Source organism: Streptomyces sp. NPDC028308, from assembly GCF_055565855.1.
In genome coordinates this window covers 55,736-109,381 of the sequence record NZ_JBVHTO010000019.1, presented here as the reverse complement: position 1 = coordinate 109,381, position 53,646 = coordinate 55,736, and the positions used below count along the sequence as shown (strand labels likewise).

55 protein-coding genes, 1 tRNA gene and 2 pseudogenes (2 of these 58 only partly in view) are annotated in these 53,646 nt (G+C 71.9%); 23 read left to right on the top strand and 35 right to left on the bottom strand.

Going from position 1 to position 53,646, the window contains the following annotated elements:
- A protein-coding gene (locus tag ACZ4VA_RS36865; RefSeq protein WP_389393002.1) for an ion channel crosses the window boundary here: on the bottom strand, window positions 1-157 show its 5' portion. 332 nt of this gene lie to the left of the window's left edge; the window shows 157 of its 489 coding nt (coding positions 1-157); it begins with the start codon at window positions 155-157; its stop codon lies beyond the left edge, outside the window.
- A 35-nt stretch (window positions 158-192) separates the two neighbouring features.
- Window positions 193-771, bottom strand: coding sequence for a hypothetical protein (locus ACZ4VA_RS36860; RefSeq protein WP_389393003.1), 579 nt, complete (start codon window positions 769-771; stop codon window positions 193-195).
- 335 nt (window positions 772-1,106) lie between these two features.
- Between ACZ4VA_RS36860 and ACZ4VA_RS36855 the strand changes: the two are divergent.
- Both ACZ4VA_RS36855 and ACZ4VA_RS36850 read left to right on the top strand, forming a co-directional pair.
- Window positions 1,107-1,295: pseudogene (locus tag ACZ4VA_RS36855) on the top strand (HD domain-containing protein); the annotation flags it as partial.
- A pseudogene (locus ACZ4VA_RS36850) lies at window positions 1,276-1,567 on the top strand (tyrosine-type recombinase/integrase); the annotation flags it as partial. The pseudogenes ACZ4VA_RS36855 and ACZ4VA_RS36850, both read left to right, overlap by 20 nt.
- A gap of 82 nt (window positions 1,568-1,649) precedes the next feature.
- Here the strand turns inward: ACZ4VA_RS36850 and ACZ4VA_RS36845 are convergent.
- A tRNA-Thr gene (locus ACZ4VA_RS36845) sits at window positions 1,650-1,723 on the bottom strand.
- 249 nt (window positions 1,724-1,972) lie between these two features.
- Between ACZ4VA_RS36845 and ACZ4VA_RS36840 the strand changes: the two genes are divergently transcribed.
- From ACZ4VA_RS36840 to ACZ4VA_RS36830, 3 genes are all read left to right on the top strand, one after another.
- Complete coding sequence (locus ACZ4VA_RS36840) at window positions 1,973-3,112, top strand: ABC transporter ATP-binding protein (RefSeq protein ID WP_355786058.1); 1,140 nt, start codon at window positions 1,973-1,975, stop codon at window positions 3,110-3,112.
- A 218-nt stretch (window positions 3,113-3,330) separates the two neighbouring features.
- Window positions 3,331-3,786, top strand: coding sequence for a hypothetical protein (locus ACZ4VA_RS36835; RefSeq protein ID WP_355786061.1), 456 nt, complete (start codon window positions 3,331-3,333; stop codon window positions 3,784-3,786).
- Between the two features lie 87 nt (window positions 3,787-3,873).
- Window positions 3,874-4,605 (top strand): nucleotidyltransferase family protein, encoded by a 732-nt coding sequence (locus ACZ4VA_RS36830; protein ID WP_355786064.1) that lies wholly within the window; start codon window positions 3,874-3,876, stop codon window positions 4,603-4,605.
- 107 nt (window positions 4,606-4,712) lie between these two features.
- On the opposite strand, the gene ACZ4VA_RS36825 is transcribed toward ACZ4VA_RS36830, so the two are convergent.
- The 6 genes from ACZ4VA_RS36825 to ACZ4VA_RS36800 form a co-directional block, all read right to left on the bottom strand.
- Complete coding sequence (locus tag ACZ4VA_RS36825) at window positions 4,713-6,389, bottom strand: DoxX family protein (RefSeq protein WP_468084186.1); 1,677 nt, start codon at window positions 6,387-6,389, stop codon at window positions 4,713-4,715.
- Between the two features lie 117 nt (window positions 6,390-6,506).
- The gene (gene rlmB / locus ACZ4VA_RS36820; protein ID WP_355780262.1) at window positions 6,507-7,448 is read right to left on the bottom strand and encodes a 23S rRNA (guanosine(2251)-2'-O)-methyltransferase RlmB; all 942 of its coding nucleotides are present in this window, start codon (window positions 7,446-7,448) and stop codon (window positions 6,507-6,509) included.
- A gap of 96 nt (window positions 7,449-7,544) precedes the next feature.
- On the bottom strand, window positions 7,545-8,945 hold the full coding sequence (cysS, locus tag ACZ4VA_RS36815; RefSeq protein ID WP_356242962.1) for a cysteine--tRNA ligase: 1,401 nt from the start codon (window positions 8,943-8,945) through the stop codon (window positions 7,545-7,547).
- Window positions 8,946-9,064: 119 nt separating this feature from the next.
- A complete protein-coding gene (ispF, locus tag ACZ4VA_RS36810) occupies window positions 9,065-9,586 on the bottom strand; it encodes a 2-C-methyl-D-erythritol 2,4-cyclodiphosphate synthase (RefSeq protein WP_452921624.1) in 522 nt (173 codons plus the stop codon).
- Window positions 9,576-10,325, bottom strand: a complete 750-nt coding sequence (gene ispD, locus ACZ4VA_RS36805) for a 2-C-methyl-D-erythritol 4-phosphate cytidylyltransferase (protein WP_389392069.1) — start codon at window positions 10,323-10,325, stop codon at window positions 9,576-9,578. The genes ispF and ispD overlap by 11 nt, the downstream gene beginning before the upstream one ends.
- A gap of 428 nt (window positions 10,326-10,753) precedes the next feature.
- Entirely contained in the window at window positions 10,754-11,236 is a 483-nt protein-coding gene (locus ACZ4VA_RS36800) for a CarD family transcriptional regulator (protein ID WP_003953493.1), read from the bottom strand.
- Between the two features lie 638 nt (window positions 11,237-11,874).
- Here ACZ4VA_RS36800 and ACZ4VA_RS36795 point away from each other — a divergent pair.
- A complete protein-coding gene (locus ACZ4VA_RS36795; protein ID WP_355780274.1) occupies window positions 11,875-12,540 on the top strand; it encodes a copper chaperone PCu(A)C domain-containing protein in 666 nt (221 codons plus the stop codon).
- A 91-nt stretch (window positions 12,541-12,631) separates the two neighbouring features.
- Here ACZ4VA_RS36795 and phoP read toward each other — a convergent pair whose 3' ends face one another.
- Window positions 12,632-13,312: a two-component system response regulator PhoP gene (gene phoP / locus ACZ4VA_RS36790; RefSeq protein ID WP_355780277.1), complete on the bottom strand. Its 681-nt coding sequence runs from the start codon at window positions 13,310-13,312 to the stop codon at window positions 12,632-12,634.
- Window positions 13,309-14,586 carry a two-component system sensor histidine kinase PhoR gene (gene phoR / locus ACZ4VA_RS36785; protein WP_355780279.1) on the bottom strand — a complete coding sequence of 426 codons (1,278 nt, stop codon included), beginning with the start codon at window positions 14,584-14,586 and terminating at the stop codon, window positions 13,309-13,311. Before phoR ends, phoP begins: the two co-directional genes overlap by 4 nt.
- Window positions 14,587-14,810: 224 nt before the next feature.
- On the opposite strand from phoR, the gene phoU reads away from it, so the two are divergent.
- The gene (phoU, locus tag ACZ4VA_RS36780; RefSeq protein WP_355780282.1) at window positions 14,811-15,500 is read left to right on the top strand and encodes a phosphate signaling complex protein PhoU; all 690 of its coding nucleotides are present in this window, start codon (window positions 14,811-14,813) and stop codon (window positions 15,498-15,500) included.
- Between the two features lie 143 nt (window positions 15,501-15,643).
- Complete coding sequence (locus ACZ4VA_RS36775; protein ID WP_402386804.1) at window positions 15,644-15,796, top strand: hypothetical protein; 153 nt, start codon at window positions 15,644-15,646, stop codon at window positions 15,794-15,796.
- A 61-nt stretch (window positions 15,797-15,857) separates the two neighbouring features.
- Here the strand turns inward: ACZ4VA_RS36775 and ACZ4VA_RS36770 are convergent, their stop codons facing one another.
- Window positions 15,858-16,199, bottom strand: coding sequence for a hypothetical protein (locus tag ACZ4VA_RS36770; RefSeq protein ID WP_355780288.1), 342 nt, complete (start codon window positions 16,197-16,199; stop codon window positions 15,858-15,860).
- A 367-nt stretch (window positions 16,200-16,566) separates the two neighbouring features.
- Here ACZ4VA_RS36770 and ACZ4VA_RS36765 point away from each other — a divergent pair, with 367 nt between their 5' ends.
- Entirely contained in the window at window positions 16,567-17,040 is a 474-nt protein-coding gene (locus tag ACZ4VA_RS36765; protein ID WP_355780291.1) for a carboxymuconolactone decarboxylase family protein, read from the top strand.
- 326 nt (window positions 17,041-17,366) lie between these two features.
- Here the strand turns inward: ACZ4VA_RS36765 and ACZ4VA_RS36760 are convergent, their stop codons facing one another.
- Window positions 17,367-17,594, bottom strand: a complete 228-nt coding sequence (locus tag ACZ4VA_RS36760) for a hypothetical protein (RefSeq protein ID WP_355780294.1) — start codon at window positions 17,592-17,594, stop codon at window positions 17,367-17,369.
- A 982-nt stretch (window positions 17,595-18,576) separates the two neighbouring features.
- On the opposite strand from ACZ4VA_RS36760, the gene ACZ4VA_RS36755 reads away from it, so the two are divergent.
- Window positions 18,577-19,047 (top strand): hypothetical protein, encoded by a 471-nt coding sequence (locus tag ACZ4VA_RS36755; protein ID WP_356169578.1) that lies wholly within the window; start codon window positions 18,577-18,579, stop codon window positions 19,045-19,047.
- A gap of 347 nt (window positions 19,048-19,394) precedes the next feature.
- Window positions 19,395-20,003, top strand: a complete 609-nt coding sequence (locus ACZ4VA_RS36750; protein WP_356169581.1) for a hypothetical protein — start codon at window positions 19,395-19,397, stop codon at window positions 20,001-20,003.
- Window positions 20,004-20,102: 99 nt separating this feature from the next.
- Here ACZ4VA_RS36750 and ACZ4VA_RS36745 read toward each other — a convergent pair whose 3' ends face one another.
- Window positions 20,103-20,864 carry a phosphoglyceromutase gene (locus ACZ4VA_RS36745; protein WP_355780301.1) on the bottom strand — a complete coding sequence of 254 codons (762 nt, stop codon included), beginning with the start codon at window positions 20,862-20,864 and terminating at the stop codon, window positions 20,103-20,105.
- A 149-nt stretch (window positions 20,865-21,013) separates the two neighbouring features.
- Between ACZ4VA_RS36745 and ACZ4VA_RS36740 the strand changes: the two genes are divergently transcribed.
- The gene (locus tag ACZ4VA_RS36740; RefSeq protein WP_468084180.1) at window positions 21,014-22,498 is read left to right on the top strand and encodes an MDR family MFS transporter; all 1,485 of its coding nucleotides are present in this window, start codon (window positions 21,014-21,016) and stop codon (window positions 22,496-22,498) included.
- A gap of 30 nt (window positions 22,499-22,528) precedes the next feature.
- Here ACZ4VA_RS36740 and ACZ4VA_RS36735 read toward each other — a convergent pair whose 3' ends face one another.
- Window positions 22,529-23,017, bottom strand: a complete 489-nt coding sequence (locus tag ACZ4VA_RS36735; protein WP_389392089.1) for a DUF2000 family protein — start codon at window positions 23,015-23,017, stop codon at window positions 22,529-22,531.
- A gap of 49 nt (window positions 23,018-23,066) precedes the next feature.
- Between ACZ4VA_RS36735 and ACZ4VA_RS36730 the strand changes: the two genes are divergently transcribed.
- Window positions 23,067-23,879 carry an AraC family transcriptional regulator gene (locus tag ACZ4VA_RS36730; RefSeq protein WP_468084178.1) on the top strand — a complete coding sequence of 271 codons (813 nt, stop codon included), beginning with the start codon at window positions 23,067-23,069 and terminating at the stop codon, window positions 23,877-23,879.
- Here the strand turns inward: ACZ4VA_RS36730 and ACZ4VA_RS36725 are convergent.
- The 3 genes from ACZ4VA_RS36725 to mshA form a co-directional block, all read right to left on the bottom strand.
- Window positions 23,858-25,573, bottom strand: a complete 1,716-nt coding sequence (locus ACZ4VA_RS36725) for a glycosyl hydrolase family 28-related protein (protein ID WP_468084176.1) — start codon at window positions 25,571-25,573, stop codon at window positions 23,858-23,860. The genes ACZ4VA_RS36730 and ACZ4VA_RS36725 overlap by 22 nt on opposite strands.
- A 156-nt stretch (window positions 25,574-25,729) precedes the next feature.
- On the bottom strand, window positions 25,730-26,221 hold the full coding sequence (locus ACZ4VA_RS36720; protein WP_355783579.1) for a type III secretion system chaperone family protein: 492 nt from the start codon (window positions 26,219-26,221) through the stop codon (window positions 25,730-25,732).
- 68 nt (window positions 26,222-26,289) lie between these two features.
- A complete protein-coding gene (gene mshA, locus ACZ4VA_RS36715) occupies window positions 26,290-27,627 on the bottom strand; it encodes a D-inositol-3-phosphate glycosyltransferase (protein WP_356169593.1) in 1,338 nt (445 codons plus the stop codon).
- 380 nt (window positions 27,628-28,007) lie between these two features.
- On the opposite strand from mshA, the gene ACZ4VA_RS36710 reads away from it, so the two are divergent.
- From ACZ4VA_RS36710 to ACZ4VA_RS36700, 3 genes are all read left to right on the top strand, one after another.
- Window positions 28,008-28,799 carry a class I SAM-dependent methyltransferase gene (locus ACZ4VA_RS36710; protein ID WP_355783573.1) on the top strand — a complete coding sequence of 264 codons (792 nt, stop codon included), beginning with the start codon at window positions 28,008-28,010 and terminating at the stop codon, window positions 28,797-28,799.
- A gap of 244 nt (window positions 28,800-29,043) precedes the next feature.
- The gene (locus tag ACZ4VA_RS36705; protein ID WP_355783571.1) at window positions 29,044-30,132 is read left to right on the top strand and encodes a C40 family peptidase; all 1,089 of its coding nucleotides are present in this window, start codon (window positions 29,044-29,046) and stop codon (window positions 30,130-30,132) included.
- Window positions 30,133-30,420: 288 nt separating this feature from the next.
- Window positions 30,421-31,725 carry a PP2C family protein-serine/threonine phosphatase gene (locus tag ACZ4VA_RS36700; RefSeq protein WP_355783568.1) on the top strand — a complete coding sequence of 435 codons (1,305 nt, stop codon included), beginning with the start codon at window positions 30,421-30,423 and terminating at the stop codon, window positions 31,723-31,725.
- 697 nt (window positions 31,726-32,422) lie between these two features.
- On the opposite strand, the gene ACZ4VA_RS36695 is transcribed toward ACZ4VA_RS36700, so the two are convergent.
- From ACZ4VA_RS36695 to ACZ4VA_RS36685, 3 genes are all read right to left on the bottom strand, one after another.
- On the bottom strand, window positions 32,423-32,767 hold the full coding sequence (locus ACZ4VA_RS36695; protein ID WP_356169599.1) for a DUF2516 family protein: 345 nt from the start codon (window positions 32,765-32,767) through the stop codon (window positions 32,423-32,425).
- A 140-nt stretch (window positions 32,768-32,907) separates the two neighbouring features.
- Window positions 32,908-33,504, bottom strand: a complete 597-nt coding sequence (locus tag ACZ4VA_RS36690) for a hypothetical protein (RefSeq protein WP_468084172.1) — start codon at window positions 33,502-33,504, stop codon at window positions 32,908-32,910.
- Between the two features lie 74 nt (window positions 33,505-33,578).
- Complete coding sequence (locus ACZ4VA_RS36685) at window positions 33,579-34,085, bottom strand: helix-turn-helix domain-containing protein (RefSeq protein WP_355791489.1); 507 nt, start codon at window positions 34,083-34,085, stop codon at window positions 33,579-33,581.
- A gap of 432 nt (window positions 34,086-34,517) precedes the next feature.
- On the opposite strand from ACZ4VA_RS36685, the gene ACZ4VA_RS36680 reads away from it, so the two are divergent.
- Both ACZ4VA_RS36680 and ACZ4VA_RS36675 read left to right on the top strand, forming a co-directional pair.
- Window positions 34,518-34,988 (top strand): DIP1984 family protein, encoded by a 471-nt coding sequence (locus ACZ4VA_RS36680; protein ID WP_468084199.1) that lies wholly within the window; start codon window positions 34,518-34,520, stop codon window positions 34,986-34,988.
- 648 nt (window positions 34,989-35,636) lie between these two features.
- Entirely contained in the window at window positions 35,637-36,491 is an 855-nt protein-coding gene (locus ACZ4VA_RS36675; RefSeq protein ID WP_355791486.1) for a nitroreductase/quinone reductase family protein, read from the top strand.
- A gap of 61 nt (window positions 36,492-36,552) precedes the next feature.
- On the opposite strand, the gene ACZ4VA_RS36670 is transcribed toward ACZ4VA_RS36675, so the two are convergent.
- Both ACZ4VA_RS36670 and ACZ4VA_RS36665 read right to left on the bottom strand, forming a co-directional pair.
- Complete coding sequence (locus ACZ4VA_RS36670) at window positions 36,553-38,601, bottom strand: HelD family protein (protein WP_468084169.1); 2,049 nt, start codon at window positions 38,599-38,601, stop codon at window positions 36,553-36,555.
- 32 nt (window positions 38,602-38,633) lie between these two features.
- Window positions 38,634-39,257 (bottom strand): TetR/AcrR family transcriptional regulator, encoded by a 624-nt coding sequence (locus tag ACZ4VA_RS36665; RefSeq protein WP_468084167.1) that lies wholly within the window; start codon window positions 39,255-39,257, stop codon window positions 38,634-38,636.
- Between the two features lie 115 nt (window positions 39,258-39,372).
- On the opposite strand from ACZ4VA_RS36665, the gene ACZ4VA_RS36660 reads away from it, so the two are divergent.
- On the top strand, window positions 39,373-40,344 hold the full coding sequence (locus tag ACZ4VA_RS36660) for a zinc-binding dehydrogenase (protein WP_468084165.1): 972 nt from the start codon (window positions 39,373-39,375) through the stop codon (window positions 40,342-40,344).
- A gap of 470 nt (window positions 40,345-40,814) precedes the next feature.
- On the opposite strand, the gene ACZ4VA_RS36655 is transcribed toward ACZ4VA_RS36660, so the two are convergent.
- Both ACZ4VA_RS36655 and ACZ4VA_RS36650 read right to left on the bottom strand, forming a co-directional pair.
- Window positions 40,815-41,549 (bottom strand): HAD family hydrolase, encoded by a 735-nt coding sequence (locus ACZ4VA_RS36655; RefSeq protein ID WP_389392097.1) that lies wholly within the window; start codon window positions 41,547-41,549, stop codon window positions 40,815-40,817.
- 32 nt (window positions 41,550-41,581) lie between these two features.
- The gene (locus ACZ4VA_RS36650; protein ID WP_468084162.1) at window positions 41,582-42,466 is read right to left on the bottom strand and encodes a GntR family transcriptional regulator; all 885 of its coding nucleotides are present in this window, start codon (window positions 42,464-42,466) and stop codon (window positions 41,582-41,584) included.
- Window positions 42,467-42,656: 190 nt separating this feature from the next.
- Here ACZ4VA_RS36650 and ACZ4VA_RS36645 point away from each other — a divergent pair, with 190 nt between their 5' ends.
- Window positions 42,657-42,845, top strand: coding sequence for a hypothetical protein (locus ACZ4VA_RS36645; RefSeq protein ID WP_356169616.1), 189 nt, complete (start codon window positions 42,657-42,659; stop codon window positions 42,843-42,845).
- 11 nt (window positions 42,846-42,856) lie between these two features.
- On the opposite strand, the gene ACZ4VA_RS36640 is transcribed toward ACZ4VA_RS36645, so the two are convergent.
- The gene (locus ACZ4VA_RS36640) at window positions 42,857-43,759 is read right to left on the bottom strand and encodes a winged helix-turn-helix domain-containing protein (RefSeq protein ID WP_355795264.1); all 903 of its coding nucleotides are present in this window, start codon (window positions 43,757-43,759) and stop codon (window positions 42,857-42,859) included.
- A 235-nt stretch (window positions 43,760-43,994) separates the two neighbouring features.
- On the opposite strand from ACZ4VA_RS36640, the gene ACZ4VA_RS36635 reads away from it, so the two are divergent.
- Window positions 43,995-44,180, top strand: coding sequence for a hypothetical protein (locus ACZ4VA_RS36635; RefSeq protein WP_355795262.1), 186 nt, complete (start codon window positions 43,995-43,997; stop codon window positions 44,178-44,180).
- 250 nt (window positions 44,181-44,430) lie between these two features.
- Here the strand turns inward: ACZ4VA_RS36635 and ACZ4VA_RS36630 are convergent, their stop codons facing one another.
- The 3 genes from ACZ4VA_RS36630 to ACZ4VA_RS36620 form a co-directional block, all read right to left on the bottom strand.
- Window positions 44,431-45,687, bottom strand: a complete 1,257-nt coding sequence (locus tag ACZ4VA_RS36630; RefSeq protein ID WP_389392099.1) for a GNAT family N-acetyltransferase — start codon at window positions 45,685-45,687, stop codon at window positions 44,431-44,433.
- Window positions 45,688-45,821: 134 nt separating this feature from the next.
- Entirely contained in the window at window positions 45,822-46,775 is a 954-nt protein-coding gene (locus tag ACZ4VA_RS36625; RefSeq protein ID WP_468084159.1) for an asparaginase, read from the bottom strand.
- A 121-nt stretch (window positions 46,776-46,896) separates the two neighbouring features.
- Window positions 46,897-47,541: an RsiG family protein gene (locus ACZ4VA_RS36620; RefSeq protein WP_356242937.1), complete on the bottom strand. Its 645-nt coding sequence runs from the start codon at window positions 47,539-47,541 to the stop codon at window positions 46,897-46,899.
- Between the two features lie 173 nt (window positions 47,542-47,714).
- Between ACZ4VA_RS36620 and dtd the strand changes: the two genes are divergently transcribed.
- Entirely contained in the window at window positions 47,715-48,152 is a 438-nt protein-coding gene (gene dtd / locus ACZ4VA_RS36615; protein ID WP_356242934.1) for a D-aminoacyl-tRNA deacylase, read from the top strand.
- A gap of 16 nt (window positions 48,153-48,168) precedes the next feature.
- Here dtd and ygfZ read toward each other — a convergent pair whose 3' ends face one another.
- The 6 genes from ygfZ to ACZ4VA_RS36585 all read right to left on the bottom strand — a co-directional run bounded on the left by ygfZ (window position 48,169) and on the right by ACZ4VA_RS36585 (window position 53,304).
- Window positions 48,169-49,143, bottom strand: a complete 975-nt coding sequence (gene ygfZ, locus ACZ4VA_RS36610; RefSeq protein WP_355792671.1) for a CAF17-like 4Fe-4S cluster assembly/insertion protein YgfZ — start codon at window positions 49,141-49,143, stop codon at window positions 48,169-48,171.
- A 10-nt stretch (window positions 49,144-49,153) separates the two neighbouring features.
- On the bottom strand, window positions 49,154-49,591 hold the full coding sequence (locus ACZ4VA_RS36605; RefSeq protein ID WP_355792668.1) for a Fur family transcriptional regulator: 438 nt from the start codon (window positions 49,589-49,591) through the stop codon (window positions 49,154-49,156).
- A 16-nt stretch (window positions 49,592-49,607) separates the two neighbouring features.
- Window positions 49,608-50,183, bottom strand: coding sequence for a heme-binding beta-barrel domain-containing protein (locus ACZ4VA_RS36600; RefSeq protein ID WP_355792665.1), 576 nt, complete (start codon window positions 50,181-50,183; stop codon window positions 49,608-49,610).
- A 258-nt stretch (window positions 50,184-50,441) separates the two neighbouring features.
- Window positions 50,442-51,413 carry a hypothetical protein gene (locus ACZ4VA_RS36595; protein ID WP_468084155.1) on the bottom strand — a complete coding sequence of 324 codons (972 nt, stop codon included), beginning with the start codon at window positions 51,411-51,413 and terminating at the stop codon, window positions 50,442-50,444.
- Window positions 51,410-52,426 (bottom strand): hypothetical protein, encoded by a 1,017-nt coding sequence (locus ACZ4VA_RS36590; protein WP_356169629.1) that lies wholly within the window; start codon window positions 52,424-52,426, stop codon window positions 51,410-51,412. Before ACZ4VA_RS36590 ends, ACZ4VA_RS36595 begins: the two co-directional genes overlap by 4 nt.
- A complete protein-coding gene (locus ACZ4VA_RS36585) occupies window positions 52,423-53,304 on the bottom strand; it encodes a hypothetical protein (RefSeq protein WP_468084153.1) in 882 nt (293 codons plus the stop codon). The genes ACZ4VA_RS36590 and ACZ4VA_RS36585 overlap by 4 nt, the downstream gene beginning before the upstream one ends.
- A 147-nt stretch (window positions 53,305-53,451) precedes the next feature.
- Between ACZ4VA_RS36585 and ACZ4VA_RS36580 the strand changes: the two genes are divergently transcribed.
- Window positions 53,452-53,646 carry the 5' portion of a DsrE family protein gene (locus ACZ4VA_RS36580; RefSeq protein ID WP_356169635.1) on the top strand. It continues 168 nt past the right edge of the window, so 195 of the gene's 363 nt are visible here — the first part of the coding sequence; its start codon is at window positions 53,452-53,454; its stop codon lies off the right edge, out of view.

Below are 53,646 nucleotides of genomic sequence, written 5' to 3'. Positions count from 1 at the left end.
GGACCTGAAACCCGACCAGGGCCACAAACGCCGCCAACCCGATGACCAGCATCGTGACGGCGAACCAGGGCGAGGAGTGATCTAGGGGCAGCAGAAAGTACAAGGTCATCAGAACGGTGACGCATCCCGCGATCCGCAGAACAGCCCGCACGATCATGCCGCGCGGGGGCCTGGTGGGGCCAGCTCCGCCAGTCATTGGTCGCGAGGCGTGTGGGAGGACTCGTCGACGGCGGCGCGCACCCAATCGTGGGCACTGCCAGGTTCAAGGGCGGCGAGGAGCTCTGTGAGCGAGCCATCCCAACTGTCTCTCGCGCGTTCGGCCGCTGCTGTGACGACCATCTGCCGTGTTTCTGTGTCCTTGCAGCGAACCAGTGTGATGGCGGCATGAGGGCCGGCCTCTGCGAGGATCCTCTGCGCGTGTTGCGCGTTGGTTCCGACGTGCCGTTTACGCACTTCAGCGGCGTGTGCCCCCACCTTTGCCCCCTTCAGCGCGGAGAGCAGCCCCATGAAACCGATCATCCAGGAGATGGAGATGCGGAACAGGGCACTGGCAAGACCGTTGGCCGTGAGCACGCGGGACTGGGTCAGGCTCAGCGAGCCGTCAGCGTTTCCTCTGATCACCACGGCATTCGTGCTGCCCTTGCGGGCTTTCCTGCGGAAGCCTCGTCCGAGCGACGCCAGCATGCGTTCGGCGCGATGGCGGTTGTCGAAGCTGGCGATGACTACCGAGTCCTGCCCAGATTGCGCGACCGAGGTGGTCTCCGACGTCATGAGAACGTCCTTCGCAGCCGAGTGACCGAGATCAAGGCCTGATTGAGGTCACAGCCAGGTCCGCTCGTTGGGCTTGCTATCCCATTTTAGCTGTTCAGGCGCCTACCGCTCTCTTGATCATGGTCAGCGGGGCCCGCTCCTCCGGGGACGCATCGGGAACCAGACCGCGCGGTCGGCGGAGCGGCTTTGGGCTGGAGCTGCTTTGGGGCGAGTGATCATGGCCCCTTAAGCTTCCGGCGAGTCGGGCAGTCAGTGGACCTGCCCGTTAAAGCACGACGTTGGGCCATGATCTTCGAGGCTCGCAGCTCGGGAACCGGTGGCTGCACACGCAGACTGTGGCCGCTCGGGCTCAGGGAGCCACTGCCGCTGTGGCCGAAGCTGACCGGGATCTCCTCGTCGCTGCCGCGTGGCTGCACGACATCGGCTACGTACCCGAGCTGCACAAGACCGCGTTTCATCCCCTTCACGGTGCCCGGCACCTCGAATCGCTGGACGCACCGGCGCGTCCTCACCACCCGCACCGGCCGCCCGATCGACCCGCAGAACATCAACCGGTCGTTCTTCCGCATCACCGACGCCACCGGCCTTTGCCGCATCCGTCTGCACGACGCCCGCCACGGCTGCGCCACGCTTCTCACCGCGGCCGGTGTCGCGCCCCGGGGTCGTGACGGAGATCCTCGGCCACGGCCAGATCAGCAACACGATGGACGTCTACACGCACGTGCCGTCCGACACACAGCGCGAGGCCATCAGCCGCATGGACCGCCTGCTCAGGCGCCACATCGACCGGGAGTGAACGCCCGCATTCATGTCACCCCCGAACGCCGAACGCCCCGGACCGTTCCGTCGGCCGGGGCGTTCGCGCTGTTCAAGACAAGAGCCCCCTGTCGGATTCGAACCGACGACCTTCGCTTTACAAGAGCGGCGCTCTGACCAGCTGAGCTAAGGAGGCCCGCACGCGTGCGTGCGGTGCTGCGTGCGAGCACGCCCGAGCAGTGTACCCACGTCACAGCGGGGGTCCGTCGAAAATTTCCTCGAACTTCATCGGCCTCGGACTACTGACAGATCCGGTGAACGCGGGGTAGCGTCCTGACCCAGTTCACTCGTGTGGACTACACCACTATGGAACGTTCCGTAGTGGATCACCACCTTTACAACGGATCGTCCGGCACGTTCCTGCCGGTGAAGGGGGCCCCTCACCATGGCCACTGTCTCGTTCGACAAGGCGACCCGGATCTACCCGGGTTCCGAGAAGCCCGCCGTCGATGCTCTGGAGATCGACATCGAGGACGGCGAGTTCCTCGTCCTCGTCGGTCCCTCCGGCTGCGGCAAGTCCACCTCGCTCCGCATGCTCGCGGGGCTCGAGGACGTGAACGCCGGCGCCATCCGCATCGGTGACCGCGACGTCACGCACCTGCCGCCCAAGGACCGGGACATCGCCATGGTGTTCCAGAACTACGCGCTGTACCCGCACATGACGGTCGCCGACAACATGGGCTTCGCGCTCAAGATCGCCGGCGTCAACAAGGCCGAGATCCGCCAGAAGGTCGAGGACGCGGCGAAGATCCTCGACCTCACCGAGTACCTCGGCCGCAAGCCGAAGGCGCTCTCCGGCGGTCAGCGCCAGCGCGTCGCCATGGGCCGCGCCATCGTCCGCGAGCCCCAGGTCTTCCTCATGGACGAGCCGCTGTCGAACCTCGACGCCAAGCTCCGCGTCTCGACGCGTACGCAGATCGCGAGCCTGCAGCGCCGCCTCGGCATCACGACCGTCTACGTCACCCACGACCAGGTCGAGGCCATGACCATGGGCGACCGCGTGGCGGTCCTGAAGGACGGTCTGCTCCAGCAGGTCGACTCCCCGCGCAACATGTACGACCGTCCGGCGAACCTGTTCGTCGCCGGCTTCATCGGCTCCCCGGCCATGAACCTGGTCGAGGTCCCGATCACCGACGGCGGCGTGAAGTTCGGCAACAGCGTCGTGCCGGTCAACCGCGACGCGCTCAAGGCCGCCGCCGACAAGGGCGACCGCACGGTCACCGTCGGCGTCCGCCCCGAGCACTTCGACATCGTCGAGCAGGGCGGCGGCGCCGCGGCGTCCTCCCTCACCAAGACGACCGAGGACGCCCCGGCCGGCCTGGCCGTGTCCGTCAACGTCGTCGAGGAACTCGGCGCCGACGGCTACGTCTACGGCAGCGCCAAGGTCGGCGACGAGCTCAAGGACCTCGTCGTCCGTGTCAGCGGCCGCGCGGTCCCGGACAAGGGCGCCACGCTGCACGTCGTCCCGCGTCCGGGCGAGACCCACGTGTTCTCGACCTCCACGGGTGAGCGCCTCTCCGACTGAGGCCGCTCCAACCCCCCGTAGAGAGTGAATTCACCCAAGTTGACGAGAAGGGCCCCGCAGCCTGCTGCGGGGCCCTTTCCGTTGTCGACGAATACCCCGGCAGAGCGGTCATTTCGATACGTGTACGTCAACACGTCACCTGAAATCCTCCCTCTTCCCGTCCCCCGAACCGGTGACTAAATGTCGCCAAATCATCACCCCGCGCTACCCTCACTCGCGTGAAGCACTCCACCACTAACCAACGGACCCGGCGTGGCCGTGGCCCCGCCCGCCGGATCGGCCGCACCCTCGCCCTCGTTCTGCCTGTCGTCCTGGTGCTCTCCGGGACCCTCGCGGTCACCCGAGTCAACTGGTCGGGGAATTCCTCGGACTCGGTGCTCACCGCCTCCTCGACGGACGTCTCCAAGCGTCAGTCCTCCCGCGCCCCGCAGGACGTCCTGCGGGACAGACTCCTCATGGAGCTCCAGGAGAAGGACCCGGGTGTCGCGCTGACCCACCTCCAGCAGGCGGTGAACGGCCGCCCGTCGCTGGCGAGGCACTGCTCGTCGATCGCCCGCGCCCTCGGCCGGGCCGCCGTGCGCGTGTACGGCCCGACGCGCGCCCAGTCGTTCTCCCGGCCCGTCTGCGACACCGCCTTCGCATCGGGGGTGGCCCACGGCCTCGCGGCCCGGTAGACCCGCCCCGGACCCCGTACGAGTAGGTCCGGTTACGGAACGATTGCCGCTCGGAACCTTCGACGGGGCGCCACGTACAGTTCGGGCATGACCGATCCGAACGCCGCGTCGCGCCCCGTTCAAGCCGTTGTCCTGGCCGGCGGCCAGGGGTCACGCCTGCGCCCCTACACCGACGACCGGCCCAAGCCGATGGTCGAGATCCCCGGCACCGGGACCCCGATCATCGGCCACCAGCTCGTCTGGCTCGCCGAGGAGGGCGTGACGGACGTGGTGGTCAGCTGCGGGCACCTCGCCGAAGTGCTGCAGAACTGGCTCGACTCCGCCGATCTCCCGGTCAACGTGAAGACCGTCGTCGAGACGGAGCCCCTCGGCCGCGGCGGCGGCCTCAAGTACGCCGCCGCCCACCTCCCGCACCCGGACAAGCCCTGGTACGCGACGAACGGCGACATCTGGACCCGTTTCTCGCTGCGCGACATGGCGGACTTCCACACCGAGCGCGACGCGGTCGCGACCCTCGCGCTGGCCCGTCCCCGCATCCCCTGGGGCGCCGTGAAGACCGACGGCTTCGGCCGCATCACGGACTTCATCGAGTCACCGCCGACGCAGCACGAGATCAACGCGGGCGTCTACGTCTTCTCCCCCGAGTTCGCCTCCCTGCTCCCGGAGCGCGGCGACCACGAGCGCACCACGTTCCCGCGCCTGGCCCGCGAGCGCCGCCTGGCCGGCTTCCCGATCCCGCAGGGGGCCTACTGGCGCGCCATCGACACCGCCAAGGACCTCAGCGAGGCTGCCAAGGAACTGGCGGCGCTGGGCCGCTGAGGTCCTCCAGCGCACGGCGGGCGGCCCACGGCCGCCCTCGGTCCCGTACACGCCGACGGCCCCGCACACCCGGTGTGCGGGGCCGTCGGCGTGTGCGCCGCGGGGCGTCAGCCGAGGAGGCCGCCCACGAGACGGTCGGAGCCGCCGGAGCCGCCGCCGCTCGACGTGCCCCCGGACGCACCGCCCGAGCCGCCGGTGCCGCCGGAGGTGCCGCCGCCCGAGGTCGGACCCGAGGTGGTGCTCGGTGCCTGCTGGGCGGGGGACGACTGCCGGGGCGGGGCCTGGCCGGTGCCCTGGGTCTGGGTGGGGGCGGTGCCCGTCGTGCCGGGCGTCGCTGCCGCACCGGGCGTCGTGGCCGCGCCAGACGGGGACGAGGAGGCGTCGCGGGTCGGCGTCTGGGAGGCGGACGGACGGGCCTTGTGGTGGCGCTTGCCGGGCTCTCCCGGAAGCGGGGAACCGGGCAGCTCGTTGCGCGGGGCCTCGCCGGGACCCGGGACGACGACCCGGTCGGCGTCGCGCACGGCACCGCCGAGGAGCGAGCCGACGAGCAGGGTGAGTCCGACGACGACGGTCGTGACGAGCGCGCCGCGGCGCAGCACCCGCTGCCGCAGCTCCCAGATGTCCGCGCGGGGACCGAGCCTGCGCCAGGCCTCCCCGGCGAGGCGCCCGTCGACGGAGTAGACCGGGGCGCCCGCGGTGATCAGCGGGGACCAGGCGGCGAGGTAGATGATGTCGGGAGCGTCGTAGACCGGCACCGTCTTCCAGCTGACGGTGAGCAGCAGGGCGGCCGACAGTCCGGCGCCGACGACGGCGGCGACGCGCTGCCAGAGCCCCAGGATCGTCAGGACGCCCACGACGACCTGGAGGAAGGCGATGACGAGTCCGGCGCCGACGGGGTGCTGGAGGGCGAACTGGCGCAGCGGCTCGGCCGCCTCCCACGGGTGCAGGGAATTGAGCCACTTGACCATCGAGCCGCGCTTGCCGCCGTCGAAGTAGACGGGGTCGCAGAGCTTGCCCATGCCGGCGTAGATGGAGATGAACCCGAGGAAGACGCGCAGCGGGAGCAGGACGACGCCGAGGTTCATCCGGCGGCCGGGGTAGTACGCGTGCCGGACCGGGTCCGCGCCGTGGCGCTTCGCCGGGGACGCGCCGTCCTGGTCGAGGTCCCGGTCGAGGTCCTCGTCGAGGTCCTGTTCCGCGAACTCGGTGTCGGCGTAGGCCGGTTCGTCGTAGGTGCTGCCCACCTGGCGCATGTGCGGCAGGAGCCGTGTCTCCCCGGCGACGGGAGACCGCTGGCTGCCGACGAGCGGCGTCTCGACCGTCTCGACGGTCATGTCGGCCTCGTAGCCGTCCTGTTCGCCGAGGCCGACGACCGGGATGACCTGGGTCGCGCCGGTGTCGCCCGACGACTCCTCGCCGTGGCGCACGCTCGTACTGCGCGCGGCCTGGAGCAGCCGGGTGGCGCCCGTGTCGTCGGGCGCGGACTTCCCGCTCCAGACGACGGGGGCGCGACGGCGCGTTCCGGCGGCCGAACCGCCCGCAGCCGCACCGCCCTTACCGACGAAGGGGGTGCGAGCGGTGGCCTCGGCGGAGCTCAGGGGCTGCGCGATGCGCGGGGATCGGGGCCGCGTCGACTCGCCTAGCCGCACGCGGAAGCTCGCGTGATTGACGATGATCTGCGCCGGGTCGCTCGGCACCTTCACCATGCTCAGCGCGGGAGCGTCGTCGTATCCCGACGAGCGGTCCCCCGTGGGTGTGCGGGGTGTTCTGGTGTCCACACTCATCTAACCGAGTGACGTCTGTTTAGGACACTGCTTTGACCCGGCCGATCTGTCCGGACCGCGTCAAGGTCATCCGGAACATCCCTGTTGCCCCACGGGGGTGATTACGCGCACATCTGTTCAGGCGCGGCGTCGCGAGGCCTCGTAGAGGACGACTCCCGCCGCCACGCCGGCGTTCAGCGATTCGGCGCCGCCGGGCATCGGGATCCGCACCCGGAAGTCGCAGGTCTCGCCCACGAGTCGGGACAGGCCCTTGCCCTCGCTGCCGACCACGATGACCACCGGGCCGCCCAGGGACTCCAGTTCGTGGAGTTCGACCTCGCCGTCCGCGGCGAGACCGACCACGACGAGCCCGGCCTTCTTGTACGACTCCAGGGCGCGGGTCAGGTTCGCCGCGCGGGCGACCGGCGTACGGGCCGCGGTGCCGGCGGACGTCTTCCAGGCGCCGGCGGTCATGCCGGCCGCGCGGCGCTCGGGCACGACGACGCCGTGACCGCCGAAGGCGGAGACGGACCGGACGACGGCGCCGAGGTTGCGCGGGTCCGTCACGCCGTCGAGGGCGACGATCAGCGGGTCCGCTCCCTCGTCGTACGCGGCGGCGGCGAGGTCCTCGGGGTGCGCGTACTCGTACGGCGGGACCTGGAGGACCAGGCCCTGGTGGTTGAGGCCGTTGGTCATGCGGTCCAGCTCGGGGCGGGGCGCCTCCATGAGGTGGATGCCGCCGCGGTCCGCGGCGAGCTGGAGCGCCTCGCGCACCCGCTCGTCGTTGTCGATGAACTGCTGGACGTACAGCGTGACGGCGGGCACGCCCTCGCGCAGCGCCTCGACGACCGGGTTGCGTCCGACGACCATCTCGGACGTGCCCTTGCCGCCCCGGCCGCGCGGCGCGGGCCGGCGGGCGGCCTGCTTCGCCTTGGCGTTGGCGATGCGGTTCGCCTTGTGCTTCTTGCGCATCTCGGCGGGCGGGGTCGGGCCCCTGCCCTCCAGGCCCTTGCGTCGCTGGCCGCCACTGCCGACCTGCGCGCCCTTCTTGCCGGACATGCGGCGGTTGTTAGCGGCCATGACCTACCTGTCTGTGTGAGGCGTGCGTACGTACGTATATGAAGTGTGCCGCCCGGAGGCCCGGGCGGCACAATCGATCAAGGTCGACGGAGCCGCTCAGCGCGGTCCGAGCGTCCAGCGCGGCCCCTGCGGGCCGTCCTCGATGACGAGACCGGACTGGTTCAACTGGTCCCGGATGGCGTCCGCGGTCGCCCAGTCCTTGCGCCCCCGCGCCGACTCGCGCTGCTGGAGCACGAGGCGTACGAGGGTGTCGACGACGCCGTGCAGGTCCTCGCCGCGGTCGCCCTCGCCCGCCCACTGCGGGTCGAGCGGGTCGAGGCCGAGGACGCCGAGCATCGCGCGGACCTCGGCGAGGCGGGCGACGGCGGCTTCCTTGTCGTCGGCGGCCAGGGCGCTGTTGCCCTGGCGGACCGTGGTGTGCACGACGGCGAGGGCCTGCGGGACGCCCAGGTCGTCGTCCATCGCCTCGGCGAAGGCCGGCGGCACCTCGGCGGCGGGCTCGACGACTCCCCCCGCCTTCTCGACGACGCGCTGCACGAAGCCCTCGATGCGGGCGAACGCCGACTCGGCCTCGCGCAGGGCCTCTTCGCTGTACTCGATCATCGAGCGGTAGTGCGGGGTGCCCAGGTAGTAGCGCAGCACGATCGGGCGCCACTGCTTGACCATCTCGCTCACCAGGACCGAGTTGCCGAGCGACTTCGACATCTTCTCGCCGCTCATGGTGACCCAGGCGTTGTGCACCCAGTACGCGGCGAAGTCGTCGCCGAAGGCCTTGGCCTGTGCGATCTCGTTCTCGTGGTGCGGGAAGATCAGGTCGATCCCGCCGCCGTGGATGTCGAAGGCGCTGCCCAGGTACTTGTGCGCCATCGCCGAGCACTCCAGGTGCCAGCCGGGACGGCCGCGGCCCCACGGGGTCTCCCAGTCGGGCTCACCGGGCTTGGACGCCTTCCACATGGCGAAGTCACGCGGGTCGCGCTTGCCGGTGATGCCCTCCTCGGCGGGCTGGCGCAGCTCGTCGAGGTCCTGGTTGGACAGCGCCAGGTAACCGGGGAACGAGCGCACGTCGAAGTAGACGCTGCCGTCGGCCTCGTACGCGTGACCGCGCTCGATGAGGACGCGCATCATCTCGACCATCTCGGTGATGTGCCCGGTGGCGCGCGGCTCGTAGGTGGGCGGCAGGCAGCCGAGCACGTCGTAGCCGTCGTTGAAGGCACGCTCGTTCGCGTACCCGATGGACCACCAGGGACGGCCCTGCTCGGCCGACTTGACGATGATCTTGTCGTCGATGTCCGTCACGTTCCGGATGAAGGTGACGTCGTATCCGCGGTGCTCGAACCAGCGGCGCATGATGTCGAAGTTGAGCCCGGAGCGGATGTGCCCGATGTGCGGTGCGGCCTGCACGGTGGCACCACACAGGTAGATCGAGACACAACCCGGCACGAGCGGGGTGAAGTCACGGATCTGCCGGGCGCTGGTGTCGTACAGGCGAATAGTCACCACTCCAGGGTAGTGGGCCCCGGCCAGTGCCCAGAGCCCGTTACGCCTGAAGGCACACGGATTCGTGACATCCGGCGTGCCATCAGGCGCCCGGACCTCCCGTCCGGCGGCCCGCCGGGTCAGTCCGTCCGCACGACCAGCGCCGTGGCCACCGCCAGCAGACCCTCGTCCCGGCCGGGGAAGCCGAGCCCGTCGGTCGTGGCGCCGGACACGGATACGGGTGCCCCCACCGCCTCGGACAGCAGCTTCTGCGCCTCGTCCCGGCGCCTGCCGATCTTCGGCCGCGGCCCGACGACCTGCACCGCCACGTTCCCGACGGCGAACCCGGCCGCTCGGACGATCCGCGCCGCCTCGGTGAGCAGCGTGACCCCCGAGGCGCCGGCCCACTCGGGCCGCCCGGTCCCGAAGTGGGCCCCGAGGTCACCCAGTCCGGCCGCGGAGAACAGCGCGTTGCACGCGGCGTGCGCGACGACGTCCGCGTCGGAGTGCCCGGCGAGCCCGGGCCCCTCGCCCTCCCAGAGCAGTCCCGCGCACCACAGCTCGCGGCCCTCCTCGAAGGCGTGGATGTCGGTACCGATCCCGACCTGCGGAATCACCGGCACGCTCGCGGGCGGCCGGCCGGCGGCCGTCTCAGAATCCATCGTTGAGCCTCCTGCGCGCGAGAACCGCCTCGGCGAGTACGAGGTCCAGGGGGCGCGTCACCTTGAACGCCTCCTCGTGCCCGGGCACCACGACGACGGGCGTGCCGAGCCGCTCGACCATGCTCGCGTCGTCGGTCACGTCGTCGGTGACGGCCGCGTGGGCGCGTACGAGCGTGTCGCGGTCGAAGCCCTGCGGGGTCTGCACCGCACGCAGCAGGGACCGCTCGGGCGTGGCGACGACCGGCTCGGGCGAGCCGTCGGCGCGCGGGTCGACCTGCTTGACGGTGTCGCTGAGCGGCAGCGCCGGTACGACGGCGGGGGCGCCGTCCCGTACCGCCTCGATGACCGCGTCCACGGTGTCCACGGGCACCAGCGGGCGGGCCGCGTCGTGCACGAGGACGATGTCGACGCCGTCCGGCAGCGCGTCGAGGCCGCACTTCACGGACGACTGGCGGCTCTCCCCGCCGGGGACCACCAGGAAGTCGGTCCGCTCCGGCAGCGGGTGCGCGTCGAGGAGCGTCCTGACCTCGGCGGCGCCGTCGGGCGGGGCCACGACGACGACGAGGGAGACCGCGCGGGAGGCGGCCATGGCGCGTACGGCGTGGACGAGCATGGGCGTGCCGTTCAGCGCGCGGAGTGCTTTGGGGGCGCCCGGACCGAGGCGCACACCCCGGCCGGCGGCCGGAATCACGGCCGCGGTGCGGGGTTCCGGAGGCGAAGGGCGCGATTCGTCAGACATCGGTTCCTGTCAGGTTTGTGTGCTCGGCCGAGGTGGGTATGGCCTGGGCGTACCCCCGGCCGATGGTTGGGGCAGTGCCGGGCGCGACGCCTTGACCGGACCCCTTCCGTGACATCCGGTCGAGTCGGCTGCCCGGGCCCGGCACGTCAGTATCGGGGCCGCACATGATCATCCGGTGTTCGCGCGACCGGTCGGGGACCGGGACCCACGAAAGACCGGCTGACCGGGACGGCCCCGAGGCACGACATCGGAGCTCCGCGCCCGAACGGCATACGGGCACGAACATGCCGCAGCGCCCGGCGACAGCTTTCGCGTCATCGGGCACCGCGGCATTACGTTGCGCTGAACAGGCCGGCGCCTGCGTCAACCCGGCCGTCGTCTCGACGGGCACCGCCGTCGGGACGACCGTCGCTCGACGACCGCCGTCGTCAGGACGCGAGGACCTCGTCGAGCAGGGCCTCCGCCTTGTCCTCGTTCGTGTTCTCCGCGAGGGCCAGCTCGCTCACCAGGATCTGCCGGGCCTTGGCGAGCATGCGCTTCTCACCTGCGGAGAGTCCGCGCTCGCGCTCACGACGCCACAGGTCACGCACGACTTCCGCGACCTTGATGACATCGCCCGAGGCGAGCTTCTCCAGATTTGCCTTGTAGCGACGCGACCAGTTCGTGGGCTCCTCGGCGTACGGCGCACGCAGCACCTCGAAGACCCGGTCCAGCCCGTCCTGACCGACCACATCACGCACGCCGACGAACTCCGCATTGTCCGCTGGCACACGTACCGTCAGGTCGCCCTGGGCGACCTTCAGCACCAAGTAGGTCTTGTCCACGCCTTTGATCTGGCGAGTTTCGATGGCCTCGATCAGCGCGGCCCCGTGATGGGGATAGACCACGGTGTCGCCAACCTTGAACGTCATGTGACAGGTACCCCTTCCGTGGCTATCCAGAGTAACACGGAAACGGCGTCTTCTGAATGGCGTTTTCGCAGGTCAGGGCATATCTCGGGGCTTGACAAGCACAACCGGAACGTGCTGCGAGGGGCGAGCGGAAGAGGGTATTCGCAGGTGGGAGCCGCTGTCCAGGCCGAGTGAAACACGTACGTCACACACCCCGGAAGTGGCCTCAAGAGGTCCGAACGTCCTATTTTGTCCGACTCCAAGAGGGCGACTTCCGCTACTCCGTTCGGTGAGCGGAGTCGGGTACGAGACGTTTCGGGAATTGATCACCGCGGTCGATGATCAAAATTCCGGCGGGCTCCGCATTCCGCACCGGCCGTTACCGATCCCCACCGGGAAATCCGCAAGTCAAGACCCCCGGCGCTTATGTGAATGGCGGACCGGTGCACCGCCCAACTACCCGGCGCGCCTCACCCCGGGCCCGATCCGGCCGCCCCCGCCGCCGGTCCGGCGCAGCCCGGCGGTGCGTAGGGGCGGGTCGGGTGCGGCGGCGCGGGAACGGCTCGGTAACCTAAGCCCGCTGACAGACACTTAGGGCGGCTTTACAGCCGTACGGCCGCCCTCCCTCGTACGCCCACGTTCTAGGAGTTGCCGCCGCCGTGAGCAGCAGCCTTCGACGCGGCTCCCTCGCCGCCGCCGCCATCGCGTTCTCGATCGCCTCGCTCGCCGCCTGCGGCGCCGGCAACAACGCCGAGACCCTGCAGGTCAAGCCCGACAACGCGGCCACCAGCGTGGGCGAGATCAAGGTCCAGAACGCCCTCGTCATCACCCAGCCCGACCCGGAGGCCGGCGGTCCCGCCGCGATCTCCGGAGCCGTCTTCAACGGCGGGAGCACGCCCCAGACCCTGGACTCGATCACCGTCGCCGGCGAGACGGCCACGATCAAGCCCGCCAAGGGATCCGGCAAGCTGACGATCCCGCCCCACGGCTCCGTCCTCCTCGGCGGCAAGGGCAACGCCTCCGCGGTCCTGGAGAGCACCCCCGAGGCCGTCAAGGACGGCAACGCGCAGAAGACCACCTTCAGCTTCAGCAAGACCGGTGACGTGACCCTGCGGGCCTTCGTCGTCCCGGCCGAGAGCTACTTCAGCGACTGGGGCCCGACCGCGGTCCCGGCGGGGCCCGGTGCCTCCGCGTCCGCCTCCCCGAGCGGCAAGCCGTCGAAGTCGGCCGGGGCGTCCGCCTCGCCGTCCGACGAGGCCACGGGTACGCCGACCGACGCCGCGTCGGCCAGCGCCTCCGCCTCGCACTCGGCCGCGGGTCACTGACCCGGCGGCACCCGGCTCGCGTACGACCGAGGGCGGCACCCCCTTCGCGGGGGTACCGCCCTTCGTGCGTCCGCTCGTCGTCCGGGCCGGTCTACGGCTCGAACTTGTAGCCGAGACCCCGCACCGTCACCAGGTAGCGCGGCGCGCCCGGGTCCGGCTCGATCTTGGCGCGCAGGCGCTTGACGTGGACGTCGAGGGTCTTGGTGTCGCCCACGTAGTCGGCGCCCCACACCCGGTCGATGAGCTGCATACGGGTCAGCACGCGGCCCGCGTTGCGCAGCAGCATCTCCAGGAGGTCGAACTCCTTCAGCGGGAGGTCGATCTTGGAACCGGCGACGGTGACCACGTGACGGTCCACGTCCATCCGCACCGGTCCGGCCTCCAGGGCGGCCGGAGTGACCTCCTCCGGCTCACCCCGCCGGCGCAGGACGGCCCGGATCCGGGCGACCAGCTCGCGGGAGGAGAAGGGCTTGGTGACGTAGTCGTCCGCCCCTATCTCCAGTCCGACGACCTTGTCGATCTCGCTGTCCTTCGCGGTGACCATGATCACCGGAACGTTGGAGCGTCCGCGCAGCTGACGGCAGACCTCGGTGCCCGGCAGGCCGGGCAGCATCAGGTCGAGCAGGACGAGGTCGGCGCCGTTGCGCTCGAACTCGTCGAGGCCGTCGGGCCCGGTGGTCGCGACGGCGACCTCGAAGCCCTCCTTGCGGAGCATGTACGACAGGGCGTCGGAGAAGGACTCCTCGTCCTCGACGACGAGCACTCGGGTCACGGAAGGACCTCCGGGGCAGGATGCGGTTCGTACGGGGATGAGACGGCGGTCGTTCCGTCGGGCTGCTCGTTCTCGTCGTCTTCGTCGAGTCCAGGCATGTGGTGACCGGTCAGGCGGGCGCGGGCCGCGCCCGCCTCCGGCAGTCGCAGGGTGAAGGTGGAGCCCTGTCCCTCCGAGCTCCACACCGTGACCTCCCCGCCGTGCGAGGCGGCCACGTGCTTGACGATCGCGAGTCCCAGGCCGGTGCCTCCGGTGGCACGTGAGCGGGCCGGGTCCACGCGGTAGAAGCGCTCGAAGATGCGCTCCTTGTCCTTGTCGGAGATGCCGATGCCCTGGTCGGTCACGGCCACCTCGATGAGGTCTCCGCCGGGCGCGGTCACCCGGCGCGCGGCTATGCCGACCCGGGTGCGGGCCGGCGAGTAGTTGACGGCGTTCTCCACCAGGTTGCCCAGCGCGGCGGCCAGCTGACCCCGGTTGCCCCAGACGTGGAGTTCGGCGGTGCCGCCCGCCGCCATGGTGATCTGCTTCGTGCCGGCCTGGTGGCGGCAGCGGTCGATCGCCTCCGCCACCAGCTCGTCCACCCGGACGGGCTCGGCGTCTTCGAGGGGGTCGTCGTTCTGCACCCGCGACAGGTCGATGAGCTCCTGCACGAGGTTGGTGAGCCGGGTGGCCTCGATCTGCATGCGGCCGGCGAAGCGCTGCACGGCCTCGGGGTCGTCGGAGGCGTCCATGACGGCTTCGGAGAGCAGTGACAGCGCTCCCACGGGCGTCTTGAGCTCGTGGCTCACGTTCGCGACGAAGTCGCGCCGTACCGCTTCGATCCGGCGCGCCTCGGTGAGGTCCTCGACCAGCAGGAGCACGAGCCGGGACCCGAGCGGCGCCACCCGGGCGGACACGGCGAGTGCCTCGCCCCGGCCGGTGCCCCGCCGGGGCAGATCCAGCTCCACCTGCCGTATCTCCCCGTCGCGGCGGGTGTCGCGGGCCATCTGCATCATCGGATCGACGGCCAGCTTCCCGCCCCGCACCAGCCCGAGGGCGTACGCGGCGGAGCTGGCCTTGACCACGGCGTCCGCCTCGTCGAGTACGACGGCGGAGGACCGGAGCACGGACAGCACCGTGTCCACACCCGGGGGAAGCACGGCGTCCGTGTGCAGGGAGGTCCTGGTGGGCCGTTTCTGGTCGCGCTCGCTCCAGCGGAACGCCAGCATGGCGATGACACCGGTGAGTACTCCGGCGATCGCTGCCGCTGCGGCGACCGCCGCGTTCACGTCCATGCCCCCAGGTTAGGCATGTCGTCGGTCGAGGCCACAGCCATCCGAGTGCGAGCTCGAACACTCGTCGCCCAGAGTTCACCTGGGAGCCAGTGATGGTTCATTTGGGGTGACGGAAACGGACGCGTAGGGGCCCGACCGTGGGAGCGTGGGGTTCACAGGGCCTGTCCGGCGGTCAGGGCCCAGCCCCCGGAACCCCCGAGAAGACGTAAGAGAGGGACATCCTGATGCGGGACGCGTACCACGAGGAACTTGACTCGATCGGCGAGGGCCTGGTCGAGATGGCCCGGCTTGTCGGGTCGGCGATCGGGCGCGCCACGACGGCCATCCTCGACTCCGACCTGAAACTGGCCGAGAGCGTGATCGCGGCCGACGAGAAGGTCGACGATCTGCAGCACGAGCTGGAGGCCCGGGCGATAGCACTGCTGGCCCGGCAGCAGCCGGTGGCGACGGATCTGCGGATCGTCGTGACGTCGCTGCGCATGTCCGCCGACCTGGAGCGTTCCGGCGACCTGGCGCAGCACGTCGCCAAGCTCGCCCGGCTGCGCTTCCCCGAGCGGGCCATCCCGCACGACCTGCACGCCACGATCCTGGAGATGGGCCAGCTGGCCCAGCGCCTCATGGCCAAGGCGGCCGAGGTCATCATCACCAAGGACGTCGACCTCGCCCTCCAGCTGGAGCAGGACGACGACGAGATGGACCTGCTGCACCGCACGCTCTTCCAGCACCTGCTGGACGACAAGTGGAAGCACGGCATCGAGACGGCGGTCGACGTGACGCTGCTCGGCCGCTACTACGAGCGCTTCGCCGACCACGCCGTGTCCGTCGCCAAGCGCGTGGTCTACCTCGTCACGGGCGAGCACGCGGACGACCTCCAGACGGACATCCCGCCCGTCACGGGGGCCGAGGGGGCCTGAACCCCGGGCCGCCGGGGCGCCCGAAAGCCTCCGTGCGCCGTTGATGCGCCCGCCCGGGTGGGCGTGCAATGGGCGAACGGAAGCTGTGCGGTGCGGTGCCCTTCGCACCGCACCGCACACCTTCGTGTCCGAAGGAGGGACCCATGGCCGAATCCCCCAGTACGCCCGACCCCACGCAGGACCGCGAGACGCAAGCGCCCGCCGAGGTCAAAAGCCTGCCGCTGTTCGGTGCCTGCGGGTGCGGTTCCGGCTGCGGCTGCGGCTGCCAGTCGGGCAACCCCTGTCAGTGCGGCTGACCCGGTACGACGTCGAAGGGGCCCCGCCGTGTCGGCCGGGGCCCCTTCTGCTCAGCGGGCGTCAGCCCTGGACGCCACCGAGGTGCAGCGGGTCCTGCATGCCCGCGTGGCCCTCGTCGCGACCGTCGTGGCCCTCGCCGCGGCCCTCGTCGTCGTGGCCCCAGTCACGGCCGTCGTGGCCCCAGTCGCGGCCCTCGTCGTCATCGTCGACGTTCAGACAGCCCTCGGCGTAGTACGTGTTGGCCTCACCGCTGCCGGCGGTCGTGCCGGCGAGGATCCCGCAGCCGGAGACGTGGCGGCCGTCGTTGTCGCCGCCCCAGTCGTTGGCCATGGCCTGGGCGGAACCGCCCAGGACGCAGGCGGCGGACAGGACCGCCGCGGTGACGATCGTGCGCATGCGCATGAAGAAACTCCCTTTTGTCGGGGGTTGAAGGGTCGTCAACAGCCATGGACCGGGGGCGTTCCGGGCAAACCTCGCCGCGCCCATCCAGCGCAACGGCCCTCCACCCTCGCTTCCGGCCGCCCGCGGACCTCCTCGCGCCACCTCCCGGGGCCCGCGTCCCGCCGTGCCGTTCCCCGCTCCCCCGGCCGCCCCGCGAGCCCGCTCGGGCCCCTCGCCCCCGTTCACTCCTTGGTGTCGCCGGAGCCGGGATTCGCGGCGGGCGCCTCCCCGGCGCGAGACGCAGGTCACACCGAGCCGTGTCACATCCCCCGGGGCCGTCCCGTCCTAGGGGTGTCCGCACCGACACGACACGACACAGGAGTGCAGCATGGAAGCTCGGTTGAACCTCATGGCCAGCCCGGTCGCCGCCGCCTTCGGCAAGCACCTCGTCGCCGCGAACCGCGTTCTCGCCGAGTCGGCGCTGCCGGCCGCGACCCGCGAACTGGTGCTGTTGCGCGCCAGCCAGATCAACGGCTGCGGGTTCTGCGTCGACATGCACACCAAGGACGCCGCGCACGCCGGTGAGAGCTCGCTCCGCCTCAACCTGGTCGCCGCCTGGCGGGAGGCCACGGTGTTCACCGACGCCGAGCGGGCCGCCCTGGAGCTGACCGAGGAGGGCACCCGTATCGCCGACGCGGCGGGCGGTGTCAGCGACGAGGTCTGGGCGAACGCCGCCAAGCACTACGACGAGGAGCAGCTCGCAGCCCTGGTGTGCACGATCGCCCTCATCAACGCCTTCAACCGCGGCAACGTCATAGCCCGCCAGCCGGCGGGGGGTTACGAGCCGGGGCGGTTTCACTGAGGTGAGGGCGAGGGAGGCAGGCTGACCGCCCAGAGCGTGAGGGGGAGGGCTCACTGTCCGGGGGTGAGGGGGGAGGGAGTGGCCAACGCGACGGGCGGCCTGATGGACGTCGACCATGTCGTACGCCGGCTGACGGGACCGAGTCTCTGGCACAGCCAGGTCCTGGCGACCAGGTGCCCGCCGTCGCACTCGCGGAGCTGCCCGAGGGCGACGCCCAGCTAGCCGCCGCGGCCCTCCGTGAGGCCCACTGTCCCCGGCTGACGAGCGTCGCGTCGTCGAACAGAGGAAGCCGGGGTGGGCGGCCCGTGACCACGCTGCGTGTGCCGTCAGTTGCGCCGTGCCTCGGCGATCTGTCGCGCGAGCTCCTCGACCACCTGGGGTACAACACGCTGGGTCTCTTCTGCTTGCAAGGCTTCCGTGAGTGCCCGGTGCACTTCCGGATACGGCCGTCCAGAGTGGGTGGCACGGGTGCGATCGACCGCTCGCTCGATCTTCGCGACGTGCGCCGCAACGATCGGAATGGCCTTGTCGTACTCGCTCGGGTCGGTGGTCATGAGCTCAACCGATCAGTGTGGAGCGCCTCGGTCAAGAGGGGGCGAGGCGTTCCGGGACCTAGCTGAACTGCGGCCGGCCGACCTGTTCGGCCGCGACCACAGCACTGAGCCGAGCCCGTGCCATCCGCTCACGGCTCGCAGAAGGTCCAGTGCCGACTGGAGCGAGCCGTGACGGTCGGCCCGTGACGAGAACGCCTGAGCCATCAGCTTGGGAAGCTCGAGTTCTCGACGCGAGCCGACTCGGCTGAACGGCGCCGGGGCAGGCAGGAAGCCTGTCCGACCGCGGCCCGGTTCGTGTCGTTTCACTTCGTGGAGCCAACACGCAATGCATGAGCGGGCGTTGAGGGCCTGGAGTGTGTCCGATGTCGGTTGGCTTCCGACAAGATCACACAGTCGGCAAAGGGCGAAGTCGGGTTTCCCACTCCCTTCCAGGGAAAGACCCCGAGTGCATCTCGGTGAGTCGGAGGGGGCTGCTCATGAGCGATACATCACGGGCGCGGCACGACGGGTCAGAGCCGGGGCCGCCGCCCGAGCGCGGCTCAGATCGCTTCAGTGATGGTCCCCCTGATCCCCTCGCCTCTCTGCTTGCCAAAGTCAACGACGGGGAACACATCGCGGCTCCTGGAGACAATCTGGGCGCCGCAGACCGTGACCCTCATGACGAGGATTGGCGGGAGCATGATCGCCACGGCCCCTACGGGCAGGGGCGTCGCCGGAGGAACTGACTCCCAGGGCGGAGTCCCGTCTGCGGCAGCGCGAGCGGGGACTTGGCGTGGAGCTGTTCACACACTCGACCTGTCCGTTGGTTTCGCGCGCCGGCTCGACGCCCCATCGCTCGACGTTCGAACACGTTCGAGATGCCCTGTGAGGTGGCGGCAGCGGGTCTCCGCTGTTCGGGGCGCCATGCCTGAGCGACTCACGGATCTGGCACGGCACGAAACTCTTTGGCCGCGGCGCGGCGTCCAGGCTGAAGATTGGTCCTATGGATGTCGTTGTTCAGCGGATACGCACGTCGTGGACGAAGAAGTCGCGCGGCGGCCCTGGAGCTGCTCGCAGAAACGCCGCACCAACAGCCTTCTCGCTGCCCCCGCGCTTGAACGCCGCCCTACACGAGGTCGCCATGCAGGAGTCCGACTCCTTCGAACCTCACGTGCACGTACGGGACCTGTCGGCCCCCGGGACGATCATTCGCGAGGTTGACGGGCTGCTGCGCGTGAACCCGCCGGAGGTGAGCACGTTCGCCATGCCGCGACGCCATCGGCGCCCGTCGGCCGTTCGCCTGGCTCCCGGCCAGTGGCTGCAATGGCAGATCAACCACCGGTTTGTCGACCGTTGTGACGGGGGCTGGTCCTATCGACTGGAAACCTTCAACATCGTTTATGGCCCAGCGGCACCCGACGTGTTTCTGGGTGTGCCGACACGCCGTGTAGACGAGCGTCGGGCTCTGCGCTGAACTCCGCGGCGCAGAATCCCTCGTTGCCCACGGACGGCCCGGGACGAGCGCCCGAGCCGTCTCATGGTGGCGGGACCCTCTGATCCGTAGCTCCGGATGGATCGGTCAGCGACGTCTGGAGCTGCTCCAGGTCACCGACCTCCCGGCCTCCGCCGACTATGTGGGTCGGCGGTGGTCGGAATGGCAGCGGCGGGCCTCGTCTGTCCAGCCGTTACGTCCAGCAAGCTCGGCGTCCTCGGCGAAAGGCGAGTCTCGCAGGAGGTCGCGCGTCCAGCGTCGGGACGATACGCCTGCTGACGTCGAGGGCGGTTCCTGTCACCCTGTTCAGGGCTTAGGGGGGCAGCGGATTGGCTGGGGCTTTCTGGGATGGCAGCGGGTCGGCTCTGCTGGGCTCGGCGCTGTCGGGCATCTTGGCTGTCGGAACGTTCTACGCGACTCGTTGGCACGAGCGGAAGATCGCACGGGAGCACCTCGCGTACCAGGCAGCCGAGGACATCGCCAAGGCGCTGCTCGCATTGGAAGACGCCATCAGTCCGCGTCCTTGGGAACAGCCGCGCGGAGACTGGAAAGCGCTTTGGAAGGCTGCCGACAAGTGCGGTGAGGTCTGCATGGTGCGTATCGCAGCCCTCTCCGAGCGATCTTTGTCCCTTGCCGTCCAGGAGATTTACAACATGGTCTACGACGCGTTGCGGGTCATGCAGCGCCAGGCGGAAACGGATCCCGGCCCTGTCTCTGACGTGGACGTGGAAGCGATGCTTCACGAAACGATCATGTACTTGGAGCAGGTAGTCAATGCTCTGACGAACTGGCGAAGCCTGTCCGTAGCACGGAAGCCAGTGGTTCCGGAGATGCCATGGCGGAGCCTGCTCGAACCCGCGCCTCCACGCATCGAACCCGGTCGGCCCGAGTCCAGACGCGGGGTCCTGGGCTGGGCCAGGCGGCCCGACGAGAGCTGACAGCGTTGAACTCGGCTCACGGCCCAGAGACGGCCCCAGTACGGCAACAAGGCCCCTGCCGGCGGAGAAACCGCAGGCACGGGCCTTGATCGTGTCGCGTTACTTCTTCTTGCCCTGGTTCTTCACTGCCTCGATCGCTGCCGCTGCCGCGTCCGGGTCGAGGTAGGTGCCGCCCGGGTTCAGCGGCTTGAAGTCGGCGTCCAGTTCGTAGGAGAGCGGGATGCCCGTCGGGATGTTGAGGCCCGCGATGTCGGTGTCCGAGATGCCGTCCAGGTGCTTGACCAGGGCGCGCAGCGAGTTGCCGTGGGCGGCGACCAGGACCGTGCGGCCGGTCAGGAGGTCGGGGACGATGCCGTCGAACCAGTACGGCAGCATGCGGACGACGACGTCCTTCAGGCACTCCGTCTGCGGGCGCAGCTCCGGCGGCAGCGTCGCGTAGCGCGGGTCGGAGAACTGGGAGTACTCGGCGTCGCGGTCCAGCGGCGGCGGCGGGGTGTCGTACGAGCGGCGCCAGAGCATGAACTGCTCCTCGCCGAACTCGGCGAGCGTCTGCGCCTTGTCCTTGCCCTGGAGGGCGCCGTAGTGCCGCTCGTTCAGGCGCCAGGAGCGGTGGACCGGGATCCACAGGCGGTCGGCGGCCTCCAGCGCGAGCTGGGCGGTGCGGATCGCGCGCTTCTGGAGCGAGGTGTGGACCACGTCGGGCAGCAGGCCGGCGTCCTTGAGCAGCTCACCGCCGCGGACTGCCTCCTTCTCGCCCTTCTCGTTGAGATTGACGTCCACCCAGCCGGTGAACAGGTTCTTCGCGTTCCATTCGCTCTCGCCGTGGCGGAGGAGGATCAGCTTGTACGGTGCGTCGGCCATGGCTCCGAGCGTAATGGAAGCCTTCGTACCCTCGCTCGCCTGCCCGGAAGCCGGACACTTGACGGCATCTGCTAATTGAGTGGCTCCCCCGGCCCGGCCGCTCGTAAGTTGTGCTCACCGCCTGAGCCGCTTACCTGTGGGGGACCCCGATGCCGCTCGCCGTCATGAGACGCGCCGTCCGAGAGACCGTCTCGGGACTCCCCCGCGAGTTCTGGTGGCTGTGGACGAGCACCCTGGTCAACCGCCTGGGCGCCTTCGTCGCCACCTTCATGGCGCTGTACCTGACGCTGGACCGCGGCTACTCCGCCTCGTACGCCGGTCTCGTCGCCTCCCTGCACGGCCTCGGCGGGGTCATCTCCTCGCTCGGCGCGGGCGTGATGACCGACCGGCTCGGGCGCCGGCCCACCCTGCTCGTGGCGCAGACGTCCACGGCGGCGTCCGTCGCGCTGCTCGGCTTCGTGCACGATCCGGTCGCGATCGCCGGCGTCGCCTTCGTCGTCGGCATGGCGAGCAACGCCTCCCGGCCCGCCGTGCAGGCGATGATGGCTGACATCGTCCGCCCCGAGGACCGCGTACGGGCGTTCTCGCTGAACTACTGGGCCATCAACCTCGGGTTCGCCGTCTCCTCGATGGGCGCCGGGTTCATCGCCGAGTTCAGCTACCTCGCCGGTTTCCTCATCGAGGCGGGCATGACCCTGGTCTGCGCGCTCGTCGTCTTCGCCAAGCTGCCGGAGTCCAGGCCGGCGCCCACGGCCAAGTCCGCCGCGGAGCCCGTGACGAACCTCGGCACCGTTCTGCGCGACGGCCGCTTCATGAGCGTCGTCGGGCTGTCCTTCCTGGTCGCCGTCGTCTTCCAGCAGGGTTCGGTGGGGCTGCCGGTGGCGATGGGCGCGGCCGGCTTCACCGCCGCGGACTACGGCATGGCGATCGCCGTGAACGGTGTCCTCATCGTCGCCCTGCAGATCCCGGTCACGCGGTTCATCGAGCACCGGGACCCCAAGCGCCTGCTGGTGATCTCCTCGCTGCTCGCGGGCTACGGCTTCGGGCTCACCGCCTTCGCCGGCTCGGTCGGCCTCTTCGCCCTCACGGTGTGCGTGTGGACGCTGGCCGAGATCGTCAACGCCCCCACCCAGACCGGGCTGGTGGTGCGCCTCTCGCCGGTGCACGGGCGCGGCCGCTACCAGGGGATGTACACGATGTCGTGGTCGCTCGCCGCGCTGGTCGCGCCGGTGATGTCCGGCGTCGTCATCGACCGGTTCGGCGCGGCGTGGCTGTGGGCGCTGTGCGCGGTGGTGGGCACGGTCGCCGCGGTCGGCTACAGCGCCCTGATGCGCAGCCTGCCCGCGGAGACACCGCCCGGCCCGTCGTCGAAGCCGGCCCCCGAATCCCTCGCGGCCCTGTCGGTGGGCGGCCCCGCCGACCCCTCCGCGGGACTGCCGACCGAGCTGCCTCCGACCCCGTCGGCCGGACTGCCCGCCGACCTGACGTCGGTCTCGTCCCAGGGACCGGTCAGCGGCCCGGCCGACATCGATCCGGCGGCGAAGTCCCTCGGCGCCGGGCGGGCGGCGGTGCCGGGACAGGCCGCCGCCCCGGCACCCGTCGGCGAGGTCCGTCCGGAGGTCGCCGCCGGGTGAGGCGGCGGCGGACGCCCGGTCCGGCGCCCGTCAGGGATGCATCCGCGCTCCCTTGAGGACCTTGTCCACCCCGTTGCGCGGGCCGTACACGGCGAGGCCCACCAGGTCCAGGTCGGCCGCCGGCACGGCCCGTACGGCGGCCCGGTTGTCCCGGTCGTTGCCGGTGGCGAAGAGGTCGGCCGTGAACAGGGCCCGGGGCAGCCCGCGGGTCAGGGCGCGGGTGTGCGCGGCGGTCAGGGTCTCCTTCGAACCCTCGAAGACCAGCACCGGCTGGCGGAACATCGGCAGGTACGGCGTGCCGTCCGCGTCCTCGTACGGCTCGCCGACCACCTCGGGGACGGCCGAGCCGAGGCCGCTGACCAGGAACGCCGTGACGTTCAGCCGCTGCCAGGTCTCCAGGTCGTCGCGCAGCAGCACGGCGATCCTGGTGTCGAAGCGGACGGGTGCGGCGTCCGGGGTGGCGGGGTCCGCGGAGGGGCCGCCCGCGGAGACGGTGTCCGGAGTGTTCTCGCTGCTCATGCCTCGAGACTGCCGACCGGGACGGCTCCCGGTCTTGTACGTTTCTTGCATGGTGGCCCAGCGCGAGATCTCCGCGTGGCGCCCGCGAGTCCCGGGCGTCGTGGAGGTCTTCCACGCCCACTACACCGAGTACGCCTACCCGATGCACGTGCACGACGCGTGGACGCTGCTGATCGTCGACGCCGGCGCGGTGCGGTACGACCTGGACCGGCACGAGCACGGCACCCCGCACGACACGGTCTCGCTCCTGCCGCCGCACGTCCCGCACAACGGCTCCCCCGCGACGGCGGACGGCTTCCGCAAGCGGGTCCTGTACCTGGATCTGAGCCGACTCGACGAGAGCCTGATCGGGCCGGCGGTGGACGGACCCGACCTCGCCGACCCCGTGCTGCGCCACCGCGTCGGGCAGTTGCACGCGGCCCTCGCGCGGCCCGGCGACGAACTGGAGGCGGAGAGCCGGCTGACGCTGATCGGCGAGCGGCTGCGCACGCATCTGCGCCCCGGGCCGGGGGCCGGCACTCCCCCGGCCGACCGGGCGGCCGCCGACCGCCCGCTCGCCCACCGGCTGCGGGAACTCCTCGACGAGCGCGTGGTGGCGGGCATCGCCCTCGACGAGGCCGCGCTGCTCCTGCACGCCCATCCCGCCCACCTCGTGCGGGCGTTCGGCTCGGCCTTCGGCATCGCCCCGCACCAGTACCTGATGTCCCGCCGGGTGGACCGCGCCCGCCGGCTGCTGCTGTCGGGCGCCCGGCCCGCCGAGGTGGCGACGGCGACCGGCTTCTACGACCAGTCCCATCTCACCCGGCACTTCAAGCGGCTGGTCGGCGTGGCCCCCGGCCGCTACCGCACCGCGTCCCGCTGAGCCTCGTACAGGTTCCGCGGCCGTACGGCGTCGGTGGTGCCGTACAGCTCCAGGCGGGAGTGCAGGTCCCCGGTGAAGTCGGGTACGTCGGTCTGGTCGAACTCGGTGACGTCGTTCAGTCCGACGGTGGCGCTGTACGGGGCGAGTCCGTCGATCTTCATCAGTCCCGCACGGCCGTTGGTGACGCGGATGTTCCAGTGGGTGAAGCGGGCGCCGAACAGGGGCCCCGCGCTCGTGTCCCCGCCGTGGCGGCCGTTGTTCTCGACCGTGATGTCGGTGCGGACGTTCGCGAAGGGCAGGCCCCGGTGGGAGTCGAAGGTGCCCATCTCCATCCGGCCGCGCGACCAGACGTTGTACGAGGACAGGCCCTCCACGTTGATGCCGTGGAGCTGCGTTCCGGCGGGGGCCGGGACCGTGCGCCGCTCGATCGTGAAGTCCTCGATCAGGTTGTCGTGCGAGCCCTCGCGGCAGAAGTAGGGGTGGTGGGCGCCCCGCCCCGCGACCCGCGTACGGCGCAGGGTGCAGGCGGAGGCGGCGACGAGCCCGAAGCCGTTGTCGACGTGACGCACGACGACGTCGTCCGCCCAGCAGTCGTACGCGCACTGGAAGGTGACGCCGTTGTAGCCCTTGTCGAGGAGGTGCGGGGACTGCGGTGTCTCGACGGCCTCCAGGGTGAGCCCCTCGACGCCGGAACCGGTGAGGGCCGGCACGTGCGTGGTGAGCCGCGGGTCCCATTCGGGGCGGACGTCCAGGGGCAGCGGGCGTTCGAGGGTCACCTTCCTGCCCCGCACGCGCACGACGCGTACGGGCCACTCGTAGGGGACGTAGCTGGTCAGCTTCGTCTTGTCGTCCCAGGTGTACGCGGCGGGGCCCGGGCCGTCGCCCGCCATGTGCCGGAGCAGGGTGTGCCCGGCGTCGTCGGCGAGGCGGAGCAGGACGAGGCGGCCCGGCTTCAGGCCGCTCGCGTCGGCGACCGTCACCGTCCGGGATCCGCGGGTGGCCGGCGCCACCGTCGTGAGCGTCTCCCACTCGTCCCGGGCGTTGCCGGTCCAGCCCTCGAAGGGCCAGGCCCTCGCCCGGACGGCGGCGACGAGGGACTCCCAACGGGCCTGCGGCGCCAGCCAGATGAGGCCGCCCGCCCAGGACCAGGACGACTTGTCGCCGCCGTAGCGGGAGCCGTAGGGGCCGATCAGTTCGGTGAGGTTCCTGGTGGCGTACAGCGTGGTGCGGCCGCTTCCGGCGCCGCGCAGGACGACGTCGTCGTAGCCGATGCGGACGAGTCCGTCGATGCGGTAGGTGCCCGGCGGGATGAGCACCGTGCCACCGCCGGCCCTTCCGGCGGCGGCGATGGCACGGTTGATCGCGGGGGCGCAGTCGGTCGTCCCGTCGGCGACGGCGCCGTGGTCGCGGACGTCGGCGACCACGGGGCGGCGGGGGAAGCGCGCCGCCCCGGCACGCTGTCCGGCCCGGCCGACGTACGGGATCTGCGGGTGGGTGAAGGGCGTGCGGGCGAACTCCCGCCAGATCGCCGGGACTTGACCGGGCGTCGGGGCGGGGGCTCCGCCGGGCGCCGGGCCCGCCGCCGCGTCCGAGGGGGCGGCCGTCGCCGTCCCGCCGGTCACGGCCGCCGCGGCCACGGCCGTGGCACCGCCGAGCAGACTCCGTCTGGTGATCCCCGCGTACCGGTCGCCCATACCCGCCACCTTTCACACATGTGAACGACGTTCAGATCTGCGTCGGCGGTGAGCATGCCACGGCGACCCCGGGCGGGGAAGGGGGCCTGCAAGGGTGAATCGGGAAGCCCGCCGCACCAGTTGCCGGGAGCGGGGGCCTGACGAGCGGGCGGGGGGTCAGTCCGTCGGGCGCTGGGTCAAGTGCGTGAACGCATCCAGGTTCCGGGTGGATTCGCCCCGGGACACGCGCCAGTCGTACTCCTTGCGGATCGCGGAGGCGAACCCGAGCTCCAGGAGCGTGTTGAACGAGCCGTCCGCGGCTTCGAGCACCGAGCCGAGCAGGCGGTCGATCTCCTCCGGTGTCACCGCGGCGAGCGGCAGCTTGCCGACCAGGTAGACGTCGCCGAGGCGGTCGACGGCGTAGGAGACCCCGTAGAGCTTGAGGTTGCGCTCCAGGAGCCAGCGGTGGACCGCTTCCGCGTTCTCGTCGGGGTGGCGGATCACGAAGGCGTTCAGGGAGAGCGAGTGCTTGCCGACGATCAGCGAGACGGTCGTCGACAGCTTGCGCGTGCCGGGCAGCTTCACGACGTACGAGCCCGTCTCCGGGCTCTCCCACTCCAGCTCGGCCTCGGTGAGTACCCGCTCGATGATCGACGCTGCGTCAGCCATGCAGCGAGCGTACGTCAGCCCCCGGAGGGCCCGCGCGGGAGCCCCGGGGCCCCGTGACCGGGCGCGTGTCAGCCGTGGTGGGCGCGCACCCGGCGGCGGTGGGCCTGCGTCGCCGCGGTGTACACGTCCGCCGTGGCGGCGGCGGCCGTGTCCCAGCCGAAGCCCTCCGCGTGCCGGGCCGCCGCCGCGCCGAGCCGGTCGGACAGCTCCGCGTCGTCGGCGAAGTCACGCAGCACGCGCGCGTAGGCGGCGGGATCGTGCCCCTGGACCAGGAACCCGGTCCGCCCGTCGCGCACGGCCACCGGCAGTCCGCCGACCGCCGCCGCGAGCACCGGCGTACCGGCGGCCTGCGCCTCGATGGCGACCAGCCCGAACGACTCGCTGTACGACGGCATGACCAGCACCGACGCGGCCCTGAACCAGTCCGCGAGCTCGTCCTGGCAGACGGGCGGCCGGAACCGCACGACGTCGGCGATGCCGAGCCGGGCCGCCAGCTTCTGCAGCCCTTCCGGCTTGGCGAGCCCGGTGCCGCTCGGCCCGCCCACGACGGGGACGAGGATCCTGGAGCGCAGCTCGGGGCGTTCGTCGAGCAGCACGGCCACCGCGCGCAGCAGCACGTCGGGGGCCTTGAGGGGCTGTATGCGGCCCGCGAAGAGGGGGATCAGCGCGTCCTGCGGCAGGCCGAGGCGGGCGCGGGCCGCGGCACGGCCGTCGGCGGGGCGGAAGCGGTCCAGGTTGACGCCCGGGTGGACGACGGCGACCTTGCCGGGCTCGGCGTCGTAGTGGCGTACGAGTTCGTCGGCCTCTTCGGAGGTGTTGGCGATGAGCCGGGAGGCGGCGCGCACGATCTGGGTCTCGCCGATGACCCGGGCGGCGGGCTCGGGGCTGTCGCCCTCGGCGAGCGCCGCGTTCTTGACCTTGGCCATGGTATGCATCGCGTGCACCAGGGGGGCGCCCCAGCGCTCGGCGGCCAGCCAGCCGACGTGCCCGGAGAGCCAGTAGTGGGAGTGCACGAGGTCGTAGTAGCCGGGGCGGTGGCCCGCCCACGCCTGCATGACGCCGTGCGTGAAGGCGCACAGCTGGGCGGGCAGGTCCTCCTTGGCGAGCCCTTCGTAGGGGCCCGCGTCGACGTGCCGGACGAGGACGCCGGGGGCCAGCTCGACGGTGGGCGGCAGGGCCCCGGTCGTCGCGCGGGTGAAGATCTCGACCTCGATGTTGATCGCGGCCAGGCGCTGGGCCAGCTCCACGATGTAGACGTTCATCCCGCCGGCGTCGCCCGTGCCCGGCTGGTGCAGCGGTGACGTGTGCACGGACAGCATGGCGACGCGACGGGGCCTGCGGTACAGCCGGAGCCTCGAGGGTGCCGTCGCCGAGCGACGCCCGAGCCTGCTGACGTACTGGCTCACGTGGCGGTCCTCCTCGCTGCGGGCATGCCGTAAGGAGGGCGCACGGCACCCTCCAGGGGCGAGAACGCCGGAGCACTCCGCTCCATTTCCTCTTTGCCGAATCATTACCGCCTATCGCTCAACCGTTCGACGCCGTGTTGCGTACGTCGCGTAAGCGCGGCTCCGGAAGAGTCCGCGCCCTCGCAGGCGGCGGAGCCCGCCGCAGCGACCCGTGTCCCACCTGGTCCGCCGGGGTTGTCCACAGGCCGACGCCGGGGTTCATCGCGGTTGTCCACAGGCCCGCGACGGCCTCGCCCGCTCCGCATACCCTCGTACGCATGACAGCCCGCGCCGCTCCCGCCCCCCGCACTCGGCCCCGCCCGAGCGGCGGAGGCGCCGTCGTGGGTGCGGTGACACGCGGGACGACGAACCCCAACCGGCTGCGCCGCATGGACCGCTGGATCGCCGCGGCGCACGGCGCCGAGCTGCGCCGCGCCGCCGATCCGGTCGCGGTCGACCTGGGGTACGGGGCCGCGCCCTGGACCGCGGTCGAGCTGCTGGCCCGCCTGCGCACCGCCGCTCCGCGGACCCGCGTGGTGGGCGTGGAGATCGAGCCGGAGCGGGTCGCGGGCGCCAAGGCGTACGAGCGCGACGGACTGGTCTTCCGGCGCGGCGGCTTCGAGGTCCCGGTGCCGGGCCGGCCGTCGCTGATCCGCGCCGCGAACGTGCTGCGCCAGTACGACGAGGACGAGGTGGCCGCCGCCTGGGACCTGATGCGGGGGCGGCTCGCACCCGCCGACCCGGCGACCGGTTCACGCGGCGGGCTGCTCGTCGAGGGCACCTGCGACGAGATCGGCCGCCGTCACGTCTGGGTCGCCCTCGGCCCCGAAGGCCCGCGCACGGTCACCCTCGCCACCCGCCTGGGCTCCCTGGAGCGCCCGTCCGACCTCGCCGAGCGGCTCCCGAAGGCCCTGATCCACCGCAATGTCCCGGGCGAGCCGGTGCACGCGTTCCTGCGGGACTTCGACCGTGCCTGGGCCGCCGCCGCGCCCTACGCCTCGTACGGCGCGCGGCAGCGCTGGATACGCGCGGTCCGCGACCTGACCGCCGACTGGCCCGTGACGGACGGCGCGTCCCGCTGGCGGCAGGGCGAAGTGACGGTCCGCTGGGAGGCGTTGGCGCCCCGGAGGTGAGCGGTACCGGGCGGCTCGCGTGCGCGCGGGCGCCGGGATCGGGGCCCGCCACGGCGTCCGACCTGCGGGGAACGATCTCCGTGAGTCGTTCGTCACACAGACGGGGAGATCGCCTGGGGGAAAGCAGAAGGGGGTAAAGGGGGAAGGGAGTTGCCGCCTGCCCCTGTTACACCGCGCGCCGACATGGCACGATCCCCGAGGCGTCCGTAAGTTACTGACGGTAAATCAGCTTTGGGGGCGAAGTATGGGATGCGGCAAGCGGAGCCTGACCACGGCGGCCGTGGCTCTCGTCTGCGCGGTCACCGTGTTGAGCGCACCGGGCATGGCGTACGCGAGCCCGCCCGCACCGACCCCCACCCCGGCGCCGACGCCCCCGTCCGGCACAACGCCCAAGAGCGCCGCGGACCTTGAGGAGGTCCGCGAGAAGCTCGAGAAGCTGTACCACGAGGCGGCGGTCGCCACGGACGCGTACAACGCCGCCGAGGAGAAGACCGAGAAGCAGTCCACGCAGCTCGTCGGGCTGGCCCGGGAGATCGTCAAGGGCCAGGCCAAGCTGGACAGGCTCCAGGACCGGGCGGGCGCCGCGGCCCGCGCCCAGTACCGCGGCGGCGGCCTGCCGCCCGACGCCCGCCTGTGGCTCAGCGACAACCCGCAGCAGTATCTGGACGGCGCCGGCCGGGTGCGTCAGGGCGAGCACGCGACCAAGGGCATGCTCGCCGAGATGACGCGCACGCAGAAGGACTTGGCGCAGTACACCAAGGACGCGTCCGCGCAGTGGCGGCGCCTGGAGGCCAACCGCAAGGCGAAGGCCGCCGCCAAGAAGAAGATCAAGCAGCGGATCGCCACCGCCGAGGAGCTGGAGTCGCAGCTCGCCGCCGAGGAGAAGGAGCGGCTCGCCAAGCTGGAGGAGGACGCCGCGCACGCGGCGCAGACGGCCTGGCTGAGCTCCGGCGTCCTGGCGGAGATCAACGGCAAGGCGTCCCCGCAGGGCCGCAAGGCCGTGCAGTACGCGACCGCCCAGATCGGCAAGATGTACGAGTGGGGCGCCGAGGGCCCGAAGACGTACGACTGCTCGGGGCTGACCTCCCAGGCCTGGGCCGCCGCCGGACTGGGCATCCCGCGCACCTCGCAGGAGCAGTGGCGGCAGCTCCCCCACGTCGACGTCCGGTCCATGCGCCCCGGTGACCTCGTCATCTACTTCGGCGACGCCAGCCACGTCGGGATGTACATCGGCGACGGCGCGATCGTCCACGCCCCGCGCCCCGGGCGCTCGGTGACGATCGCGGGCGCCGGCTCGATGCCGATACTGGGCGTCGTACGGCCCGACAAATAAGGCCTGTCCGGACACCTCCGGGGCCCGCGAGCGGCCGGGACGGGCCCGACGTGACCCACCGCACGTGGGATGAGTCACGTCCGCGCGGCCGGGCAACCCGCGCGACGTGACGTTCGTCATTCCCCCTGGGACCGGGCCGTGCCCAATTGCGTTACGGGATGCGGCATATGACGGTGGCCGTTTGCCGCACACCATTCCGCTGCGGCGCCGGGTACCGCTATGGTCCCCGTCGGTGGGTCGGACCTTCGCCCCACCACACCCTCGGGGGGAGGGAAGGAACCCACAACGATGCCCGCACCCGTACCGCGGCAGAGAGCGATCCCGGCCGTGGAAAGTGGTCAGGCTCAAGCCGCGTCCTCACCCGTTGCCCCGTTCGCGGGCGCACCGGCGGGCGGCCCCACGGCTCCCGCCGACAACACCACCAACCTCACCCTGCTCGTGATCGAGGACGATCCGGCGGGGTCGCTGAGCGTGCCCCGGATGCTGGACGCGGCGGGCAAGCCGATCCGCATCCGCACCGCGCGCAACCTCACCGAGGCCGAGCGGCTGCTCACGGACGACGTCCACTGCATCCTGCTCGACCTGACGCTGCCCACCCCCGGCCGCGCCGCCGGGACCGAGGACGAGCTGTCCACCCTCAAGCACGTCCTCGAACTGGCGCCCCGGCACGCCGTCCTGGCGCTGACCGGGTCCGGCGACGCCGAGCGCGGTGCCGAGGCGGTGCGCGTGGGCGCCCAGGACTACCTCCTGCGCGAGGAACTCGACGGACGGCTACTGAGCCGCGCGATCCGGTACGCGGTGGAGCGGAAACGTTCCGACACGGCCGAGCGGCGGCTCACCGAGTCCCGGCTGCGGGCGCAGGAGAACGCCCGGCTGGAGCGCGGTCTGCTGCCCACCCCCCTGCTGGACGGCTCCCCGCTGCGCTTCGCGGCCCGTTACCGCCCGGGGCGCTCCCGCGCGCTGCTCGGCGGCGACTTCTACGACACGGTCCGCACGCCCGACGGCACGGTGCACGCCATGATCGGCGACGTCTGCGGGCACGGCCCCGACGAGGCGGCGCTCGGCGTCGAGCTGCGGATCGCCTGGCGGGCGCTCACGCTGGCCGGCCTGTGCGGGGACCAATTGCTCTCGACGCTCCAGCAGGTGCTGGAGCACGAGCGCGACAACGACGAGATCTTCGCGACCCTGTGCACGGTGGACATCGCGCCGGATGGCCGCCGGGCCGGCCTGTGCCTGGCCGGCCACCCGTCGCCGCTGATCGCCCGCCCCGGCCGCCCCGCGCAGTTGCTGCCGTACGAGTACGGCGGCCCGGCGCTCGGGCTGCTGCCGCAGGCCCGCTGGCCGCGCATGCAGGTGGAGCTGGGCGCCGCCTGGAGCCTGATGCTCTACACCGACGGCCTGATCGAGGGCCACGTCGGCGAGGGCAAGGAGCGGCTCGGCCAGGACGGCATGGTGGAACTCGTACGCCGCCGGCTCGCCGAGGGCCTGGAGGGCGAGGAGCTGCTGCGCGTGACGGTCAACGAGGTCAGGGACCTCAACGGCGGCGAGCTGACGGACGACGTGGCGGTCCTGCTGCTGGACCGCACCCCCTGACGGACGCCGGCATCGACCCGGGGCGCGGGCGACGACCGCATTCCGGCAGTCGGCAGGCTACTGATGGGCCCCCGCTGACGGGAGGGCGCGCGCCGGGCGTGCCGGGAGGAACCGCGCCAGGACACCGTGCGGCGAGGCGGGCCGCCTTCGAAGCGGGCGGCGCTGGAGACGTAGGTACCGAAAGGGCCCGGCGGGTCGCCGGGGCGCGGCCTTGCCCGAGGCGGGCCCGGGCTCCCGTGCGAATGCGGACGGGGACGTAGCCAGCGAGGGCGCCCAGCGGGTCACCGGCGTGGGGCCTTGCCCGAGGCGGGCCCAGGGTCCGCGACGGGGACACCTGCCGAAGCGGGCGGTGCGGGAGAACAGAGCTGTCGAGGGCGCCCAGCGGGTCGCCGGTGCGCGGGCTTGCCCGAGGGGACTCGGGGTCCGGCGGACGGGGACGCCTGCCGTAGCAATCAGCGCTGGAGACCTAGGGCCTGTCGTTTGGATCAGGCCGGTGTCGCGCGGGACGAACCGTCTATCACGGCCGACCTGATCCAAACGACAGGCCCTAGGCAGCGAGGGCGCCCAGCGGGTCCCGGTGCGCGGCCTTGCCCGAAGGGGCCCGGGGTCCCGTGCGGAGGGGGCGCCCGTCGTAGCGGGGGTCGCTCCGGACGTACGCGTCACGGGGCTCAGCGAGACCCCGCCGCAGGGGGGTGGGTCAGCGGCCGCCGTTGTACGGGCCGTAGGGGCCGTCGCTGCTGGAGCCGCGGCGGCCACGGCCGCCGCCCCCGCCGGAAGCCGTGCGCACCGCGGGCCGGACGTCCACGATGTACACGATGCTGGCGATGACGCCGATGATCGGCAGGAACGACAGGATCGAGAAGAGGTAGCTCACCACCAGCGCGAGCCCCAGGATGATCAGCCAGAACGGCTTCGTCTGCTTGTCCGCCGCACGGAACGCGTCCTCGCGCCGGAAGGCCGCGTCGAACAGCCCGAAGGCGGCGAGGGCCATCAGGACGATCTTCAGCAGTCCCAACAACCCCGCGAAGCCCAACATCAGCATGCTGCCACCGCCCGTTCCGACCGACACCTACGCCCGCCACCGTACCCGTAGAACGGGCCGGACACCCCAAGGGTGCCCGGCCGCGCTCACTGCTCCGTCGATCCGCCCCCGGCGGTCCGTGGACCGCCCTGCGGAACCGCCTACTTGGCGGGCGGAGTCGCCTTCTTGGTGGTGGCCTTCTTGGCCGCGGCCTTCTTCGCCGCGGACGCGGGCGTCACGGGGGCCGTGGTCACGGTGGCGGTCCCGGCGGGCTTGTCCTCGACCTTGATCTCGCCCGGCTCGGCCTTCGGCTCGACGGCCACGGCGAGCTCCTCGATCTCCTCGGCCGCCTCGCCGCGCCAGGTCTTCACGGCCTGCTCGCCGTGCTCGGCGACCTTCTCGTACGTCTCCCGGGCCTTGACCGCGTACTCGGCGGCGACGCCGACACCGCGCAGGGCGAGGTCCTGGGCGGACTCACCGATCTTCTTCAGGTCGGTGTCGAGGGTGCTGATGAAACCGGTGACCTTGGTCTGAAGGGTCTCCTGCGCCTCCTTGGCGCGGGCGCTGGCCTTCTCCTGGACCGCGCTCGGGTCGATGTTGCGCACGGTGTCGATGCGCGCCGGGGCCTCGGCACGGATCTGCTCCACGAGCGCGGGCACCTTCTTGGCCTGCTGGACGGCCAGGTCGGCGGTGCCGGCGAGGAAGTAGAGCGGCGTCGGGTTGGTGGCGGCCTTGCGGATGTCGTCGGTGATGGCCATGAGGGTGGTCCTCCCGGATCGGCTGTCGACTGAGGGTGTGTGCGGTCCGCCGCGCGGCGGGCCGGTCGTGGTGCTCAACCGGCCGACTGCTGCGGTCCGGTATCGCTGCCGTCGGCCGTGCGGGGGCCGCGGCGGGCGGTGTCCTGTGTACCCGGTATGTCCTGCGTGTGCCGTGCGCCGGGAGCCGTCTGCGTGTCGGTTTCCCGCACGTCCTCGGGCACCACGGCGATCTCGAAGCCGTTCTCCTTGCGGAACGACTCGTAGATCTGGAGCAGCACCTGCTTCTGCCGCTCGCTGAGCGTGGGATCGGCGAGGATGACGGCGCGCGTCTCCACCTCGTCCCGGTCCCGCTCGGCGTCGAGGATGCCGGCGCGCACGTACAGCGTCTCGGCGGAGATCCGCAGGGCCTTGGCGACCTGCTGCAGCACCTCCGCGCTCGGCTTGCGCAGCCCGCGCTCGATCTGGCTCAGGTAGGGATTGGACACCCCGGCGGCGTCGGCGAGCTGCCGCAGCGACAGCTGCGCGTTGCGCCGCTGCTCGCGCAGGTACTCACCGAGATTGCCGACGTTGAGCGATGCCATGCCCCTACCCTGCCCCACCTCCGCTAACAATTGCAAGCGCCTGCTTGCAAAAGTGCGCCACGCCACGCCCCAGGGTCCGGCCCCTTCGGCCGCGAGGCCGCTCCGAAGCGCTGCTTTCCACCCCGCCGGTAGAGCCGCTCCAAGTGACGTCGAACGGCCTGCCGACCTGGCGTCACGCCCATGACCGCCCAGGACGTCAGCACTGACGACGAGGCGCGCGTAACCATCCGCTCCCACGACGACGCGGCCGACGATCGACGTTCTGCGACCCGTTCGGCTTCGACGCAGGCTCCGTGCACACGACAGGGGTGCCGACACCGGTCGCCCTCGCCTCCGCAGCAGGTCAGGGCTCCAGTGGGCCAATGAGCGGGTGCGTGTGAGCTGGTTCGCGCTCGTATACTCGGGCGGGCTCAGGAGGGGGAGGTGGAGACGGTGAAGCTCGCCGAGGCACTGGCGGAACGCGCGGAGGCGACGCGGCGTGTGGAACAGCTGCGGGCGCGCGTCGTCGGCAGCGCGCGGTACCAGGAGGGGGAGACACCCCCGGAGGACGCGGCTCAGCTGTTGGCCGAGGCCGGTGAGGTGCTGAACGCGCTGGAAACGCTGATCCGACGGATCAACCGGACCAACGCCACCGTGCAGATGGGTCCGGACGGCACGCTCACCGATGCCCTCGCGCGCCGGGACGTCCTGCGGTTGCGTCACTCCCTGGTCACCGCGGCGGCGGACGCGGCGGCGGGCAACGGCAAGCGGGGATACGGTCGCCAGCTCCGCTCCGAGCTGATGATGCTCTCCGCTCTTCCGGTAGCCGAACTGCGCGGCCAGGCGGATGTACTCGCACGGGAGATCCGCGAGGTCGACGTGCGGATCCAGCGTACGAACTGGGAAGTCGATCTGCTGGACTGAGCAGGCCGGCGAGCCGGGACGATGTGGAGCAGGTAGCCGCTTCGGAAGCGTGCACACACCGAGGGCCGGCGGTTTCCGGCCCACTCCTGGCGCGTGAAGAGCAACGCGGGGGTTCGACTCCCCATCAACAGTGCAGCTCAGCACCGCGTACAGGTAAAAGTGCACATCGCACAGCACATCACCACGTGCAGATCCGAGTCGGCGAGGGCGGGTTCGGGGCTTTCCACATCGCAGCACCACGGCGAGCGGCGGTACGGCGCGACGGGGTGCGGGAACGGCTGATCCGTACCTCGCTCCCGACGGCCTTGACGCACCCCGGCCGAGTCCGGCCCGGTAAGCGGGCGGGGCGGGCGGGCCGCGGAACGACCTCCCCTTTTCACCGTCCCCGCCGGGTATTACCGTGACCCCCATGACTGCCGGGTCGGCCTTGTGCCGTGAGCTAGTTGGGTTCCCGGCCTCCGAGTGAGGCCCGGGCGGGCCAGGAGCCCGCCCCTCTTTCTTCTTCCACTCACCGCCCTACCACGGGCATGCCCGCGTGCGCCCCGTGGCGATTTCCCCTGCGCGAAAACAGGGGAAAGGCGGGAGCAGGGCATCGGGAAATCCACGAAAAGAAAAGACGGCACACACGCCCACGGAAGAAAGCAGCGAATGCCCAACCCCTTCAACCAGCAGATCATCGACGAGTTCCGGGCCAACGGCGGCCGGGTCGGCGGCCCCTTCGAGGGAGCGCGCCTGCTCCTGCTGACGACCACCGGCGCCCGTACCGGCGCCCCGCACACGACACCCGTCGGCTACTACCCCGACGGCGGCGGCCGGGTCCTGGTCATCGCCTCGGCAGGCGGCTCGCCCCGGCACCCCGACTGGTACCGGAACCTGGTCGCCGACCCCCGCGTGAAGGTCGAGACCGGCGTCTTCACCTACGAGGCCGAGGCCGAGGTCCTGACCGGCGAGGAGCGCGACGAGGTCTTCGCGCGCGCCGTCGACGCCGACCCCGGCTGGGCCGACTACCAGGCCCGGACGGAACGGGTCATCCCGGTCGTCGCCCTGCGCGAGATCCCCAAGGCCGGTCCGCCGGACATCGCGGCGCGCTCCGCAGGCGAGGCCCTGAAGGTCGTCCACGACGCCTTCCGTCGTGAACTCGCGCTCATCCGGCAGGAGTTCGCCAGGTCCGGCCCGGTCCTGGGAGCGCAGCTGCGGATCAACTGCCTCACCCTGTGCCAGGGCCTGCACAACCACCACACCGGCGAGGACACGATGCTGTTCCCGTTCGCCGCCGACCGGGACCCCGGATTCGCCCCGGTCCTGGAGCGCCTGCGCCACGAGCACGAGCGGATCGCCGTCCTCCTGGAGGAACTGCGCCGCGCCGTCACCGCCGAGGACACGGACCCCGGCGCCGCGCTCCGCGAGGTGGAGCGCCTCACCGCCGAGCTGGAAGCGCACCTCGCCCACGAGGAGGAGGTGCTGATCCCCGTACTGGAGGCGGTGTCCGCGCCGGCCCCCTGATCCCGTCCCCGACGGGCGCGGCCCCGGCCGCGCCCGTCACCGGCGGCGGGCCGGGTCCGCGTCACCAGGGCAGCGGGCGGGTGTGCACGACGTCCAGCCGCGAGACCGCGCGGGTGAGCACGACGTACAGCCGGTGCAGGCCGCGCGCCTCCGCCTCCGCGATCGCCGCCGGTTCCACGGCCACCACGTGGTCGTACTCCAGCCCCTTGGCGAGGGAGGCCGCGAGCACCGTGGTCCGCGCGCCCGGTTCACCGGGGCCCGCGTACGGGATGCCCGCCGCGTCCAGCGCCTCGCGCACGCGTCCGGCCTCCGCGTCGGCCGCGATGACGCCGACGGACCCCTCGTGGGTGAGGGCGTCCCGTACGGCGTCGAGGGTCAGGGAGAGCACGTCGGCGCCCTCCCTGACCCTCAACTCCCCGTCCCTGCGCAGCGACCGGGCGCGCGGGACGTCCACGTCCAGTCGGTCCAGGAGCCGGTTGGCGAGCCCGACGACGGCCTCCGGTACCCGGAAACCGGTGGTCAGCGGCACCACGACGGCGTCCGGCTTGCCGAGCTGTGCGAGCAGCGCGGGCCAGTCGCGGGCGGCCCACGGCGTCGTCCCCTGCGCCAGGTCGCCGAGCACCGTGAGCGACCCGAAGGACGACCGGCGCGCGATGGCCCGGCACTCCATGGGCGACAGGTCCTGGGCCTCGTCGATCACCACGTGCCCGTAGCCCCGCGGATGCTCGATGAGGCCCGCCACCTCGTCCAGGAGCACGAGGTCGGCGGCCGACCAGCGTGCCGAGCGGTACGACCGCGGGGGCCTGGTCCACAGGATCGCCTTCTGCTCCTCCGCGTCGAGGACGCCGTCGGCCGCGGCGGCGAGGGCGTCCGGGTCGGCGAGCAGGCCGGCCAGCACCTCCTCCGCCCGCACACCGGGCCAGACGGCGTCGACGTACGCGCTCACGGCCCGGGCCCGGGAGACCTTCTGCACCCAGGCGTTCGTGCGCGGGCCGGCCCGCAGCTCGGCCTGCGCCCGGAGGTGGCGCACGGCCCGGGTGCGCACCCGCTCCCGCCCGGTCGCGTACGGCGGTTCCTCGGCTCGTACGCCCTCAACGATGCGCTCCAGCGCGCTGCCCGGGATCCGCCACAGGTACGAACCGTCCGGCACCGCGAGGGAGTCCGCGACACCGACGGTCACGCGCCCGTACAGGGCGCGGTGCAGCACCCGTGCCATCCGGGCGTCGTGCTTGACGGCCGCGGCCCGCTCGTCGTCCTCGGCGGTGACGGGGTGCCGTGCGATCTCGTCGCCGAGGGTCGACTGCCGGACGCCCGTCTCGCCGAGGGCGGGCAGCACCTCCGAGATGTACGACAGGAAGGTGCGGTTGGGGCCGAGGATCAGCAGGCCGCCGCGGCGGACGCGCTGCGGGTGGGTGTAGAGGAGGTAGGCGGCCCGGTGCAGGCCGACCGCCGTCTTGCCGGTGCCGGGCGCGCCCTGCACGCAGACCGAGAGGGCCGGCTCGCCGCGTACGAGGTCGTCCTGTTCGGGCTGGATGGTGGCGGCGATGTCCCGCATCGGGCCGACGCGGGGGCGTTCGATCTCCTGGGCGAGGATGCGGCTGCCCGTGGGCTGGTTCGCGGGAGTCCCGCGAGCGCCGTCCGCCGTCAGGTGCTCGTCCTCCAGGCCGGTCAGGTCGGCGGAGGCGCCGCTGGTGCCCGGCGCCCAGCCGAACCGCCGGCGCACGGCGACGCCCTGCGGATCGCGGGTGCTCGCCTGGTAGAAGGCGCGGGAGACGGGGGCGCGCCAGTCGACGACGAGCGGCGGGGCGGCCGGCTGCTCGGTGATCCGCAGGCGGCCGATGTGGTAGCTCTGGCCGGCGTGCTCGCCCCCGCCGGCGTCGAAGTCGAGGCGCCCGAAGAAGAGCGGGCCCTCGGGGAGTTCGCGCATCTCCTTGGCGTGGCTGCGGAAGCGGTAGCCGAGGACCTCGGCGTCGGCGCCGGAGGCGGACACGTCCTCGCCGGTGACGACCTGTTCCTCGGCGCCCTCGACCATGGCGGCGAGGGCGGCGCGGCAGGTCTCGTGATAGGCGCGTTCGCGGGCGAGGGCACGGGCGGGGTCGGGTGACGTCATTCCATGGAGCGTAACCGAATAACGTGACTGGGTTAAATTTTATCCTTGGTTGCCTTCAGGGCCCGCTCCAGTCGCGCGAACGCGCGCTCGGCGGCGGCGACGGCCTCGCCGCGCACCTCCGCGGCCGTCTCCCCGGCCGCCATCCGGCGCCAGTTCTCCAGGGCGAGGACGCGCTGCACGGCGATGATCTGCCCGGCGGCGAGCCGGGCGTCGAGGTCACCGCCCAGCGCGTCGGCGAGCGCGGACTCCGACCGCTCCAGGTACGCGTACAGGCGGGCGGCCAGCGAAGGGGTCCCGTACAGGAGGCGGTGGAAGGCGAGGACGCGCGGGTCGTCGTTGAGGCCGGTGACCGGATCGAACCGCTCCAGGCCCGCGACGAAGTGCCGGCGCAGGACGCCCGCCGGGGACTCACCGGCCGGGCGCCCGGCGACCAGACGCGCGGGTTCGGTCTCGTGGTCGGCGAAGCGGTGGAGGACGAGGTCCTCCTTGGTCGGGAAGTATCGGAAGAGGGTCGGCTTGGAGATCTCCGCGGCGGCCGCCACCTCGGCGACGGAGACCTCGTCGAACCCCTTCTCCAGGAACAGCGCGATCGCCGTGTCGGAGACGTCCTGGTACATCCGCTGCCTCTTGCGCTCACGCAGCCCGATCTCACCCATGCCCCGAGCCTCGCACACCGTCCGCCCCGGCCGCCCTTGACCTCGACCGCACTTGAGGTCGAAGACTGCTGCGCACACGCCGGCCGACGGCACCCCCGTCCGTGAGGAGAGCACGATGCTGACAGCACAGGTGACCGAGTTCGGCGGACCCGAGGTCCTGGCCCCGGTGGACGCGCCCGACCCGGTCCCGGGCCCGGACGAGGTGGTGATCGACGTCGCCTACGTCGACACGATCTTCGTGGAGACCCAGGTCAGGGGCGGCTGGGGGCGCGAGTTCTTCCCGGTGACACCGCCCTACGTGCCGGGCGGCGGGGTGGCGGGTGTGGTGAGCGCCGTCGGGCCGGGCGTGCCGGCCGAGTGGCTCGGCCGCCGGGTGACGGCCTTCGTGACGGGCTCGTACGCGGAGCGGGCGGTGGCGGCGGTGCCCGCCCTGGTCCCGGTGCCGGACGGGCTCGATCTCCGTACGGCGGCGGCCCTGGTCCACGACGGCGTGACGGCGGCAGGCCTGATGGAGCTGACGGGCGTCGGACCAGCCGACCGCGTCCTCGTCCTCGGCGCCTCGGGAGGCATGGGCACGCTGCTCGTCCAGCTGGCGCACGCCCGGGACGCCCGTGTGGTGGCGGTGGCGCGGGGACCGGAGAAGCTCGCCCTGGTACGGGAGCTGGGGGCCGACGCCGCCGTCGACGCGACCCTTCCCGGCTGGCCGTCGGCCGCCGCCACGGCCCTCGGAGGTGACGAACCCGCCGCCGACGTGGTTCTCGACGGCGTCGGCGGCGGCCTCGGCACCGCCGCCTTCCCGCTGACCGCCGACGGCGGGCGCTTCTCCGCCCACGGCGCCCCCGGTGGCGGCTTCACCCCGGTCGACCCCGGGGAGGCGGCCCGTCGCGGGATCACCCTCCTCGGCATCGGCGATCTCCAGTTCGACACCGCCGCACGGACCCGGCTCGCGGCGACCGCCCTCGCCGAGGCGGCGGCGGGCCGGCTGCGCCCGGTGGTCGGCGGGACGTTCCCGCTGAGCCGCGCGGCCGAGGCCCACGCGGCGATCGAGGGACGGGGGTTGGTGGGGAAGGTGGTGCTGAAGGTGTGAGGACGCCGGTGCCGACCGCCCGGCCCGCACGGGCCGGAGGGGCCGCTCCCCCGGACCGGCGGGACCGGCCCCCCCCTGAACGGCAGCACCGCTCACCCTTGGCAGGGCGGGACCACGCCTGACGGGAGCACCGCTCACCCTTGCCCCAAGGGCCGGACCACGCCTGAACAGGCGTCCCGCCCACCCCTGACCGAAGGGCGGGGCCACCGCCGAGCAGGAGGACCGCCCCTGACCGGGAGGCCCGCTCACCCTTTGCCCCATGGGCCGGACCACCCTGACCAGGAGGACCGCCCACCCCTGACCGAAGGACGGGACCACCGCCGAGCAGGAGGACCGCCCCCCGACCGGGAGGCCCGCTCACCCTTTGCCCCAAGGGCCGGACCAGGGGAGCCGCCCACCCCTGACCGAAATGCCGGACCACCCCGACCCGGAGAACCCGGAGAAAGCGATCCCCGATCCGGAGGAGCGGGTCATTCCCGGTCGGCGGGGCCCGAGTGGCCTCGCCCGCTCCGCAGCATCTTGAGCACCGGCTCCAGCGAGTTGACCAGCAGCCCCGCGCCCGCCTCCCGCAGCGTCTTCTCCTTCGCGCCGTTGCGCGCGTAGCCGAGGAAGGCGACGCCCGCCGCGCGCGCGGCCACCAGGTCGGACGGGGTGTCGCCGATCATCAGGGTGGCGGTGGGGTCGGCGCCGAGGGCACCGAGGGCCCGGTTCAGGCAGTGCGGGTCGGGCTTGAGCAGGTGCAGGGCCTGGGTGCGACCGTAGACGTGCGGGTCGAAGCAGCCGGCGAGGCCCCGGGTCCGCAGGTACTCGCGGACCACGAGGGGGGAGTTGTTCGTGGCGACGGCGAGCCGGGCGCCGACCGCCGTCCACGTGCGGACCAGCGGATCCGCGTACGGCGTCGGCATGGCGGAGGTCGCCGCGCGCAGCTCCTCCTGGGTGAGGCGCTCCTCCAGCTCCGCCACGAGGTCGCTCCCGGGGTGGCGGCGGTCGACGGCGCGCAGCACCTTGTGCGGGTCCAGCGACTCCCGCTCCCCTTCCGTGAGCAGACCGCGCAGCCCGCGCCCCTCCAGCCAGCTCACGAGGTCGGCGGCCACCCGCTCGGCCTTGTGGCCGGCGAACAGCGCGCAGATCGGCCCGTCGAAGTCGAAGAGCACGAATCGCGCTTTCTCGATCAACTCCCGCAGGGGATCAGTCTCTTCCGTCACATGAACAGTCTGCTTCGACGCATCAGAAGTCACTAGGAGAGTGTCAGGTCCGTCGTGATGGTTTCCCAGAGGGCGTTGAACCACTTCTGGGATTCCTCCACGAAGGCGGCGTCCCGCTGCCCGGCCCGCTTCTCGAAGGAGAAGAGCAGGGACTTGCCGCCGAGGGCGTCGTACATCTCCAGCATCCCGCTGCCGACCTCCTCCTCGCGCTTGGTCACCATGTAGTACGCGATCAGCGCCTCGGCCTCGTTCAGGAGGTACAGCTTCACGGGCGGGGTGAAGGGCAGCGCCCGGAAGGAGACGCGCACCTCGATGCCGTGCGAGGCGCGCAGCGACCGCAGGTTGTGCCGCAGGACCTGCACCTGGGCGTCCCGCTGGGCGAGCCAGCGCCGGTGCACCGGGTCGGGGTCGCCGTCCCCCCGGCTCTCGACGGGGACCGGGAAGGCGAGGTTGATCTCCCGGCTGGGCAGCAGGATCCGTACGTCGATCGACTGCGGGCGGATGCGGCCCTCGTGGATCAGCCGGACCGGTTCCGCGAGGGCCAGCATCAGCGTCTCGGCGGTGAGGCAGGCGGCGTCCACGCGCACGTGCGGGGAGGCGAACGCCTCGGCCAGCCGCGGGGCCAGCCCCACCATCGTGGGCTGCGGCGCCTCGGGGCTCGCGGAGGCCTTGGCGATCCGCGGCGGGCTCCCCTTGCTGACGTTGCTGAGCAGCCCGTCCTCCTGGAGGACCCGCAGTGCCTGGCGGACGGTGCCGCGCTCGACGCCGAACTGCTCGGCCAGCTCGGCCTGCGTCGGCAGCCGGTCGCCGGCCTTGAGATCGCCGCCGCGGATGCGGTCGCGCAGGGCCTCGGCGATCTCCTGGGGCGAACGCCTTCTGTCGCCGTTCACTGCACCGTTCTCCTGGGTCACGACCAAAACGCTACAACTTCAGTCCATCTATGGGGAGTTGTTTGAAAGTTGTTTATAACTGGCTGCCAAGTGGGGACAACTCAATCAGAGTTGGCTACCAACTTTCAGGAGTTGGCGGAAGGTTTGCCTCCTCTCGCACACGCTTCGCAGCAGCCCGCACCGCAGTCCCGCGCAAGCCACCGAAGGAGGAACCACCATGCCCGCCCTCGCCCTCCTCTCCAGCGTCTTCGTGATCGGCTTCGAACAGACCGTCCAGTGGCGCTACGGCCCCCCGGGCATCGTCGGACTCCTGCTGCTCACCGTGGGCCTCAAGGCCAAGAGCCCCGCCTGCAGCTCCGCGGGCGCCGTCCTGCTCGCCCTGATCGTCGCCGCTCCCGCCCTCTGAGGACCGGGACCTCAGTCGGAGAACCGCAGCTCCGAACTGATGGTCTCCCACAGGGCGTTGAACCACAGGTGCGACTGCTCGACGAACGTCGTGTCCCGCGCACCGGCCCCCTGCCCGAAGGCGAACAGCATCGACTGCGTGCCGGTGGCGTCGTACATCTGGAGCGGCTCGTGGTCGATCTCCGCGTCGCGCTTGGAGAGCGTGTAGTAGGCGAAGAGCGCCTCGGACTCGTTGAGCAGGTACAGCTTCACGGGCGGCGTGAAGGGCAGCGCCCGGAACGTGACGCGCACGTCGATGCCGTGGGTGGACCGCAGCGCCAGCAGGTTGTGCTGGAGGACCCGCACCTGTGCGTTGCGCTGGGCCAGCCAGGAGCGCTGGAGACGGTCGTCGCCGGTGTCGTCCACCCGCGCCGGGAACGCGAGGTCGATGTCCCGGCTGGGCAGCAGCACCCGCACGTCCACCCTGGCCGGTTTCGTACGCCCGGCGTGGATCCGCAGCAACGGCTCGCTCATGGCGAGCGTCAGTGACACCGCCGTCAGGCACAGCGCGTCTATCGCCACGTGCGGGGTCTCGAAGGCGGCCGCGATCCGGGGCGCGAGGGCGACCATCGTGGGCTGCGGCGGGGCCTCGGGCGCGGCCGGCCGACGGTCCGTGGCGGGGGCGACGATCGCCGGGCTGCCCTTGGACACGTTGGCGAGCAGGTCCTCCGCCTGCAGGATGCGCAGGGCCTGGCGCACGGCCCCGCGCTCGACGCCGAACTCGTCGGCGAGCCGGGCCTGCGTGGGCATGCGCTGGCCGGGCCGCAGCTCGCCGGACCTGATCCGGCTGCGCAGCTCGTCGGCCACCTCGCGGTGCGACCTCGGTGGCCGTGGCGACCTCTCCCGCCCGCTCGCGGCGGCCTGTTCCGGCTCCACGCCCGAACCCTACAACTTCGGGCCATCTTGCGGCAGTTACCAGGAAGGTGGTTATGAGACGCGTCCAAGCGGAGATAACTCAGGTGGAGTTGGTCACCAACTTGAGCAACATGGTCAAGCTACCGAGTGGTTGGCCGCCTTGGACGACTTCCTCGACCAGGTGGCCGGCCCCTCACGGGGGATCCGTATCCCCATCCCGAAGGCGTCCCACAGACGTCCCGAAGGAGGGACCGTCATGCCGCTCCTCGCCATCGCCGTCGCCGCACTCGCCATCGGATTCGAGTACCTCGTCCAGTGGAGGTACGGGCCCATGGGCATCATCGCGTTCGTCGCGCTGTCCGTCGGGCTCAAGGCCAGGAACACCGTGATCAGCGGCATCGGGGCCGTGATCCTCGTGATGCTGCTCGCCCAGTCCGGCTGACCGGAGGAACCGTCCGGCAGTCCGGCCGGCCGGGCTCCCTTCCGGAGGGGAGCCGGGAGCCCGGACCGGTCGCACCACCGCGCCGCCGCACCCCGTGCGAGGGCGCACCGCACCACCGGCGAACCGCGCCAGCCGGTTCGCCGCACCACGGAATCGCCACGGATGCGCACCACCGCCCACCGTCCGCCCCGACGGGAAGGAGACCGCACCACGGCCGGCCGACGACCGCGCCGGACCCAGTCCGCAGATCTCAGAAGATGTCCGGGCACCACGGTCGCCTGGACGTACGCAGCAGGGCGTCGGCCAGGGAGGCGGCGCCCGCCCGTTCCTCCCGCACCCGGCCGAGCGCCGCGAGCCGCACCGCCGACTCGTCGCCCAGCCACAGGGACGCCAGCTCACGTACGTCCAGCGTGAGTTCGGCGTCCCGCGTGGTGGACGCGCAGGACGCGCCGTCCGGCGCCGCGTGGAGCAGGTACCGCCCGGCCGACAGCCCGTCCCGGTCGGTGACCTCCAGGACCAGCGACCCGGTGCCCGCGTACGTACGCGCCTCCAGCGCCCGTACGACGTCCAGGATCCGCACCCACAGCCAGTCGGCCTGCGTCGTGATCCGGGCGGCCCGGGGGTCCGGCAGGAGGTGCGGCAGCAGGTCGTCTGGGGCGCGCCAGCCCGTCTTCACGCGGGCGATCCAGTCGATGGAGCACAGGTACTCCCACAGAGCGCGCTCCGCGGCCGGCGTCACCGCGATCAGCCAGTTCACCGACGCCGTGTTCAGCGGCTGCTTCACGTCGCCCCAGTTGTCGTCCGACTCGTACGACACCATGCCCTCGACCTCGCCGGACGCCGAGCGGTACACGGCGTAGAAGGGCTCCGTCCACGGCGCGCGGTCCAGGACCAGCGCCCCGGTGTTCGCCTGCCACCAGCGCGCGTCGCGGCTGACGGCGCCGGGCTGGACGCGCCGGAGCCGGTCGTGCAGCTCGGGCCCGGCCTTGCGCACGTCCTCGCCGTCCACCAGGTCGATGCGGCCGCCGTCGGCCGGTCCCGACCAGCGCGGGTCGAGGCCCGTCCGCGGCACGTCGACCGTCCACTCCGCGGCGGTGGTCGCGGGCCCGAAGCCGTACCGCCCGTAGATCGGGTACTCGGCGGCGATCAGGGTCGCCACCACGTCCCCGCGCTCCTTCGCGGCCGCGAGGTCGCGCGCCATCATGCGGGTGAGCAGGCCCCGGCGGCGGTGGGTGGGCGTGACGGTGACGTTCGTGATCGCGTGGGCGGGTACGGCCGTCCCGCCCACGGCGGTGAGCTCCTGCGGGAACGAGCGGAACGTCGCCACGCACCGGCCGCCGTCGAAGGCCCCCAGGGTCCGCTCCGGGATGATGTACGACCCCCGGTCGGCGACCTCCCGTTCCGAGACGGCCGGCGACCGGAGGAACCCGGTGTTCAGCGCGCGGATCCAGTCGGGGATGTCGGCCTCGGTGATCGCTCGTACGTCGATGTCGTCACGATGGGTCATGAGGTCACGCTAGGTCTCCGGCCAGGCGGGTGTCGCCGGGTTTTCGCCCCGCCCGGGGGCGCCCCGAACCAGCCGGAGCGGTCCGCGTGCCGTTTCCCGGGAGCCCGGAAAGGCAGGCCCCCGGACCCCCGCCGTCAGAACGCCGCGCGGATCTCCCCGACCTCGCGGCCCGCGCCCAGCAGCGGCGCGTGGCCTATGCGGGACAGCACCGGGGCATCCACTCCCAGCAGGGCGAGCGCGCGGGACAGCACGGGGCCGAGCGCCCGGACCGAACCGTCGTCGATCTTGAAGGCGAGGGCGCGGCCGTCCGGCAGGGCCACCGCCTGGACGGCCTCGGCGCCCATCTTGGACAGCGCGCCGGGCACCTCCCGCATCAGCCAGGTGTCCGGGCGGCGGGTGCCCGCGACGTACTCGGGGTGGGCGCGCATCGCGTCGGCGACCCGGCGCTCGGCGGTGCCGGGCGCGGCCAGGACGAAGGAGCGGAAGGCGCGGGCCAGGCCGGTGAGGGTGACCGCCATCAGCGGGGCGCCGCAGCCGTCCGTGCCGAGGGCGGCGACCCGCTCGCCGGCCGCCTCCTCCACCACGGAGCGGATGAGCTGCTGGAGGGGGTGGGCCGGGTCGAGGTAGGACTCCAGCGGCCAGTCGCGCCGGACGCACACGGCGAGCATCGCGGCGTGCTTGCCCGAGCAGTTCATGGTCACCCGGTCCCGGACCCCGCCCGCCGCCAGGTACGTCTCGGCCTCCACGGGGTCCAGCGGCAGGTCCGCCGGGCACTGGAGCTGCTCGGGCCGCAGCCCGTGCTCGGCCAGCATCTTCAGGACGAGGTCGCGGTGGAAAGGCTCGCCCGAATGGCTGGCGGCAGCCAGCGCGAGGCGCTCGCCCCCGAGGTCGAGGCCCGCCCGCAGGACACCGGCCGCCTGCATCGGCTTGTTGGAGGAGCGGGGGAAGACGGGCGCCGTCACGTCTCCGAGAGCCAGCTCCACCGAACCGTCCGCGGCCAGCAGGACCAGGCTGCCCCGGTGGCGGCCCTCAACGAAGCCGGAACGGACGACCTCGGCGAGGACGGGGGGTATGGCGGGGACGGACATCAGCGGCGGCCTTCCGGGGCGGGACCCGCCCCGGCGACGGCGGAGCGCGCTCCACGGGCGCCCGGTCGGGGCGCAGGGGTCACTCCGGCCGGGGGCACCCGGGATCACCGGGGCCGCCGCGTCACATGAGCAGGTCGTCTACTTGTGCTTCTCCCTCACGGTACCTGCGGGCGATCTCCGCGCTGCAATCGTCCGCGGTGCGCTGGAGCCGCTGGCGCCGCCGGGAGACCTGCTGCTCGTAGCGGACGAGCCGCCCCATGCCGTCGTTCAGCTCCTCGTCCGTACGGGCCTCCAGGTCCGACAGCTCGACCTCGGACAGCATGTCCGCGGCCAGCCGCCGGTACTCCTCGCCGTGCGGGGTGCCGACCGTCACATGGCGGGCGGAGGAGCGGTGCCGGGCGGGCGCGTCGGTCAGGATCTCCGGGAGCCGGTCGACGAGCGAGGGCACCGCCACGAGCCCGGGCGGCGCCGGAAGGCCCCCGCGGCGCGCGAGTTCGGCCCGCAGGATGTCGATACGGCCCTGGAGCAGCCGCCGTACGTAGCTGAGGTCGGCCTCGTCCCGCTGGGCGTCGCGGCGCAGCGTGCGCAGCTCGGGCAGGCCCAGCACCGCGAGATCCGGCTCGGGCGGGTCCACGGCCAGCGGGCTGTCGGTGCGCTGCGCGGGTGGCCGCGGGGCGGCGCCCGTCTCCGCGGCGACCCCGGGCGGGCTCGTACGGGTCGATGACACGGTCCCGGGCGGTCGCCCGGTGCTGCTCGGTGTGCTCATGTGCCTCTGCCGTCCCCTCGACCGGTGCGGTCCACCGCGTATGAGCTTCGCGGTACACGCATGGTGCCACCCCATGGGCCCGCTATGTGACCGAGTGCCCCCGATCGGCCCCGGATGGGGGGTTCGAACCCCCCGGAAATCACGCGAAGGGCCCGCACGGCATGATGGTCGGCATGCGAGCGGTGGTGCAGCGGGTGGACGGCGCGAGTGTCGTCGTGGACGGGGACGACGGACCGGAGACGGTCGGCGCGATCAGCGGAGAGGGACTGTGCGTCCTGGTGGGGGTGACCCACGAAGACACCAAGGAGAAGGCGGCCCAACTGGCCCGCAAGCTCTGGTCCGTCCGGATGCTGAGCGAGGAGCGCTCCTGCTCGGACATCGACGCGCCGCTGCTGGTCGTCAGCCAGTTCACGCTCTACGGCGACGCCCGCAAGGGCCGCCGTCCCACCTGGAACGCGGCGGCCCCCGGGGAGGTCGCCGAGCCCCTGGTGGACGAGGTGGTCGCCCAACTCCGGGCGCTGGGCGCCACGGTGGCGACGGGCCGGTTCGGTGCGCGGATGCGGGTCTCGCTGACGAACGACGGCCCGTTCACGGTCCTGCTGGAGATGTGAGCGGACGCGGGGCGGTCTACGGCTCCACGACGACTTCCTGGGCCGCCGCCGTGGTGTCGGCGAGGAGCCGCGCGTCCAGCGGGACGTTCCGCTTCACCAGCGCCAGCGCGATGGGACCGAGTTCGTGGTGGCGTACGGCCGTCGTCACGAAGCCGATCTTGCGGCCGTCGGGGCCGTCGTCCGCGAGACGCAGCTCGGTGCCGTGCGGCGGCAGGTGGACCTCGCTGCCGTCCAGGTGCAGGAAGACCAGGCGGCGCGGGGGCTTGCCCAGGTTGTGGACGCGGGCGACGGTCTCCTGGCCGCGGTAGCAGCCCTTCTGCAGGTGCACGGCGCTGTCGATCCAGCCCAGTTCGTGCGGGATGGTGCGGTGGTCGGTCTCGAAGCCGAGCCGCGGCAGGTGGTGCTCGACGCGCAGGGCCTCGTACGCCAGCAGGCCGACCGCCGGGCCGTGCGCGCCGGTGTCCGCCGCGAACGCCTCCAGGTCGGCCCGCGGCAGGAAGAGGTCCCGCCCGTACGGCGTCTCCCGCACGACGACGCCCTCCGGCGCCTCGGCGATGGAACCCGCGGGCAGGTGCACGACCGCGAACTCCTCCGTCCGGTCGGCGACTTCGACGCGGTAGAAGAACTTCATGGACTCCAGGTACGCGATCAGCGCGTCCTGCGTGCCGGGTTCGGTGTGCATCCACACCGTCTCGCCGTCGTCGACGAGGTACAGCGCGTGCTCGATGTGGCCGTGCGCGGAGAGGATCAGCGCCTCGGTGGCACGGCCGGCGGGGAGGTCGCTGACGTGCTGGGTCAGCAGCAGGTGCAGCCAGCTCAGCCGGTCGTCGCCGGAGACGGCGACGACACCGCGGTGCGAGAGGTCGACGAAGCCGGTGCCGTCGGCGAGGGTCCGCTGTTCGCGGAACAGATCGCCGTAGTGGGCCGCGACACCTTCGTCCACGCCCTCGGCGTCGACGGCGCCGGGCAGGGTCAGCAGGGGGCTCTTCATACGCCTAAGCCTACGACTTGGTAGTTGAAGTCTTGAGTGTGCAGTTCTCGCAGCGTCCGAAGATCGCGAAGTGCTTCATGTCCGTCTCGAAACCGAAGGTGTCCCGCAGCTTGGCGGTGAACTCGGCGGCCACCTCGATGTCGGCCTCGATGACGTTCGTGCAGTCCCGGCAGACCAGGTGGATGTGGTGGTGGCGGTCGGCCAGGTGGTACGTCGGGGCGCCGTGCCCGAGGTGCGCGTGGCTGACCAGACCGAGCTCCTCCAAGAGCTCCAGGGTCCGGTAGACCGTGGAAATGTTGACCCCCGACGCCGTCTTCCTCACCTCGATGAGGATGTCGTCGGGGGTCGCGTGCTCCAGGGTGTCCACGGCTTCCAGGACAAGCTGGCGCTGCGGCGTCAGACGGTAGCCGCGCTGCCTCAGGTCGCTCTTCCAGTCGGTGCTCACCACACCAGAGAGTCTAGGTCTACTTGAAGAAAGCGATCCCGTCGTCCGGCATGTCATCGGGGAGGGCCTTGGCCCAGCGCTCGACGTCCTCCGGGCTGACGACCTTCTTGAGGTGCGCCGACATGTACGGGCGGAGCTCGACGTCGGGGGTCTGCTTCTCGCCGACCCACATGAGGTCGCTCTTCACGTAGCCGTACAGGCGCTTGCCGCCGCTGTACGGGCCGGAGGCGGCCGTCCGGGCCACGGCGTCCGTGACCAGGTCGATCTGCGGCTTCTTGTCGGCCAGCTCGCCGTACCAGATCTCGACCACGCCGTCGTCGCGGGTCATGACGACCTCGACCTTGCGGCTGCCGTCGATCCGCCAGAAGCCGGACTCGCTCTCCAGCGGCCTGACCTTGTTCCCGTCGGCGTCGAGGACCCAGGTGTGCGAGTGGTACTCCAGGAAGTCGCGCCCGTCGTGGCTGAAGGAGACCTCCTGCCCGAAGTTGCACTTCTCGGAGCCGGGGAAGTCGTGGACGCCCGCGCCCGCCCAGTCGCCGAGCAGGAAGGCGAGCGGGACGAGGTCCTTGTGGAGGTCGGACGGGATCTCGATCATGAGCAGCTTTTCGTCGGGGGCGTCTGGGGCGTCGCGGAGGTCAGGGGACGGCGCGGGGTCAGCGCTGGCCCTGGTAGAGCTTCTTCACGGTCAGCCCGGCGAAGGCGAGGACGCCGACGCAGACCAGGACCAGCAGGGCTTCGAAGAATGCCTCAAGCACGGGGTGCTCCTCGATTGAGCGGGGTGGAAGTACAAGAGCCGGGTCCCAGCTTAGTGGGCGGGGACCCGGCTCTCTCTGTGAGGTCGCCCTCGGCGGGGTCAGCCCAGCAGCTGGCTCTGCAGGGTCACCGTCTGCTGGAACGGCACGGCCTCGGCGTGCCCCTTACGGGACTGCACGATCAGCGCCATGGTGTCCCCGGCGGACAGGTACGCCTGCCTGACCTGCTCCGGGCCGTACGGCTTCGTCTCGGTGTAGACCGTGCGGCGGACGTCCTCGACGCGGGCGGCTGGGGGGTAGGCGTCGTCGGTGCCGGATTCGGTGGCGCCGCGCACGGCGTACTTCGGGGCCCGGAACGCGGTGAGGCCGTCGCCCCGGTAGACGTTCTCCTCGACGGCCGCGGTGCCGAACTGCAGCAGGTAGATCCGCGTGTGCGTGCCGTCCGGCGTGGTCCAGCCGCGGGCCGCGACGTGCCGCAGACCGTTGTCGACGAGGGTCTGGGCGAACTCCTCGCGGTCCTCCTTCGAGGCGTACTCCGCCAGGAAGTCCTTGGTCGGCAGCCAGCCGTCCTCGCCCTTCAGCACCGGGTCGACCTTGGCGCCGCGGGGCGCGGGCAGCACCAGTTCGCGCAGGTCGGCGTAGTGGGCGCCGGCGAGGTTCTCCTCCGCGAACGGCCGCGGGCTGCCCTGCGGCAGCGGCGGACGGGTCAGCCGCGGGTAGTCCCAGCGGCCGTCCGACTCGGTCGCGAGACCGGGCACGTCGGTGCGCTCCATCCGCGTGATGCCGTACGCCGTGGAGGCGCCGAGCGCGGCGAAGACGGTGACGGCGGCGGTCCAGCGCAGGACGGCCCGCAGCACCCTGCGGTCCTTCTTGACGGCCGGCGCGGGGGACGGTTGCCCCTCCGCGTACGCGGCGGGCGGGAGCCCGGGCATCGGCGGAGCGGCGAGAGGCGCGGGCTGCGGCGCGGGCGCCTCGACGGCCGGCGTCCCCGTCGCCCCGGCCGGCGTGGGCTCCCCGGTCGCGGGGGCCTGCCGTACGGTCGTCTCCGTGCCGAAGACCTGCTGCTCGGTCATACCGCCTCCCCCGGGTCGCTGACGAGGTCGAGCTGCTTGCGGAGCAGTTCGGCCACGCCCTTCTTGTCCAGCGACTTGGTACCGGTCGCCGTGGCGCTGATCAGGATGTCGCCCTCGTAGGCGGAGCAGACCATCATGTCGAGCTTCTCGTCCGCGTCGGTGGGCGGCAGGAAGCATTGGGCGTTCTTGTGGCCCTCGATCTTCGGTCCCTTGCGGAAGACGTGCAGGGCGTCGAAGAAGTCCTGCTGGGCGGTGGCGACGGAGCGCACGGCGCCCCTGCTGCCCATCTGCGACAGCACGACGTCGACGACGAAAAGCTTGTCGCCGTCGAACGAGGACCCGGGGCTCGCGGTGCCGAGGTAGCTGCGCATCGCCATGCCCTTGATGCGCTGCCGGTCGATCTCCCGCTCCAACTGCCGGCGCTGGGAGCGCGGTAGGCCCTTGATCGACTCCTTGCGCAGCTCGGTGGCCTGGCGGCCGCTCAGCTCGGCGTCCGAACCGAACTCGCCCATGTCGGGGCCGCGCCCGTAGCCGCTGCTTTCGCCGTAGGGCAGGAGCAGGCTGCCGAGGCCGGTCTTGTGGGCCTCGGCGGGCTTCTCGTCCGTCACCGCCTTCGGGAACCGCCACGCCGGCCGGCCGGCATCGCGGTCGGCGTCCTGCACGGTCACGACGGTGTACCCGGTGCCGCCCAGGACCGCGAGCAGCAGGACACCGGCACCGGCGAGCGCGGCGATACGACCGCGCCGCCGGGGCGTGCGGGGTGCCGGCTGCGCGTCCGGGGCGGGCTCCGCCGCACCGGGCGCGGCGGCGTCGACAGGCGCGCCGGCCTCGGTTTGCTCGGCGTCCGGTGTGGGGGCCTCTGCCACCGCGGCGTCCGGTGCGGCTGCCTCGGGTGCCGGGACCGGTGCGGGTGACGCCTGTTCCGCCGGAGCCGGGGGGACCGCGGGAGCGGGGGCCGGTGCGGCGTTCGCGGGCTGTACGGGCTCCTCGGGCCCGTTCCGGTCGTCGGTCACAGCCGCTCCATCTGCCGCTTGGCCAGGTCCATGATCTTCTTCTTGGGGATCGGCTTCGTGTCGTAGATGTAGATCTCCAGCGCCACGTCGCCACGCCAGGCGTGCGCCTCGGCCGAGTACATGGGTACGTAGCCGGGCTCGGTCTCGGGCTTGGTGTCGACGTAGACCTCGCCGTCGCCGGTGCCGGGGATGGGCCAGCTGTCGGCGCCGCTCTTGCGGCCCGCCCAGTAGTGGCCGTTGTCGGCGGAGCCGAGGGCCTCGGGGGCCTCCTCCTGGCGGAACTGCACGAGTCGGACCTCGACGAAGCGGCTGGAGTCCTCGCGCCAGCCGACGACGGCGGCGCGGCGGAACTCGTCCTCGTAGGACCGCTCGAAGGCCACCTCGGGCTTCTCGAAATTCTCCGCGTAGCCGGCCAGGCTCATCCAGCTGTCGTCGCCGTGTTCGCCCAGCGGGTCCCGCGCCCCCTTCGGCCGCTTCACCAGCAGCTTGCGCAGGTCGCCCTCGGTCTTGACCCGGCGGTCCTGCGCGGCGGACAGGGGCTCGACCTCGCCCTTGGCCTGCGCGATCTTCGGCTGCGAGAGCGAGGGGAGGGCGGTGGGCTCGCGGTCCGCCTGCACCAGGTAGCCGGCGCAGGTGCCCGCGACGACACCGAGGACGGCGGCGGCGGCGATGAGCAGGGTGGTGCGTCCGCGCCGCCGGGGGCGCGGGCCGGGCGTGACGGCACCGGCCTCGCCGGGCGCGGCGGGCCCGTCCGCCGGGGCCGCCGCGACGGGCGGGACCTCGTCGGAGGGCACGGCGCCGGGCGCGTGCGGCTGCGGCTGCGGCTGCGGCTGCGGCTGCGGTGAAGGTTCCGGTGTCTGGCCGGGTCTTTCCGGCACTCCGGATTCCTCAGGTGATCGGGGTTCTTCCAAGACGTCCCCCCACAGAACGTGAAGCACGGATTCCGTATCCGCGCGCACAGGAGACCCATGGCTGATGCATGGAGTTGTACGGAACTTGATCACGATTCGGACTACGATTCGGCCATGGCGAAAAAGCTCGTGATCAAGGTGACCGCGGGGGCCGACGCCCCCGAACGCTGCTCCCAGGCGTTCACGGTCGCGGCGGTGGCCGTGGCCAGCGGCGTCGACGTGTCCCTGTGGCTGACCGGTGAGTCCGCGTGGTTCGCCCTGCCGGGCCGGGCCGCGGAGTTCGAGCTCCCGCACGCGGCCCCGCTGCCC

What these genes read in the sequence shown, in the direction of transcription:
- ACZ4VA_RS36860 (WP_389393003.1), bottom strand. Translation starts at nt 771, where the DNA reads ATGACGTCGGAGACCACCTCGGTCGCGCAATCTGGGCAGGACTCGGTA.
- ACZ4VA_RS36840 (WP_355786058.1), top strand. Translation starts at nt 1,973, where the DNA reads ATGGCCACTGTCTCGTTCGACAAGGCGACCCGGATCTACCCGGGTTCC.
- ACZ4VA_RS36830 (WP_355786064.1), top strand. Translation starts at nt 3,874, where the DNA reads ATGACCGATCCGAACGCCGCGTCGCGCCCCGTTCAAGCCGTTGTCCTG.
- ACZ4VA_RS36825 (WP_468084186.1), bottom strand. Translation starts at nt 6,389, where the DNA reads ATGAGTGTGGACACCAGAACACCCCGCACACCCACGGGGGACCGCTCG.
- rlmB (WP_355780262.1), bottom strand. Translation starts at nt 7,448, where the DNA reads ATGGCCGCTAACAACCGCCGCATGTCCGGCAAGAAGGGCGCGCAGGTC.
- ispF (WP_452921624.1), bottom strand. Translation starts at nt 9,586, where the DNA reads ATGGATTCTGAGACGGCCGCCGGCCGGCCGCCCGCGAGCGTGCCGGTG.
- ispD (WP_389392069.1), bottom strand. Translation starts at nt 10,325, where the DNA reads ATGTCTGACGAATCGCGCCCTTCGCCTCCGGAACCCCGCACCGCGGCC.
- ACZ4VA_RS36800 (WP_003953493.1), bottom strand. Translation starts at nt 11,236, where the DNA reads ATGACGTTCAAGGTTGGCGACACCGTGGTCTATCCCCATCACGGGGCC.
- phoR (WP_355780279.1), bottom strand. Translation starts at nt 14,586, where the DNA reads ATGGACGTGAACGCGGCGGTCGCCGCAGCGGCAGCGATCGCCGGAGTA.
- phoU (WP_355780282.1), top strand. Translation starts at nt 14,811, where the DNA reads ATGCGGGACGCGTACCACGAGGAACTTGACTCGATCGGCGAGGGCCTG.
- ACZ4VA_RS36775 (WP_402386804.1), top strand. Translation starts at nt 15,644, where the DNA reads ATGGCCGAATCCCCCAGTACGCCCGACCCCACGCAGGACCGCGAGACG.
- ACZ4VA_RS36770 (WP_355780288.1), bottom strand. Translation starts at nt 16,199, where the DNA reads ATGCGCATGCGCACGATCGTCACCGCGGCGGTCCTGTCCGCCGCCTGC.
- ACZ4VA_RS36765 (WP_355780291.1), top strand. Translation starts at nt 16,567, where the DNA reads ATGGAAGCTCGGTTGAACCTCATGGCCAGCCCGGTCGCCGCCGCCTTC.
- ACZ4VA_RS36760 (WP_355780294.1), bottom strand. Translation starts at nt 17,594, where the DNA reads ATGACCACCGACCCGAGCGAGTACGACAAGGCCATTCCGATCGTTGCG.
- ACZ4VA_RS36755 (WP_356169578.1), top strand. Translation starts at nt 18,577, where the DNA reads ATGGATGTCGTTGTTCAGCGGATACGCACGTCGTGGACGAAGAAGTCG.
- ACZ4VA_RS36745 (WP_355780301.1), bottom strand. Translation starts at nt 20,864, where the DNA reads ATGGCCGACGCACCGTACAAGCTGATCCTCCTCCGCCACGGCGAGAGC.
- ACZ4VA_RS36740 (WP_468084180.1), top strand. Translation starts at nt 21,014, where the DNA reads ATGCCGCTCGCCGTCATGAGACGCGCCGTCCGAGAGACCGTCTCGGGA.
- ACZ4VA_RS36735 (WP_389392089.1), bottom strand. Translation starts at nt 23,017, where the DNA reads ATGAGCAGCGAGAACACTCCGGACACCGTCTCCGCGGGCGGCCCCTCC.
- ACZ4VA_RS36730 (WP_468084178.1), top strand. Translation starts at nt 23,067, where the DNA reads ATGGTGGCCCAGCGCGAGATCTCCGCGTGGCGCCCGCGAGTCCCGGGC.
- ACZ4VA_RS36725 (WP_468084176.1), bottom strand. Translation starts at nt 25,573, where the DNA reads ATGGGCGACCGGTACGCGGGGATCACCAGACGGAGTCTGCTCGGCGGT.
- ACZ4VA_RS36720 (WP_355783579.1), bottom strand. Translation starts at nt 26,221, where the DNA reads ATGGCTGACGCAGCGTCGATCATCGAGCGGGTACTCACCGAGGCCGAG.
- ACZ4VA_RS36705 (WP_355783571.1), top strand. Translation starts at nt 29,044, where the DNA reads ATGGGATGCGGCAAGCGGAGCCTGACCACGGCGGCCGTGGCTCTCGTC.
- ACZ4VA_RS36700 (WP_355783568.1), top strand. Translation starts at nt 30,421, where the DNA reads ATGCCCGCACCCGTACCGCGGCAGAGAGCGATCCCGGCCGTGGAAAGT.
- ACZ4VA_RS36695 (WP_356169599.1), bottom strand. Translation starts at nt 32,767, where the DNA reads ATGCTGATGTTGGGCTTCGCGGGGTTGTTGGGACTGCTGAAGATCGTC.
- ACZ4VA_RS36690 (WP_468084172.1), bottom strand. Translation starts at nt 33,504, where the DNA reads ATGGCCATCACCGACGACATCCGCAAGGCCGCCACCAACCCGACGCCG.
- ACZ4VA_RS36685 (WP_355791489.1), bottom strand. Translation starts at nt 34,085, where the DNA reads ATGGCATCGCTCAACGTCGGCAATCTCGGTGAGTACCTGCGCGAGCAG.
- ACZ4VA_RS36675 (WP_355791486.1), top strand. Translation starts at nt 35,637, where the DNA reads ATGCCCAACCCCTTCAACCAGCAGATCATCGACGAGTTCCGGGCCAAC.
- ACZ4VA_RS36670 (WP_468084169.1), bottom strand. Translation starts at nt 38,601, where the DNA reads ATGACGTCACCCGACCCCGCCCGTGCCCTCGCCCGCGAACGCGCCTAT.
- ACZ4VA_RS36665 (WP_468084167.1), bottom strand. Translation starts at nt 39,257, where the DNA reads ATGGGTGAGATCGGGCTGCGTGAGCGCAAGAGGCAGCGGATGTACCAG.
- ACZ4VA_RS36660 (WP_468084165.1), top strand. Translation starts at nt 39,373, where the DNA reads ATGCTGACAGCACAGGTGACCGAGTTCGGCGGACCCGAGGTCCTGGCC.
- ACZ4VA_RS36645 (WP_356169616.1), top strand. Translation starts at nt 42,657, where the DNA reads ATGCCCGCCCTCGCCCTCCTCTCCAGCGTCTTCGTGATCGGCTTCGAA.
- ACZ4VA_RS36635 (WP_355795262.1), top strand. Translation starts at nt 43,995, where the DNA reads ATGCCGCTCCTCGCCATCGCCGTCGCCGCACTCGCCATCGGATTCGAG.
- ACZ4VA_RS36630 (WP_389392099.1), bottom strand. Translation starts at nt 45,687, where the DNA reads ATGACCCATCGTGACGACATCGACGTACGAGCGATCACCGAGGCCGAC.
- ACZ4VA_RS36625 (WP_468084159.1), bottom strand. Translation starts at nt 46,775, where the DNA reads ATGTCCGTCCCCGCCATACCCCCCGTCCTCGCCGAGGTCGTCCGTTCC.
- ACZ4VA_RS36620 (WP_356242937.1), bottom strand. Translation starts at nt 47,541, where the DNA reads ATGAGCACACCGAGCAGCACCGGGCGACCGCCCGGGACCGTGTCATCG.
- dtd (WP_356242934.1), top strand. Translation starts at nt 47,715, where the DNA reads ATGCGAGCGGTGGTGCAGCGGGTGGACGGCGCGAGTGTCGTCGTGGAC.
- ygfZ (WP_355792671.1), bottom strand. Translation starts at nt 49,143, where the DNA reads ATGAAGAGCCCCCTGCTGACCCTGCCCGGCGCCGTCGACGCCGAGGGC.
- ACZ4VA_RS36600 (WP_355792665.1), bottom strand. Translation starts at nt 50,183, where the DNA reads ATGATCGAGATCCCGTCCGACCTCCACAAGGACCTCGTCCCGCTCGCC.
- ACZ4VA_RS36595 (WP_468084155.1), bottom strand. Translation starts at nt 51,413, where the DNA reads ATGACCGAGCAGCAGGTCTTCGGCACGGAGACGACCGTACGGCAGGCC.